The following is a 47,601-nucleotide window of genomic DNA, read 5'->3' on the forward strand; positions in this document are numbered from 1 at the left end:
GCGGCTCGATGTGGTGGCCGCTGGTCATGGAGTGGATTGCGGCGTGGAAGAGAACGATTGCGATAGCGTCGTTGAAGCTACCTTCGGTCTGCAGAGTACCGATGAGGCGGCGGGGGATGCCGACGGGCTCAGCGACTGCTTCCACGGCGACGGGGTCGGGCGGGGAGACGGCGGCACCGACGGCAAGGGCGACGGCGATGGTCATACCGGGGACCCACCACATGGCTGCGCCGGCAATTGCCAGGGCGGAGACGGTGGTGAGAAGGACCGAGTAGAGCAGTACGGATCTCCAGCGGCGGCGCAGGGTGCCCCAGGAGAATTTAACGCCGATGGCCCACAGTAGCGGCGGAAGGAAGATCGGCAGGATGATGTCGCTGTCGATAGTAAGATCCGGTCGGTTGGGGATGAAGAGCGCGGCGGTGCCGAGCAGGGTCATCATGACCGGCCAGGGGAGGTTGAGTCGATCACCGACGCTGACCATAAACACGGTCGCAATCAGGATGATGACAATAACGGAGAGGTAAAGCATTGGTCCGGTGTTGTTCCTTTCGCGCGGCTAGGGTTAGTCGGCTACGTCTTTCTACTCTACCGGAGGGGCTCATTCCGCTTTTCGGATATGGGGGTTCTGCAGCGTTTATTGTGGTGTTGTTTACCTCTAAGCCTAATGCTCTTTACGGAATATAGAGTTTTCCCCTGAATATCTCTGCTTTTCAGCAGGTTATTCAGGGGAAAATTCTATATTTGGAATATATCGATTGGGGTAGCTACCTCTAGCAGATTACTTAGAGCCGCATCCACCAGCACCGCAGCCACAACCGCCAGCGGGAGCTTCCTCGACAACCGGTTCAGGCTCGTCGTGGCCACCACAGCAGCCACCCTTTTCTTCCTTTGGTTCGTCGTGGCCGCCGCAGCAACCGCCACCACCGTGGGAGTGACCGTGAGCCTCAGCCGGAGCTTCAGCGGAGGAACCGCATCCGCCCGAGCCGCAACCGCAACCACCGGCGGAAGGTGCCGGCTCCTCGTGGCTACCGCAGCCACCCGAGCCACAGCCACAACCGCCACCGTCAACCGAACCGCAGGCGGAGCCGCGTGCGTCGCGGTGACCCATGAGGTCCACGCCGAGGTCGGAGAGGTAACGCAGGTAGCCTGCGAGGGCGTCGCGTCCACCGGTGCCGGAGATGACGATGCCGCCGTGACGCAGTGCTTTGAGTACCTCGTTGACCATGGGCCACTGCTCAATATCATCGGTAATGGTGATGGCGCTGACCACGTGCATTGCGAGGGAGGTCAGCGAGCGCAGGGACTGTTCGTAGCCTTCGGGCAGGTGGATGACCTTGGCGGGTGCTGCCAGACGCAGGATGGACAGCACGCGCATGAGCATCATGGGTACTGCATTTTCGGGCAGTAGTACGGTCACGCCGATGGCGGAGGATTCTGCAATACGTTCAATGCTTGCCGCGAGTTCTTCGGAGTCGATATCGCGGGAGATATCCAGTACTTCGTAGGAGTCCACGGCGATGGAGCGGGTGCCGAGGGCGTCGGCGAGTGCTTCATCTTCGGTGTGGATCGCAATCATGTTGCGGAATTCGTTGCGGCGCACGACGGAGGCTGCCTCGATAAGGGTGAAGTCCTGTCCGTCACCGTCCACGAGGAGGGTGTGGATTTCTTCGCGGTTGAGGCCTTCGCCTGCGGTGGCGCGCTCGATTAGTTCAGAAAATGCATTGCTCATACCGAATATTAAACACCTGATTTTGGGGCGTTCGCCCGCGAGGTTTACCTGTCTTGGCGGTTTTGGGCGGTTTAAGACGTGATTTTATGCCGAGAGCGTGGGCGGCTACCTATTCTGTGTGTGCTGAAGCGTTTTTGGTGGCAAAAGCGCTCATGAAACGCGAACCGTTCGCTCCGGGTGAGTGAGAATCAACATTGCTTTTTGGGTTTGTGCCGCGTATTTGTTGGGTTTTTGTTTGCCGCGGGGTGCATCTTGCTCAAGATATAGAGTTGAACACCCTAAAATGAAAGGGTGGTACTTTCCCGTGAAAAGATTCTAGATACCGCCTACGAGGTCTTGGCGACCTACGGTTTGGCGGACCTTTCCATGCGCCGACTCGCTCAGGAGCTTCACGTGGCTCCCGGCGCTCTGTACTACCACGTGAAGAATAAGCAGCAGCTTCTCATTCTGTTGGCGGATTACATTCTGGCTCGTGCCCCGAAGTCGATGTCTGAGGAGGCTGAGCCGAATCCGGAGGCTATTCGCGCTTCGATGATTCGCCGCGGTGATCTTCTGTTCTCCCTGCTCTACCCGATTCGTGAGTGCCCTGAGGTGGTGCGTTTGAGTTTGACTCTGCACCCGCGTGAGTTGAAGCCGGTGGTGGCTATGGCTCATGAGTTCCAGGCTCTTGGTTTGGGTCATGCGGAGGCGCTGCGTCGTGCTCGTTTGTTGACTCATATTGCGTTGAGCCTGGTGGAGGAGTATCAGACTCTGCCGCTGATTTCGCCTCAGGAGGCTGTGGCGAGCGGCGATGTTCCTCTGATTGAGAATGCGTTTAACCGTTACCGCCAGGATTTGCTCTCTGCCATTGACACGATGATGGTGGTGCAGGAGCCTTATACGCAGGATGCGTAATCGCTTAGCCCTTCTTTTGGTTTATTAGTTATGTATGGTGCCCCGTGCTCCCTTGTGGGGGTGCGGGGCTTTTGCGTGCGTTGGTGCTGGCTGCTCTGCCGCGCCCTGGTACCTGCTGCGCCCTGGTACTGGTGCGGTTTGGCGGTTGAGTCGATGTTCGCTGGTTTTCTGCTTTAGTCTAGATGTGACACGTGCTTGTACCCGGAGTGTATCGGGTGCGCGAAGGGTGTCGTTTATGTTTTAGTGCCCTGTTGGGCTTTATCAGAGGTGTTCCATGTCGATGACCGCTACCGCCCAGTGGGCGGCTCTTCCGGACCATAGCGCGGAGATTGCGCGTGTGCGTGAGGAGTTTATTACTGCGTATGGTTACGAGCCGGATGGTGTGTGGTCTGCGCCTGGGCGTCTGAATCTTTTGGGCGAGTACATTGATTTTTTGGGTGGCTCGTGCCTGCCGATGCCGTTGCCGTACCGCACCTATGTGGCGGGTGCGTTGCGTCGTGATGGTGTGTTGCGCGCGGCTTCTTTGCAGATGCCCGGCGACGAGCGCACGGTCGTGATTCGCGATATCCAGCCGGGTCATTTAAAGGGCTGGTTCACCTATGTGGCGGGTGTTGCGTGGGCGATGAATCAGGAGGGCGGCAGGGATATTATGCTGCCCGATGAGTTTGGTGCTGACCTGCTGATTAATTCTCGTGTTCCGGTGGGTGGCGGTTTGTCGTCTTCGGCGGCTTTGGAGTGTTCGACGGCGTTGGCGTTGTTGGAGCTCTCGTGTCCGGTGCGTGAGGAGTGCCCGCAGGCGGATGCTACCCCGGCTGATAGTGATGCTTTGCGTGCGCGTCTGGCTCAGGTGTGTATTACGGCTGAGAATAAGGTGGCTGGCGCGCATACGGGTGGCCTGGATCAGACGGCGTCGTTGCGTTCGTATCCGGAGCAGGCTCTGGTGATTGATTTCCGTGATTTTTCGATTGAGCCGGTTGCGGTGGATATTGCCCAGCATGGCCTGAGTTTTTTGGTGATCGATACGAACACTCCGCATGAGCTGACGGATGGCGGTTTTGCGGCTCGTCGTGCGGCGTCTGAGACGTGCGCTGACGCTTTGGGTCTGCGTTTTTTGCGTGATGCCCTACCGGAGGATTTGTCGTGTGCGGGTATGGATGCGCGTGCGGCAAAGGCGTGGCGTGCTGACTTGGTGGATTCTTCGGTGAATCGTGCCTTGGATGCTCTGGAGGATGCGGGTCGTCCGTGTTCGTTCCCGCGTGGTTGGGTGCGTCATGCGTTCCACGATATGACTCTGGTGGGTCGTGCGAGCTATTTGCTGCAACATGCTGATGAGCTGGGCTTTGCGGCGTTTGAGGAGGCGGGCCGCATTTTCACGGAGTCGTTTGTATCGATGCGTGATGAGTTGCGTGTTTCTCGCCCTGAGATTGATGATGCGGTGCAGGTGTGCCTGGATCGGGGCGCGTTGGGTGCCCGTATTGTGGGTGGTGGTTTTGGTGGCGCGGTGATGGCGCTGATTCCGACCTCTCAGCTGGAGGCTGCCGCGGATGCGGTGGCGACTGCGTATGCTGTGCGCGGCTATGCGGCGCCTCGTTTTTTGCCGATGGTTGCTGGTTTTGCGGCGTCTCATGATTGGGCTGCGGGCGCTGCTCCTACGGATATTCCGGTGTTGTAGGGTTGGGTGCTGAAGTCTGTCATAAATCAGCGGGGTGTCATAGGGGCGTTTTTTCGGGGTTTTGAACAATATTCATAGCTGGAAGTTTCCTGCGAGTTTCTGCAAATTTCCTCCGCTCATCCCCCGTAATAACGCGCTGATAAGCCATAATTTTTTGGTCATTGGTCAAAAGTGGCGCCACGTTTTCTGAGGGTGGTTTTTCTTGCCTTCGCGGGTATGTACACTTATCGACGGACGCAATCCGTGAGCTGTAAAGTTTCGATGCGCATAGTCCGGCATATGGATAGCATCTACACTGGGTTCTACCGTCACATACAAACCCAGCTTGCAGGTTTCGTCCACCAAAGCATCACACTCCAGTTTTCTGCCCGTCCGGGCAGACCCCTCACTTGAAGTGAGGCTTTAGAGCGCGAAAGCGCAGAAAGGAGGCCCCCATGGGCTTCGATATCAAGGGCACCGTTGAGCAGGGCCTCGACAAGGCTCAGGAAGTCATCAACGAGAAGGCTGGCAAGGAGGTCGTCACCGACGAGCACGTTGCCAAGGTTGAAGAGGTCGTGACCGAGAACGTCTCCAAGCTGACCGAGAAGTTCGGCAAGTAAGGCGACAGCCTCCTTTGGATTGGCGCCCTGCCTCGCTTCCTCATGGGGTAGGGCGCCATTTCCCTGGGTTTGCATCACAGGCTTTCACTCAACGGCTTTCACTCAACATCTCTCTCGAATAATGGGGCGTTCTGCCCCGCCTGGGTTCTTTCATTCACCGACTCACTCGGCATATTGCTCAGCTTCGGTTACCGCCTGGTAGCCTGTTTTCACTCTTCTTTTACTCTTACTCAGCACAAGTGCTCGCGCTTTCTCGCGAACTGTATACGCCCCGCATCATTGGTCCGGCAACCTTGGTGTGGGGCGTATGCCGTTAATGCGCGGGGGAAGGCTTCTGGGGCGCAGGGTGAAGGCTTCTGCGGGAGTGCTGTGCGGGTTGCCGGGGTGCGGCGCGGGCGTTCGCCCGATGAGGGCCTCTCCCCCGCACCTACGTACTCAGGCTATGCTTGATACATCAACTTATTGAGCTGCGCCCTCAGGCAGGTTTTAGCGCCTCCTGGAGACCGCGGAGCACCCTGTTTATGGAGGAACTATGTTTGAACGTCAGCAGTCCGATCAGCAGAAGGCACGCGAGGTCATGAAGGATGGCGGCGTCGTCATTTATTGGCGCCCCGGCTGCCCCTACTGCGAGGCTCTGGATTCTAAGCTGGGCGAGCTGGGCGACCACGCTACCTGGGTCAACATTTGGGAGGATCCGCAGGCTGAAGCGCACGTGAAGTCCCTCAACGACGGCAACGCAACCGTCCCCACCGTGGATACCGGCGACACCCACTTTGTGGTCGCTGACCTGGTGAGCCGCAACAAGGTGAAGAAGCTGATCCAGAACACTCTCGACGCTGGCGGCGAGGCTTAAGATGACTCGCCCGGCGCTGAACCGCGATACGACGGTCTGCATTTCCTTGTCTGGTCGCCCGTCGAATCACGGCATTAAGTTCCACAATTACCTGTACGAGAAGCACGGTCTGGATTACCTGTACAAGGCGATGACCACCACCGACATTGAGGGTGCTATCGCCGGCGTACGTGCTCTGGGTATTCGTGGCTGCTCGGTGTCTATGCCGTTTAAGCAGGCTGTTATCCCGCTGATGGACGATATGGACCACTCAGCTGCGGTTATTGGTGCGGTGAACACGATTGTGAACACTGACGGCTTCTTGAAGGCGTACAACACGGATGTGATTGCGGTGGCCTCCCTGCTGCGTTCGCATAATGTGGATCCGTCTCTGCCGTTCCTGCTGCGCGGTTCGGGCGGTATGGCTGCGGCTGTGGCTGGTGCGTTCTTTGATGCGGGCTTCTCGCAGGGCATGATTATTGCCCGTAACGAGGAGACCGGCCGCGCGCTGGCTGAGCGTTACGAGTACGCCTGGGCGCCGGAGGTGGGCAACCTGCGAGCGCCGATTCTGGTGAACGTGACCCCGATTGGCATGGCTGGCGGTGAGGAGAGCGAGGAGCTGTCCTACCCGCAGGAGGCTATTGCTGAGGCACAGGTGGTCTTTGACGTGGTGGCGATGCCCGTTGAGACTCCGCTGGTTCGTGCGGCTCGCGCGGCGGGTAAGGAAGTTATTCACGGCGGCGAGGTGATTGCTCTGCAGGCCGCTGAGCAGTTCCGCCTGTACACCGGCGTGGAGCTCACCCCCGAGGAGGTTGAGGAGGCGGAAGCTCAGGCGAACTAGGTTCGCACCCGCTGCTTCTTTGCCCCGTGAGGGGCTCGATACGTGAAAGTGCCCGGAAGGTTGATCCTTCCGGGCACTTTTTGTTCTATCCGGCGCTTCGCGCCGAAATTTTTTGTAATTACACACATCCTGGTACTTAAGGTTTTCCACATCTGTGGAGAAATCTGGGGAAAACTCTTACACCCGTGTAATTCACTCTGTGTAATTCGGTCATTCTAGCCTGTATCCACAGGTTTTTAACATGTACTCACACTCGTGGAATTACACGAATGTAGTTATACACAATGTGGAAAACTGCTGTGGATAACCCGACTCCGAGGCGGATTTCCGCGGGTTTCAGGCTCAATAGCGGCCCTTGAACCGCCGCTGCAGGCCCTGTTGCGGCGGCTCCGAAGATTCAGATGACTCGGGCTTCTTCACGAACGGAATAATCAGCAGGGTCGCGAGCGCGCCACTGACAAGACCGCCAAAGTGTCCCGCGTGGGAAATATTCGGGTGGAAGAGGCTCTGCACAACATCAATACCCATGAGCAGAATAAAGAGGCGTGCGGTGTCCTTCTGCTTCCGAAGAAGCAGAAGGACGAAGAACGCGCCGTAGAGACCGTACACACCGCCTGACGCACCCACGGCACCCCGGTAGTAGGAGAAGAGGTACACGCTGCAGCCGGCACCCACGGTAGCCGCCATATATACGAAGAGGAACTTCCACCGCCCCATCATGCGCTCGAGGGACACACCGAAGATGAAGAGGTAAATCATGTTCCACACCAGGTGCATCGGATCAGTTTGCGAGTGCACAAACCCGTGCGTGATGAGGCGGTAGTACTCGCCGTGGTGAACACGGGGACCAGACATCATGCCGAGGTTGTGCACCCAACGGAATGGAATAATCTGTTGCAGACCGTACACCACGACGTTAATCAGAATGAGCGTGTACGTAATATGCCAGTGACGGGCGATGAAGGAACGCTTCGGGCTCGAGGCGCCTCCATTGAGGTCACGGTAGCAGTCGGGGCAGACCATGCCCACATCCAGCGCCACCTGGCATTCGCCGCAGACGGTGCGGTTGCAGCGCCCACACTGGGCGTAGCTAACGCGGTCGGGGTGGTTGACGCAGACCGTGGGGCTCTGCCCGTAGCCTGCGTAGTTGGGAAAGTTCTCCACTGACCCTCCAAGGGTTGTGTGCCGGATTTTCCGAAGATTTTTCACGTATTTTCAGGCTTAGTACCTGCCGTTTTGCCATTGCTGCGGGCTCTGCTGCTGAGGAGGCTCGGGCTTATCCACAAGCGGGACAAACAGCAGTGTCAACAGCACACCACCGACAAAACCACCCGCATGGCATGCGTGGGAGATATTCGAGGGGGTCAGAATGCTATAGATGATGTTCGGGGCAGTAATCATGACGAACACTCGTGCGGTGTCCTTCTGCTTCCTGATGATTAGCAGGGTCAAGAAAGAGCCCATGAGGCCGAATAGACCACCGGAGGCACCCACCACGCTGGTGTCAGACGCCAGCACGTACACGCCGAGGGCGCCGAAGACGATAGAGCCCAGGTACACGAGGAGGAACTTCCAGCGCCCCATCATGCGTTCGAGGGACACACCGTAGATGAAGAGGTTAATCATGTTCCACACCAGGTGCATCGGGTCGTTCTGCATGTGCAGAAAACCGTAGCTGATGATGCGGTAGTACTCGCCATGCTGGACGTAGGGCCACCAGATGTTGCCGTGCCTAACCACCCATTCATTGGGAATGATCTGCTGCAGACCGTACATCGCGACGTTAATCAGAATGAGCGTGTACGTAATGTGCCAGTGGCGCGCCAGGAATGAGCCCTGTGCTTTCGAACCTTGCGCCTTCGAGCTGCCGCCCGTGAGGTCGCGGTAGCAGTCGGGGCAGACCATGCCCACATCCAGCGCCACCTGGCATTCGCCGCAGACGGTGCGGTTGCAGCGCTTGCACTGGGCGTAGCTAACGCGGTTGGGGTGGTTGACGCAGACGGTTGGGGTCTGCCCGTAGCCTGCGTAGTTGGGAAAGTTCTCCACTGAACCTCCAGGGGTTGTGTACCGGATCAACCGGGGTGGTGTGCGGGGGATGGCGCGCGCGGGCATATAAGCGCAGGGACCCACCGGAAGAATCCTGGCGGGCCCCTGAACTATACGTGTTTTCTCAACACCTTCAGCAGAATGCTCGTATGAGCCTTCCGATGGGGTTTATTAGAGCTTTTCGATGTCGATCGAGGAGATGACAACGTCCTTGACCGGGCGGTCCTGGAAGCCGGTCTCAACGCCCTCAATAGCGTCAACAACCTTCTTGGATGCCTCGTCGGTAACCTCACCGAAGATGGTGTGGCGGCCGTTCAGCCAAGGGGTCTCAACGGTGGTGATGAAGAACTGAGAACCGTTGGTGCCGGGGCCTGCGTTAGCCATTGCCAGCAGGTAGGGCTTGGAGAAGGAGAGCTCGGGGTGAATCTCGTCCTTGAACTGGTAGCCGGGGCCACCAACGCCCATGCCCAGGGGGTCACCACCCTGAATCATGAAGTCCTTGATGATGCGGTGGAACACGACGTCCTTGTACAGGGGGGTGTTCATGATTTCACCGGTGCGGGGGTGCTTCCACTGACGGGAGCCGTCAGCGAGGCCGATGAAGTTCTCAACAGTCAGCGGTGCGTGGTTGCCGAAGAGCTCGACGACGATGTCACCGTAGTTAGTGTGGATAGTTGCCTTAGCAGTTGCATTAGTCATGGCTCTATTGTGGCACGGGGCGGCGCTCATTCGCCATCTAACATGTTTTTTCGCCCCGGGCGCACCGTTGGGCGGGCTTTTTGGGCGGGAATTGAATATCCTGAGAGGTGAACACTACGCGCGCGGCGGCGTTTTCTGGCTGCTGGCGCATTTCAACCGATGGAGGTCACCCCATGTTCTGCTGCAAGAAGCGTAAGGCACGCAAGGCTGCTAAGGCTCAGACTATTGTCTCTTCTCTGGCTGCTGTTGAGTCCGCGCTGGAAGGCAAGACCGCTGAGATGTTCGCTGAGAAGCTGACCGGCAACAAGAAGGCCCTGAAGAAGGCTCGTAAGGCTACCGCAAAGACTGTTCGTGCCGCTGAGAAGGAACTGGCTCGTATTGAGCGTAACGGCGGCAAGCGCCCCCGTAAGGGCCTGGCGTTCCTGGGTCTGCTGGTTGCTCTGGGTGTTGCAGGCGCCGCAGCCTACAACGCAGCTCGCCCCGTGGAGGACCCCTGGAAGAACGCATAAGCGTTCCCGTATCTTCTTCTTCTCTCAGGGGATCTAAGATAGCTTTCTGAGGCGCCGCTAGCGGCGCGAGGGAGCGCTTTATGAAAGATAGCCGCCCGCTAGAGTTTTACTCTGACGGGCGGCTATTGTTTGTTCTTTATGGGGGGAGGAAAGGGGAGAGAGGAGGCGCTACAGATGCTACAGGTAGAGCGCTGAATCTCCCCGTGCATATACCCCGGGGTGCCCCCTGCGGTAGTTCCCTGACATGCCCGGATATACCCTGACGTACCCGGATATACAAAGAACCCCATGTCTTTCGACATGGGGTTCTCGGTTCAAAAATAAACCGGCGATGACCTACTCTCCCACACCCACAAAAGTGCAGTACCATCGGCGCGAAGAGTCTTAGCTTCTGGGTTCGGAATGGAACCAGGCGTTTCCCTCTTGCTATAATCACCGGAAAGTGGAGGCGAGGGGACTCGAACCCCTAACCCTCTGCTTGCAAAGCAGATGCGCTACCAATTGCGCCACGCCCCCGTGGTGCTCTACTAGTCTATAACACCTTTTGCGGCTTCACCAAATCCTCATGCATATTTTTTTAGTTAGACCCATCACATTACTGATGGGTTTAGGTAATCACCTCACCCGGCACTGTCGCCTCCCGCTTCGTCAGAGCCTGCAGGGGGACGCTAACCTCCTGCAGATATTTACGAATCGCGGTACGTTGCGCCTCCTTCGCGGACTCCTCCTTCGACTCCGGTCCCTTGAAGCCCAGCTTGAAAGCATCCCACTGGCTCGCTGAGGGGTACTTTTCACGGGCATTCCACACCAGCGAGAACGATGCCAGGGTATTCAGCTCCTTCCTCGTGGCGGCCTTCGATAGCACATCAGCCACCGTTGCCACACGCGAAGACTCCGCAACACTCACCGAAACCTTCGACTGCGCACCCGAGGGCAGGGTTACTGCCTTCTCCGGAGCCAACTGAATATTCAGGTGAATCTGCTGCACCCGCTCGTTCTTCAGATCCAGCTCAGCCAGGGAGCGGAAACGCTTCAGCAGGGATTCATAGTTCTCATCAATCACAACGGCATTCAGGCGCAACTCATCCGCCAGCAGACCCACCTGCGCATAGCTCACATTAGTTCCCAACGCCGCGTTAGCGGTCAGCACCTTCAGCCACTGCTCTTCTTTCAGGGTCGCCGAATCATTGACGCGCAGCGGGCTCACCGGAGCATCCGTAGCGGTGTTAGCAACGTTCTGTGGGTCATTCGCCGAGTCCACGCCACCGTAGGTGACGCTCAGCCGATGCAGAGAACCGTAAACGGACAGGTTCGTCAGAGCCGTAGCGGCCGCCGCCAAATCGGCCTGTGCCACCTCCGTGAGGGAGAAAGAACCCACCAGGCGCAGGTCCTGTTCACTACGCCCCTTACCCACATAGATACGCCCCAGCGACTCAATCTTCAGGTAGCGGGTATCAATATTCTCGCGAACCAGACGCTCACGGCGTGCCAGCAGCTTCTCGTTTGAAACCACCGCCGCCGCATCCTCGCCCAGCACACCGGTGGCGGCAATCTGCGGCATTGCGGCAAGCACCCCGGCGGCGGCAACCACGCCGCCGGTCAGAAGCAGGGAACGGCGGGGCACCACGAGGCGGCGCGCCTGCCCGGCGATAGCCTCTTTAGCGGCATCGACGCGGGTAGAAGGGGTCTTAGCCACAGAGTCCTCAGCGGCAACGGATGCCGCCTCAGAAGAGCCCTGAGAGGCTCCCCGGGTAGAAGTATCGGGAATGTGAGAGTTCTCGGGTTCCAAAGAAGGGGAAGAAGACACAGAATCTCCATGATGCAGGGCGAGCGCAAAGCCCACCAACGGTTTGAGGGGAGTGAAGTCCCTCTAGAATACCGCCCGCACCCATGCACATGCCGACAACCCGCGGCACATCCATCGGAGGGCATAAAGAAAACCTATGGGGTGGACTTAAGTCCACCCCATAGGTCACAAGTTTCATGAGAGCTCTCAACCCTCACCGCAGGCTATTTAGTTATCCTGCGCAGCCGTAGCATTCGGAGCCGGAATATTAGCCGATTCAGCAGCCAACTCAGCAATACGGATCTCGCCGGTCGTCGGATCGTCGTAGGTCACGTACTCGGTACCGCCAGTCGTAGGCTCAGCGTCCTCGTTCACGTGGTTCTCCGCAATCAGGAAGCCGTGCGCACCCAGAATCTTAGCGACGCGGTCAATATCCTGCGGGGTCGGGGTATGATCCACCACTCGACGAATGTACTCGTTAATGCGCTGGTCGCTCACGTACGCCTCGCCACGAGCAGCACGAGACTGCATGAGCTGGCGAACAACTTCCTGCAGCTGCTCATCGGTCAGACGCATCTTCAAAATAGCCATCACTGCCGCGCGGTCCTGCACCGGAACATCCTTGGGATACCCGACGCTCAGCCAGTCGATTACTCGAGAGATTATGCTCTTATCAGGCATCGAGCCCCTCCTTCGAAGCAGTCATCATATGCAATTTAGTGTTCACGGGATTAGTGGCCTCCACCGGTTACGCCGAAGATATTCCAGCCGAAAGTGTGGTCGATAAAGTCCTTAGCGACCCAGAGAATACCGATGATTACGATTGCTACGATAATAGCAAAAATGCAAGACGCGGCAATCTTCGCCACCGTTCCCGGAGGCTCAATTTCAACGAGCTTACCGTCCGCAGTGTACTCGGTACGGCCAGCCAGCAGACGCAGACCCAGAGCATACAGCGCCGGAAGGCCCGCACCAAAGAACAGACCGGCAATCAGCACCGGAATAACCTTGTTCACAATGTCCATCAGATATTCCACGGCTACGAACCTGCCTTCTCAGTAGCAAGAGTCTGCTCTGCGGATGCGTCAGCGCTGGTGACTGCAGCGCCTTCCTCTTCATCCCAGTCGCCAGTCACGTTCGAAGCGTCAATGTTGTCCTTCTGGGAATGACGCCACATCAGGAAGCAGAAGATAATCAGCAGCGCGAACACGGTCAGCTCGCCAACGAACTGGGTGCCGGTCAGAGCGTTCAGGCCGTGACCAATCAGCCAGGTCAGAGCACCCACAATTGCGGCAGCCGGCAGAGTAATCAGCCAAGCAACCACCATGCGGCCAGCAACAGACCAGCGAACCTCAGCACCCTTACGGCCCAGGCCACTACCCAGAATCGAACCGGATGCCACGTGAGTGGTGGACAGTGCCATACCGAAGTGGGAGGAGGTCAGAATAATCGCGGCGGATGCACCATCAGCAGCAACACCCTGCGGGGTGTCTACCTCAACGATACCCTTACCGAGGGTGCGGATAATGCGCCAGCCACCCAGGTAAGTACCCAGAGCAATAGCGATAGCGCAGGAAGCCTTCACCCACAGGGGGATCGCGTCATCGTTGCTCAGAGTGCCCGAGGCAACCAGAGCCAGGAAGATCACGCCCATGGTCTTCTGCGCATCGTTAGTACCGTGCGCCAGAGACATCAGGGATGCGGTCGCAACCTGTCCTTTACGGAAGCCGCCGTGCTTACGGTCGTCAGCCACCGGGGCAGCAATACGGTATACCAGCCAAGTGCCGGTTGCCGCCACAATAGCCGCAATGACGGGGGAGAGGACCGCGGGAACAATAATCTTGGACAGAACGCCCATCCACTGCACGCCGTCAAAGCCGATCGCGACAATAGCCGAACCAATCAGGCCACCAAACAGAGCGTGCGACGAGGAGGAGGGAAGACCCAGAAGCCAGGTCAAAACATTCCAGAGGATACCGCCAACCAGGCCGGTAAAGACGATAAGCATCAGCGCCGGGCCATCCGTTGTTACATCGATACGGTCCAGGTTCACGATGCCGCTACCAACCGAGCGTGCCACCTCAACAGAGAGGAACGCGCCCACAAGGTTCAGGGACGCAGACAGCGCCACGGCGGTCTTAGGCTTCAGCGCACCGGTGGCGATGGAGGTTGCCATCGCGTTACCGGTGTCGTGGAAGCCATTCGTAAAGTCGAAGGCGAGCGCGGTAAGCACCACGATCACGAGAATAATGAGTTCTGTAGTCACAAGAAAATTATCTGTCGGTTTTCGCGAAATCTAAAGTATTCCGAATTAACACGAAATAACAGATAAACCCACAGTATTGAGCGGGTTTCCGTGAGGGTTTTACTATAGAGCCCATATTTCAGGGGAAAATCTCCCGATATTCCGCGGAAAAAAGGGTGCACCTATCGGAATGCTTAAGTTGGTTTATGTGGCTTATGCGAGAGTGCGGGGGAGAGGGGTGATTATATCCATCAAGAGGCTAAAGTGTGTTCACCAAGTGTTCACTTTCAGGAACCTCCCAGCTTTCTTTTTGTGACACACCTTTATTATTCAGACCTCATTTGGGCCACCAAGCTACCCGCACGGGATACTCCTGTGGGTTTTACGGCGCGGGGCTTTCTGCGGAGCACATTCTCCACAGTAGGGGTTTCCTACAGCCGTGCGCATTCGAATATCACGAAGAATTGAATCTATACCCGCGGCGCACGCAGCACATCAGCTTCGCGAGGTATTCGCATCTACCCCCCCCCCCGCATCACATCAGCAGATACAACAACTTTGGCGAATACAACAAAAGACCCCGTATCTTTCGATACGGGGTCTTTTTCAAAAATAAACCGGCGATGACCTACTCTCCCACACCCACAAAAGTGCAGTACCATCGGCGCGAAGAGTCTTAGCTTCTGGGTTCGGAATGGAACCAGGCGTTTCCCTCTTGCTATAATCACCGGAAAGTGGAGGCGAGGGGACTCGAACCCCTAACCCTCTGCTTGCAAAGCAGATGCGCTACCAATTGCGCCACGCCCCCGTCTCAGCGGAAACCACTGTTTAGTTATTTTTCCAAGCCTTCACGACTTCATTGCTCTGGTACTTTTTCAGGACCATCGCAGTGACACACGAAAGAACAGCAAGAATCAATAATTTCTTCATTATTGCCTTTCATAGTGTGGAGTGGGCGTACCAAGAATCGAACTTGGGACCTCTTCGTTATCAGCGAAGCGCTCTAACCGTCTGAGCTATACGCCCTCCCTCTGCGGAATTTCTTCCGTAGAACGAGATATAACTATACAGGTATTTGAAGGTAACACCAAATCAAAAAAGCATGTTCTGCATCACACTTTAATATTGGGGGTTCCCAAGCATACAGAGCGGGGCATGCAGAACGGGCGGCACCGCCTCCACCAGAGACAGAACCGCCCGCACACAAAGCTCAAAAAGCTACAAACTAGGACTCATCGCTCAGAGTCAAGGTCACGCCACCAACCAGCTTCGCAGCCAGGTTGTACAGAATCGCGCCAATCATACCCAGCAGAGTAAAGACCACAGTGTTGACCACAGCAAAAATAGTAGTCACCAAAGCAACCTGACCCAGCGAAATCATCTGCGAAATATCCACAGTGGTCGAACCAGTACCCAGAGAGCTAATCAGCTGGTTCACACCGGTAAACGCACCAGAAGCCTGCAGGAACAGCCACAGAATCACCGAAGCCACCACAGTCACAATGCCCAAAGCAATAGACAGCAGGAAGATCAGCTTAGCCACCGACCACGTATCAACCTTCTGAACCACCAGACGCGCGCGACGAATCTTCGAACGCGGCGCCGGACGCACCAACTGACGGCGCGAACCGGTCGGACGCTTAGCGTTCACAGGGCGCTTGCCAGCAGGACGCTTAGCGGTACCGCCAGGACGAGCCTGGCCCGAACGTGCCTGAGCCGGGCGACGCGCGCCAGCCTTAGCCGCACCCGAAGACTTAGATGCACCAGCCGACGCCGAACGCTGTGCCGACGCAGGAGAGGAGCTCGCGGGAGTGCTGCTCATTAGTTACCTCCAGTAGCGGTGAGATCGGCAGCCGCCGCTTCACCCTCGTTGTCCGTACCGGGCGCCTCAGAAGACTCCGAAGCCTCGGTGTTCTCAGTGGTTTCATCGTCGCTATCATCCAGCTGACGATCCTGGTTGCGTGCAACACCAATAATAGAATCGCCCTTACCGGGCTTTGCAAAGATAACACCCATAGTATCGCGTCCCTTCGCAGGAACCTCATTCACGTTCGAACGAACGACCTTGCCGCTGGCCATAACCACCAGCACCTCGTCCTCTTCATCCACAATGAGGCCACCCACCAGGGCGCCACGATCCTCAACTAGCTTAGCAACCTTAATGCCGAAGCCGTTACGGCCCTGCACGCGGTACTCATCCACGCTCGTACGCTTCGCGTAACCACCCTCAGTGACCACGAAGACGAAGGAGCCCTCAGTAACCACATTCGCAGAAATCAGCTCATCGCCCTCACGGAACTTCATACCGGTCACACCGGAGGTCGAACGACCCATCGGGCGCAACGACGCATCATCAGCATGGAAGCGCAGCGACATACCGTTACGCGACACCAGCAGAATATCGTCCTTATCCGAAACGGTGAACGCCGAAACAACCTCATCGCCCTCACGCAGGTTAATTGCAATCAGGCCGGCAGTACGGTTCGTATCGTAATCGCTCAGGCGACTTTTCTTCACCATGCCGCCGCGAGTAGCAAGCACCAGGTACTCAGCATCCTCATAGCTCTTCAGCTCCATGACCTGAGCAATATGCTCACCGCCCTGGAACTCCAGCAGGTTCGCAATGTGCTGGCCCTTCGCGTCACGACCGGCTTCCTGCAGCTCATAACCCTTCGCACGGTACACGCGACCCAAGTTCGTGAAGAACAGAATCCAGCTGTGCGTAGTGGTCACAAAGAAGTGCTCCACCACGTCATCACCGCGCAGCGAGGCACCCTTAATGCCCTTACCACCACGGTGCTGGCTACGGTACTGATCACTTCGGGTGCGCTTAATGTAGCCGCCGCGAGTAATCGTCACCACGACCTCCTCCTCGGGGATGAGGTCTTCCATGGACATGTCGCCGTTGTAGCCGTACATAATCTGGGTGCGACGCTCATCGCCGTAGCGGTTCACAATCTCACCCAGCTCCTCAGAGATAATCTCGCGCTGGCGAGTCTCCGAAGCAATAATCGCGTTGTACTCAGCGATCATGCGCATCAGCTCATCGTGACGATCCTGAATCTTCTGACGCTCCAGGGCAGCCAGACGACGCAGCTGCATGTTCAGAATTGCCTGAGCCTGAGCCTCATCAATCTGCAGGAACTCCATCAGGCCGCTACGCGCCTCATCAGCGGTGGGGGAGCGGCGAATCAGGGCAATAACCTCATCCAGAGCATCCAGAGCCTTCAGCAGGCCACGCAGGATGTGCGCCTCTTCCTCCGCCTGACGCAGACGGTAACGGGTACGACGAACGATAACGTCCATCTGGTGATCCACCCAGTGACGCACAAACGCATCCAGGGACAGGGTGCGCGGCACACCATCAACAATGGCGAGCATGTTTGCGGAGAAGTTCTCCTGCAGCTGGGTGTGCTTGTACAGGTTGTTCAGCACAACCTTCGGGGAAGCATCGCGCTTGAGCACAATCACCAGACGCTGACCGGTACGACCCGAAGTCTCATCGCGCAAATCCGCAATGCCGGTGACCTTACCGTCCTTGATGAGCTCAGCAATCTTAATCGCCAGGTTATCCGGGTTCGCCTGGTACGGCAGCTCGGTAACCACCAGGCAGGTACGACCGTGGATTTCCTCCACGTTGACCACCGCGCGCATGGTGATAGAGCCACGGCCAGTACGGTACGCGTCCTCAATGCCCTTGGTGCCCAGAATCTGTGCACCGGTCGGGAAATCGGGGCCCTTAATGCGCGCCATCAGCGCGCTCAGCAGCTCCTCATTGGTGGCGTGCGGATTCTTCAGGAACCACTCCACGCCCTCGGCAACCTCACGCAGGTTATGCGGCGGAATATTGGTCGCCATACCCACAGCAATACCCGAAGAACCGTTGACCAACAGGTTCGGGATGCGCGCGGGCAAAACGGTAGGCTCCAGGGACTTGCCGTCGTAGTTGGGCTGGAAATCAACGGTGTCTTCGTTGATGTCACGCACCATCTCAAGGGCAATGGGAGCCATCTTGGTCTCGGTGTATCGAGGCGCTGCGGCACCGTCGTTACCGGGGGAGCCGAAGTTACCCTGACCCAGAGCCAGCGGGTAACGCATAATCCAGCTCTGAATCAGACGCACCAGAGTGTCGTAGATAGCGCTATCGCCGTGGGGGTGGAACTGACCCATCACGTCGCCAACCACGCGGGCACACTTATTGAAGGATCGGTCCGGGCGGTAGCCGCCGTCGTACATCGCGTAGATCACGCGGCGGTGCACGGGCTTGAGGCCGTCACGCACATCCGGCAGGGCGCGGCCAATAATAACCGCCATTGCGTAGTCCAGGTAGGAACGCTGCATTTCGGTCTGCAGGTCCACCTGTTCAATGTGACCGTGGTGGTCTACGCTTTCAGTGCCACCGTTGCTGACGACGTCAACCTCAGTGGATTTATTCTGCTGTTCTTCGCTCATTACTTTCTCATTCCTCAATGACTCGCTCGGCTATATAGCTCATTTGGCATATTCCATACGGGATATATGCCGCTTCGGGCTAGATATCGAGGAATCGAATGTCCTTTGCGTTCTGCTGGATAAACTCACGGCGAGCCTCAACGTCCTCGCCCATCAGAACAGAGAAGATCTGGTCAGCCGCCGCTGCGTCTTCCATCTTCACCTGCAGCAGGGTGCGGCGAGCCGGGTCCATGGTGGTATCCCACAGCTCGGTGTAGTCCATCTCGCCCAGACCCTTGTAACGCTGAATACCGTTGTCCTTGGGCAGGCGCAGGTTCTTTGCCGCGCCACGAGCCAGAGCCTCGTCACGCTCAGCATCCGAGTACACGTAGTCGTGCGGAGCGTTCGACCACTTGATGCGGTACAGCGGCGGCTGAGCCAGGTACACATAACCCGCCTCAATCAGCGGACGCATAAAGCGGAAGAGCAGAGTCAGCAGCAGAGTCGTAATGTGCTGGCCGTCGACGTCCGCATCCGCCATCAGAACAATCTTGTGGTAGCGTGCCTTCTCAATATCGAAGTCATCACCAATGCCGGTACCAAAAGCGGTAATCATCGCCTGAATTTCAGCGTTGGACAGGGCACGGTCCAGACGAGCGCGCTCAACGTTCAGGATCTTACCGCGCAGCGGCAGAATAGCCTGAGTATTCGGGTCACGACCCTGAACAGCCGAACCACCCGCGGAGTCACCCTCCACCAGGTAAATCTCAGAGATCGACGGATCCTTCGAGGAGCAGTCCTTGAGCTTACCGGGCATCGAGCTGGTCTCCAGCAGGCCCTTACGGCGGGTCGTCTCGCGTGCCTTACGGGCTGCAATACGCGCCTGAGCGGCGGTGATTGCGCGACGCACAATGTCCTTCGCCACCGCGGGGTTACGACCGAACCAGTCGCCGAGGTGATCGTTCACCTCACGCTGGGTGAAGGACTTAGCCTCCGAGTTACCCAGCTTGGTCTTGGTCTGACCCTCGAACTGAGGCTCGGAAATCTTAATCGAAATCACCGCGGTCAGACCCTCACGCACGTCTTCGCCGGTGAGGTTATCGTCCTTATCGCGCAACAGCTTGTTCTCACGCGCGTAACGGTTCACCAGCGAGGTCAGAGCGGCACGGAAACCCTCTTCGTGAGTACCGCCCTCGTGGGTGTTAATCGTGTTCGCGTAGGAGTAGACGGACTCCTTATAGGCGCCGGTCCACTGCATCGCCACTTCCAGGCTCATGTTGCGCTCAGTGTCTTCGGCTTCGAAGGAGACAATCTCCTCGTTCACAATGGTCTTTGCGCCTGCATTGAGGAAGTGTACGTAGTCGAACAGACCGTTGTCGTAACGGTAGGTGACGGTCGTGAAACCATCAGCGTTCGCGCGCACGCGGTTGAGGATGTTTTCCTTCTTCTCGCTCTCTTCAGCAACCTCGTCACCGACGAACTTCTCACGCTCATCGGTCAGGGTGATGGTCAAGCCCTTGTTCAGGAACGCCATCTGCTGGAAACGGGCACGCAGAGTCTCAAAGTCGAACTCGACGGTCTCGAAGATCTCCGGGTCCGGGTAGAAAGTCTGAATGGTACCGGTCTTATCGGACGGCTTACCCTTGCGCAGGGGACCATCCGGCACACCACCGTTGGAGAAGGAAATATGCCATGCGTAGCCCTGGCGGTGCACCTCAGTAATCACACGGGTAGACAGCGCGTTCACCACAGAGATACCCACGCCGTGCAGACCACCGGAAACGGAGTAGCCGCCGCCACCAAACTTACCGCCAGCGTGCAGCACGGTCATGACGACCTCAACAGTGGACTTGTGCTCGGTGGGGTGCTCATCCACGGGAATACCGCGGCCATCATCCTCTACGCGAACAGCACCATCAGCCTGAATGGTCACGTCAATTTTGGAGGCGTAGCCGGCGAGCGCTTCGTCGACCGAGTTATCTACGACCTCGTAGACCAGGTGGTGCAGACCGCGCTCAGTGGTCGAGCCAATGTACATGCCGGGGCGCTTGCGAACCGCTTCCAGACCTTCCAGCACGGTAATATCGGATGCACCGTATTCATGCTGCTGTTCAGATGCATTCTGTTCAGATGCCACGAGGCAGAACTCCTTGAGTAGATGATGCAACCGGCGAAGAAAAGTTACGGGCAGCCTAGAACGCCTCACAGAGGGCACAAGAAAGTGCCTGCACAACCCGCGTTGCCGGTGGTGCCCGTAGGTGGGCACACTTTACGCATTTTCTCTTTTATTTTACCGAGCAAGAGAGCATAAAACCATCTACGGGCGTCATTTATTGAGCTTTTTGAGAGCTATCACCCGCTCAAAAGCCCGCAAAGGCGGTTTAGAGTGCTTCAACCCCCTCTTGAGGTAGGGGGTACAGTTCACAGCCTCGTGGGGGTTGCCGGCGCTTCTATAGCTTTCATACCGTGCAGAAAAAGGCTTATTTTGACCTAACACCGTTCAATCAGAAGGTGAACGAGCACCAGAGGCACTCAGAAGGCTACCCATAGGTGTCGCGCACACCGCGCATGCCGGTGGCACGCCGATAGCCTCGCTGATTCCAGCGTCCGTTGTTCGGACCCAGCACGCGAACCTGAGCCACGACACCATCACCCAGTTCGCGGCGGAAAAGTTCGATGAGGTGCCCGTGCATCAGGCGCAACTGAGTCGTCCAGGCGGTAGAGTCGCACTGGACTTCAACAATGGAGTTTTCGAAGCTGATGGGGCGGGTGTGCGCCGCAATTTCAGGGCCCACGAGCTCAGTCCAGCGAGCCAGCACGCTAGAGACCGCCACGGGCTCTTTCCAGCCGCGAGAACGAATCAGGGCACTGACGATGCCGCCGAGGGGCTTGGGGTCGCGAGAGCTCTCTCCGGGGCCGCTATAGCCGCCCATGACGCGGGGGTCCCACCCCTGCGCTCGCCGCGATTTCTTCTTCGAGGCGGCACCGGACATCACCGCACCAAAATCGCGCATGATTTTATTCGCTGAGAAGGCATTCAGGGGCGCCTCGCCGCGTTCTTGAGCCGCCACTCGCATACGGGTTAGCAGGGCGGAGGGGGCGTCCACCTCGTCACGGTAGAACTCACCCACGCCGTCAACCTCGTGCGGGTTTTGAGGCTCCGCAAACTGCGGTTCCGCGAATTCTTCGAATGTTTCACGTGAAACATGGTTTTGAGGGTAGACAGGGTTACTCATTGCCGCCACCCTCCGCGAGCGCAGAAACGGTCGAGTTCGACTGCCCCACAGAGTCAGTGACAGAGTCGGTGGCAGGACCAGCGGCAGGCTGCACATACTCGGCGTGCCCCGCCGTCACCGACACCAGGCGGTAGTCGCCCAGCTCCTCCGGAATATCGCTGAGCACCGCACAGGTAATCAGTACCTGCTCCGCGTCGGCAACCATCGCACCCAGGCGGTGGCGGCGCGCAGAATCAAGCTCCGCAAACACATCATCAAGAATCAGAATCGGCGAAGAACCCGCCGAGGAATCATCCTCAACATGCACAAACCAGGACGCCAGTTTCAGCGCCAGCGCAAAAGACCAGCTCTCGCCGTGCGAGGCAAAATGCTTCACCGGCATACCACCGAGCAGCAGGGTAATATCCTCACGATGCGGACCCACCAGGGTCACGCCGCGCTCAATCTCATCGCGCCGACGCTCCGCAAAACCGCGCATCAAAGCCTCCTTGAGGTCCTCAATGCGCATCAGCGCCGCATGCTCGATAGAGCGTTCACCCATGCTCGAAAAAACAGTCGACTCATAGTTGAAACCGACCTCTTTAGAGCCGTCCGTCAGCCCCGCGTAGGCGCGGCGAAGCTGCGGCAAAAAGCGCTGCAACAGACGGAAACGCGCAGAAAGCAGCTGAGCGCCCAGGGTCGACAGTTGCTCATCCCAGACCGACAGGGTACTCAAAGCGTTCTCGTCCCGCGCCTTACGCTGCATGGATTTCAACAACGAATTACGTTGCCGCAAAATCCGCTCATACTCGCTACGGTACCCGGAGACCACCGGACGCAAAGAGCTGGCCAAATCATCCACAAAACGACGACGACCGGCGGGATCCCCCTTCACCAGTTGCAGATCCTCCGGGGAAAACAGCACCGTGCGGGCAATGCCCAGCGCCTCCTTGGCGCGCACTGGCGCGGCACGATTAATGCGCACCCGGTTACTCTGCCCCGGAGCAATCTCAAACTCGGTCACCGTCTGCTGCGAACCGCGCACCGTACGGGTGCGAATATAGGCGCGCGAAGCACCCGCCCGAACCAGCGGCCCGTCATGGCTCACACGGTGCGAAGAGAGCGACGCCGCATAGTCAATCGCCTCAACAATATTGGTTTTCCCCACACCATTAGAGCCCAGAAACACCGTAACTCCCGCCGAAAGAGGCAGGCTCAGCAGAGCGTAGGTGCGGTAATCCAACAACGAAATATGGTCGATATACACCGGAAGCTCCTTTCACGGGGTTTCATACGCGGGTTCTTAGCTAGGGGTTCTTAGCTAGGGGTTCTTAGCTGGAGGTTCTTAGTTAGGGGGCTTCACAGCACCCGGCTGGAGGGCACCGCGAGAGGTCACAATACTAGGTTTTTCCGCGCGGACGAGCACAGAAAAACAGCGCAACCCCGCACATACCCACGATGCATAGGGCACCGAAAGACGTGCGGGGCGGCAAACACTGAAACTAGTTCGACGGCAGGCGAACCGGCATCAGCAGGTAACGGTAGTTGCGGTCATCCTCAGCCAGAGGCTCGTCCTGACCGGAAATCACGGCGGGCTTCGGCGCATCGGTGAAGGAGAAACGAACGAACTCTGTACCGAAAACCTTCAAACCGTCCGAGAGGTAAGCGGGGTTGTACGCAACGGTGATGTCATCACCGGACAGGTGCGCCTGCAGAGTCTCGGAAGCCTGAGCTTCATCACCGCGGCCGGCATCAATAGCAACCGAACCCTGAGTGAACTTCAGACGCAGGGGAGTGTTGCGCTCCGCCACGAGGGAGATACGGCGAGCAGCCTCAGCCAGGTCGGAGGTGCGAACCACCGCGTGAATCGGGGTCTGCTCGGGGAACAGCGCACGGATGTTGGGGTAGTCGCCATCCATCAGAACGCTGGTGGTGCGGCGGGTACCCGCTGCGAAGCCGATCAGCTCGCCCGCTGCGGGCAGGGCGATAGACAGATCGCCGGAACCGGAGAGGGTGCTACCAACCTCAGAGACGGTCTTAGCCTTCAGTAGCACAGCCGCCTGAACGTCAGGGTTGGTCGGGTTCCACTTGATTTCGCGCATTGCCAGGCGGTAGCGGTCGGTGGCGAGCAGGGTCATGGTGTCGCCATTGATTTCTACGCGGATACCGGTCAGCAGCGGCAGGGTCTCATCCTTGGATACCGCAATCTGAACCTGCTTGACGGCTTCAGCGAATTCGGCGCCGTCCACGGTACCGGAAATTTCGGGAAGCTCGGGAAGCTCGGGGTAGTCCACGACCGGCATACCAGCCAGCTGGAAATTAGCGGAACGGCAGTGAATACGGATCACGGACTCATCTGCGGTGAACTCGACAGGTGCGTTCGGCAGGGAGCGGCAAATCTCTGCCAGGATCTTGCCTGGAACCAGGCACACGCCTTCTGCTTCAACATCGGCTGCAATGACCTGACGGGCGCTGGTCTCGTGATCGAAGCTTGCGATGCTGACCTCACCTGCGGAGGCGGTAATCAGCAGACCGTTGAGTACGGGGGAGGTGGGACGCAGCGGAAGTGAGCGTGCCGTCCAGCCGACTGCTTCGGCAAGGACATCGCGTTCAACGGTGAATTTCATCGAGAAGGCGCCTTTCACGGAATTGGAGAGTCATTTTGGGGCGCACGTAAAGCTTATGGGCGAAAGAGCCGGAAATATCGCGTGCTCTGGTGCGCAGTACATCTTCCCGCGCGCGCGTCTATCCATCCTACCGGATTTTGTAATTACACAGAGACACAGAGGTCGCTCCTGCAGCGAAAAATCGGGTGAGATGAGGCATGTAGGGTCACTGTATTTTTGTAATTACAAAGATAGGCGGAAGGCGTATCAAACCTAGTCGAAAACAGGTTCGAATTAGGTGATGGTTCGGTGTTGGTTTCTTCTTCAAACCCAACCTTCACATCCAACCCCAGAGATAGCGTGCAGCTATCGATCCAAATCCGCGAAAATCTACATTTTCAGTAGGGGCACACAGAAAAATCTGAACCAGCTCGGTTGGTCGAGCAGAACTACTTGTTATGGGGAGGATTTTTTCTTTAAGTACAGTAGTATTGTTAACGCTTGTGGAAACGGTGGAAAACCCCTTCCTTGCCTGCAATGACACGGAAGTAGCCTGTGGACATTAAGTGGAAGAAACCACTCAATGCTGAGGATGCATTGTGTATGGATATTTATACATTTCCTCAATTCCACACCTTTTGAATATTCATGCACTTAACATCCACACGAACGCATGAGTTAAAGCACAGCTTATCCACACCCCAAAAATCTAGCTTTCAGAGTCGCTAAAATCTTGGATCCAGCGTGAAGCCCCTGCCCCGAAGCCTATAAAACACCTAGTCGAGGCACAAAATAAGCTACGGGACAGGAATAAAAGCACATCTAGCCGGCGGCGCGCTGCTCCTGGCGAATCAAATTCGTCAGCTCAGTCACCTGATTGAAAATCGTTTGACGCTCCGCCATCTGTGCGCTCACCTTACGCACCGCGTGCATCACCGTCGTATGGTCGCGGCCGCCCAAATCGTTACCAATACGCGGCAGGGACATCTCGGTCAGCTCACGCAGAAGATACATCGCCACCTGGCGCGCATTCGTGAGCGTACGGGTGCGAGACTTCGACTGCATATCCTCAATGGACACATCAAAATACTTCGCCACCGTCGCCAAAACCAGCGCCGACGTAATCTCCGCACCACCGGTATCAGAGAGCAAATCCTTCAGATAGGTCTCAGCCTCAGCCAGGGTAATGGGCTCCGGCGGCTTCTTCATCGAGGCGGCAGCGCTCGCACGAATCAGAGCGCCCTCCAACTCGCGAATATTGGCCGTGACATGGGAAGCAATGTACTCCATGACATCATCGCGCACCGGCAAAATCTCGTTCTGAGCCTTCTTCCGCAGAATCGCGATACGAGTCTCCAGCTCCGGAGGCTGCACATCCACATTCAGGCCCGAGCCGAAACGCGAACGCATACGCTCAGCGAAACCGGTCAACTGCTTCGGCGGCAAATCAGAGGTAATCACGATCTGCTTCTGGTGGTTGTACAGGGCGTTAAACGTATGGAAGAACTCCTCCATCGTCGCCTCTTTACCCGCCAAAAACTGGATATCGTCAATCAGAAGAACGTCAACATTGCGGTAAATCTGCTTGAACGACGAACCCTCATCGTCACGAATCGAGTTAATGAAGTCATTCGTGAACTCCTCAGAATTCACGTAGCGCACCCGCAAATTCGGGTACAGATACTTGGTGTAGTGGCCGATCGCGTGCAGCAGGTGGGTCTTACCCAGACCCGAACCGCCGTAGATGAACAGCGGGTTATAGACAATGCCGGGCTGCTCCGCCACCGCGAAAGCGCTCGCGTGCGCAAAGCGGTTGGACTGACCAATCACGAAGGTGTCGAAGGTGTAGTTCGGGTTCAGTCGGGCAGAGCTATCCCAAGTCGGCGCATTTTCCGGGTCTTCATGCGGATGCACCTGCTGGGACTCCGGTACCGCCGGGGCCTCCGGAACAAAAGTGGGTGCCGGGTACTCGCGAGGTGCCGGCGCACCCGCGACAGGAGCCGCCGGAGCGGGCTGCTGCGCGGAGGGGAACCCGGCACGCTCCGCCTCCAAAGCCTGCAGGGAGGGGCGAGTGACCTGCTCATCAGCGGGCACCTCGTAATGGTCAGGGCCCGGATGCGGCTCGGTGTAGTACTCAAAAGCACGCGAACCGGCGGGCGCCTCGGGGTGTGCGGGAACAGCTGGAGCGACTGCAGGAGCCTGCTCAACGTGCACCTCACGCTCACCATGGAAAACATCCTGACTTGCAGGTTCAACCGGAATCATCGACTCATTCACATCGAAAAGCGCGGTAGTCGACGGGCCAAATGCCTCGTGCAGAGCGGCACGGAACGAAGCGCTAATCTGCTCCTCAAAGACCGCACGGGTGAGCTTATTCGGCACCTCAATGATGAGGCGAGAAGAACCCATCAATCCCTGAGGCTGCGCAAGATTCACGAAACCGCGCTGACGTGCCGTCACCGCCGGATCGGCGGCAAGAATGGAGAGCAGATGCGCCCAGCGCGCCTGAAGGGAGTCGGTCATGGAATTCTTTACTTTCACTCGATGTGAAGCGGTGGTGCAGTAAAGAAATCATGCCGGAAACCACCGCGAGGTCATTAAGATTCTACCCGCTTAATACACAGGGGGAGAAAGTTATCCACAAGAGTTTTCCACACGGTGGAAAACTTGTAATTACAGAGGTGGATAAGCGGTGGATTTAAGTGTATAACAGGTCTTCTTCCCTGATATTTAGCGGAAAACTCCAAAAGCTCAAGGGTGTGGATAACTCGCTGATAGTAGGAGGTATGGGTGGGATATGCACCATGGTGGATACCGTACCGCCGCAAATATCCCCAGGTTTACACCCCAAGATCACGTAGCGTCTCCACAGCCTGTACACCCGCCGCAATCACCGCCTCCACGCCACAAACGAGCCCGGAATCACGCGGAAAAAAGCGTTAAGAACTTGATTTACGCCCTCCACTCTTCTAAAGTTGTGCTGTTGTGTGTGCACCGCCTACTGCGAATAGTCGCGGTACCTCCGTGCACCAAGAAGCGTACGGTTCCGATACCCGTGAGGGCACGAACCGCAAAAATCAAGGAGACAAAGTATGAGCAAGCGTACTTTCCAGCCGAACAACCGCCGTCGCGCTAAGAAGCACGGCTTCCGTCTGCGTATGCGTACCCGTGCAGGCCGCGCGATTCTGTCGAGCCGCCGCGGTAAGGGTCGCGCAAAGCTCTCGGCCTAATCACGGCATATAGTTCGCCCGCAGATGCACACGCATCGGCGGGCGAACTATCATTAAGCGTGAAATACACGCGGAGGTCAGCTCATCACATGAGCCGAATCTCCCACACTACGTAAAGGGGAACACGTGCTGCCTCAACGGCACCGTATGCGCACCAGCACAGAATTCTCCCACGCCTTCCGTTCCGGCATCCGTACAGGACGTCGGAACATCGTTGTATCTACGGCGAAAAATCCTGGAAAAACAACCCAGGTAGGTTTCATTGTGTCGAAGGCGGTGGGCAACGCAGTCACACGCAACCTGGTCAAGCGCCGGTTGCGTGAACTTGCCGCGCTCACCTGCGCCGCGCATCCGGAAGGCTACGCCATTGCTGTGCGAGCGCTTCCCGCCTCCGCGAGCGCCAGCTGGGATCAGCTGCGCCGCGACTACGAATCAGCACTCGAGACCGCGTTCGCTAAGCTCGACCTGCATCAGAGCAAGGAGAAGCCGTGAGTCGTTCCCAGCGTGACCGCTGTGAAGAACGCTTCCACGCGCATCACAGCGGCACCTATAGCGCATCTGCCGAGACTCTGGGCCCCGACGAGCTGCTGGCACTAGCACCTAACGAATTCGTGAGGCCTGAAACTTTCCTGCAGGCTCTCTACGTTCTACCGCAGAACCTACTGATCGCGTGCATGAAGGCCTACCGCAAGGTCGTATCCCCCCTCTACGGGGATGTGTGCCGCTACTACCCGACCTGCTCAGCCTACGCTCTGGAGGCGCTGACCACCCACGGTGCGATGGGCGGGCTTTCCCTGACGGTGCGCCGTATTCTGCGGTGTGTTCCCTGGGCGACCGGAGGTATCGACCCAGTCCCGGAGGGGAAGCGTACTTTCGCTCCCGGAGCAGAACCGAAAATTATTCTGCTCAACCACCCCCATCTTTACACCCCTCACACCGGTGGTGACGCCCGCCCTGAGTAGGCGGCGCCTCCCACACAATGACTTAGCCGAGTCCTTAAGGAGTATTCCCGCGTGAATATTTTTGATTTGATTCTTTGGCCGTTTAAATGGATCGTCTCCGTGGTCCTGTGGCTGTTCCACACTCTTTTCACCTCGCTGGGCATGGACCCGGCTTCCGGTCTGACTTGGGTTCTGTGCATTATCTTCCTGACCCTGGTGATGCGTACCCTGACCATTCCGCTGTTCGTCAAGCAGATTAAGGCTATGCGCGGTATGACCGCGATGCAGGGCGATATGGCGAAGCTGCAGGAGAAGTACAAGGGTAAGAAGGACCAGCTCTCCCGCCAGGCTATGGCTCAGGAGCAGATGGAAATGTACCGTAAGCACGGTACGAACCCCTTCGCCTCCTGCCTGCCGATTCTGGCGCAGATGCCGATCTTCTTCGGTCTGTACCAGGTGCTGATGAGCGTGCCCACCGCAGCGCAGAATAACCAGGGCGTGCTCATGCTGCCGGCTGAGCTAGTGCATCAGTTCAACGACTCCCAGATTTTCGGTGCTCAGCTCTTCGCGACCATGATGCACCCGGGGGCTGGCGACGCCACCGCGACCGTTGTTCAGGCGGTCATCATGATTGTTCTGATGAGCGCCACCCAGTTCTACATCCAGAAGCAGCTGAGCGTGAAGAACATGTCGGAGGCTGCTCTGAACTCTCCGATGTTCCGTCAGCAGCAGATGATTATGTACATCTTCCCGATCATCTTCGCTGTTTCCGGTATTAACTTCCCCCTTGGTGTGCTGTACTACTGGACCGTCTCGAACCTCTGGTCGCTGGGTCAGCAGTGGTGGGTTATCCGCAACAACCCGACCCCCGGTTCCCAGGCGGAGCGTGAGCTGAACGCCCGCCGTGCGGCGAAGGGCCTGCCCCCGGTGGGTAAGACCCGCGAGCAGCACGAGAAGGACCTGCAGGAGGCGCGTGAGCGTGCCGCAGCCGGTCAGCGCCAGCAGCCGGTGAGTAAGAAGCGCCAGAAGCAGCAGCGCAATAAGCAGAACGGAAAGAAGTAGTTTTCTTCCGTGATTCGGGCCGGGTTCTCGCCACGTGTGGCGCGGGCCCGGCGCCGTGTATGAGATACTTTTTACCCCTAGGACACCCCTCCGAACACCCCGAGGATTATTGTGACTGAAGCTATGGAATATGAGGACGAGCAGCTCGTTGAGGAGCAGCTGGTAGAGGAGCCCCTTGAGGGCGAAGAAGACGATTTTGAGGACATCGACGAGGAAGGCGATATCGCCGCTGACTACCTCGAAGAACTCCTCGATATTGTCGATATGGACGGCGACATTGATATTGAGGTGCGCAATAACCGCATCTACCTGTCGGTCGTCAATGACGATGATGACAATGAGGAACTGCGCCACCTGGTTGGCCGCCACGGTGAGGTTCTGGAGGCTCTGCAGGAGCTGGTGCGCCTCTCCGTCCTGGCTGGTAACGGCACCCGTTCCCGCCTGATTCTGGACATTGCTGGCTACCGTGCTGAGCGTCGTGAGCAGCTGGAGAAGATTGCTGCTGACGCGATTGAGAAGGTGCGCACTACCGGTCGCGATGAGCACATGAAGCCGTTGAGCCCGTATGAGCGTAAGGTCGTGCACGATGTGGTGGCTGCCGCCGGCCTATACAGCGAGTCGGAGGGTGAGGGTCCGCGCCGTCACGTCGTGATTTCTCTTCCCGAGGTAGGAGCCTAGTATGGAGACTTCGATGGTTGCTCTCAATGAGAGCGAGCGTGCCGCAGCGGAGGCTGTGTTCGGTGAGCGTCTGCCTTTGGCGGAGCGCTACGTGCAGCACTTGGCGACGACCGGTATTGAGCGTGGCCTGATCGGTCCGCGTGAGGTTCCGCGCCTGTGGGCTCGCCACGTGCTGAACTGTGCCGTAGTACAGGAATACATTGCGCCGAACGCGTCGGTGGCTGATGTTGGTTCTGGCGCTGGCCTACCCGGCCTGTGCCTGGCGATTGCCCGCCCGGATTTGAAGCTGACTCTGATTGAGCCTCTGGAGCGCCGCGTGATTTGGCTGAATGAAGTTGTTGAGGATCTGGGCCTGGAGAACGTGACCGTGCTGCGCTCGCGTGCTGAGCAGGCTGTGGGTGCTGTTGAGGCTGATGTGGTGACTGCGCGTGCTGTGTCTGCTCTGGTGGGCCTGTTGGACATTACTCTGCCGATTCTGCGTGGCACCGGCGAGCTGCTGGCTCTGAAGGGTCGTAGTGCCGCGGAGGAGATTACTAAGGCGAAGAAGAAGCTGAACCGTTACGGTGCGCGTGAGACTGAGATTCTCACCGCCGGCGGTGACCTGCTGGAAGAGCCGACGACGGTGGTTCGAGTTCGCCTCTAAAAGTTTCGCCCCGAATGGGCGGTACCGCAATGAGCTAGTGAATAGGCTGGCTTACGCGGTACCGCCCATTTTTGTACGCTGGCTTGCCGGGCGCGCGGCAATTGCATCCGTAGAGTACATAGAATGACCTCTCGCGTGGAGTATTGACCTGATGCCGGGTACCCTTAAGGAAGGATTGAAACCTTAGACTCTTCTACATCAAAGCCTAATGGTTCAGTAAAGGGTACCGAGCCCTTCAGAACCATTCGGGCAGCACCAATGTTTCACGTGAAACATTGCAGACTTCATTACCTCGCGGAGTATGTTTCACGTGAAACATGCTGAGATGAGTGAATGGTGGGGGAGTGGAGGTTGAATCCTCCTCGCGCACAAATACCGCAGAGTATTGCCACACGCGAGGCATCAGACGAAGCATCACCGTAGACACACCACCCGGAATATGGAAGGCACCCGATGACTCCTCAAGCTCAGAAATCTGTTGCAGATTTGCTCCCCAAGCCTGTGCATACGCGTGTCTTCACCGTGTCGAACCAGAAGGGTGGCGTGGGTAAAACCAGCACCGCCGTGAACCTCGCAGCCGCGCTCGCGGAGGCTGGACTGAACGTCCTGGTGATCGATAATGACCCGCAGGGTAACGCCTCGACTGCACTGGGCATTGAGCACGGCGTGGATGTTCCCAGTGTCTACAACGTCCTGATTGAGGATAAGCCGCTTTCTGAAATTGTTCAGGAATGCCCCGATATGCCCGGTCTGTTCTGTGCCCCCGCCAATATCGACCTTGCGGGCGCGGAGATTGAACTGGTCTCCCTGGTGGCACGCGAGACTCGCCTCAAGAATGCCCTGATGGACTACACTGAGTGGCGAGAGAAGCAGGGAATGGAGCGGCTGGACTATGTCTTCATCGACTGCCCGCCGAGCCTCGGCCTACTGACCGTCAATGCCTTCGTTGCGGCAGAAGAGATTCTGATTCCGATCCAGTGCGAGTACTACGCTCTGGAAGGCCTGAGCCAGCTGCTGAAGAATATTCAGATGATTCAGAAGCACCTGAACTCCAAGCTGCGCATCAGCACGATCCTGCTGACCATGTACGATGCTCGTACCAACCTGGCATTCCAGGTGGCAGAGGAGGTGCGCGAGCACTTCCCGGAGGAGACTCTGAGCGTGAAGATTCCTCGCTCGGTTCGCATCTCTGAGGCTCCCAGCTATCAGCAGACCGTCATCACCTACGATTCTTCGTCGACTGGCGCTCGCGCTTACCGCGAGGCGGCACAGGAGCTCTCGCGCCGATCCGCATAATCTAAATCTTTTGAAATGAGCCCTTTTGGATTGTCTGTTGATGATTCAAAAGGGCTCATTGTGTGCGGTATTTTCTGGATGAAACCCGAGAAAACAGCCATAGTAAATTAATTATTGGGAATAATGTTGATTATGTGCCGTGCATTTTTTACTCCTGCTTTCGAGTACTTATTTCGTTTACACTAGATGAAGAAGAAAAAATGAGCGGGCTCGTCCGGGAGTCCTAAGGAGTAACGATGGCTGAAAAGCGACGCGGCTTGGGTCGTGGCCTGGGGGCACTGATCCCTCAGAGTACGAAGAATTCTGGTAATGCTGAGACGAAGGCATCCGAAAAGACTGCTGCAGCAAAGACTGCACCCAAGAAGGTGTCCACTCCGATTGAAGAGCCGATGACTGACGGCCTCTTCGAAATGGCTCACGAGGCTAAGCCGGAGAAGCAGCGTAAGAGCACTAAAGCTGAGTCTGTAGAGGCTAAGCCTGCTGAAGCTACCCCCGCTCAGGAAAAGTCTGCTCCTGCTGAGAAGGTCGAGGATAAGGTCGAAGCTCCCGTCTCCTCGCAGGATGTTTCACGTGAAACATCGAAGAAGAAGTCTCGCGTGGACATGGGTGCGGCACTGCGCAACACCACCCTGACTCGCCGCCCGGTGGACTTCTTCTTTGGTGAAGATGTCTCCACCCCGCAGTCCGCTTCCGAAGAGCAGGGTGGTTTGGTTCCGGTTCCCGGTGCCCAGTTTGCTGAGCTGAACGTTCACGATATCCATCCGAACCGCAAGCAGCCCCGAACCGACTTTGATGAGCAGGACATGGAAGAGCTCATCCACTCGGTACGCGAGATTGGTGTTCTGCAGCCGATTGTCGTGCGTCCCTCGCGCGAAAACGGTACCGAAAAGTATGAGCTGGTCATGGGTGAGCGCCGCTGGCGCGCAACTCAGGCGGCTGGCCTGAGCACCATCCCGGCGATTGTTCGTGAGACTGAAGACGGCGACCTGCTCCGTGACGCCCTGCTGGAGAACCTGCACCGCAGTCAGCTGAACCCCATTGAAGAGGCAGCGGCATACCAGCAGCTCATGGAGGAGTTCGACACTACTCAGGAGCAGTTGGCTAAGCGTATTGGTCGTTCTCGCCCCCAGATTTCGAACACGATTCGTCTGCTGAAGCTGCCGGCTCTGGTGCAGCGTCGCGTTGCGGCGGGTATTCTCTCCGCTGGTCACGCTCGTGCCCTGCTGGCTCTGACAGACCAGGCTCAGATTGAGACTCTCGCACAGAAGATTGTGAATGAGGGGCTGTCGGTTCGCGCAACTGAGGAGCTGGTGAACCACGCATCCGGCGCTGCTGAGGTGAAGGAGCGCAAGGCTCCTCAGCCTCAGAAGCACCGTGAGCGCCTGGACTATATTGCGGAGGCTTTTGCTGACAAGCTCGATACTTCGGTGAAGATTTCGCTGGGTGCTCGCAAGGGTAAGATGACCATCGAATTTGCGAATGTTGAGGATCTGAACCGTATCATCCGTGTTTTGGATTCTGATTTCTCGGGCTAAATTTTCGCGTAAAACAATATTTAGCAACTGAAATCAGTTGTATATACAAAAAACCCTCGGTGATGTTTCACGTGAAACATCACCGAGGGTTTTTCTTTAGCTTCTCGAAAGATTAGCCCAGGTGCTCGGAGAACTCAGCCAGCAGAGCGGGCTTCGTCTTAGCACCTACGGTCTTCTTGACGACCTCGCCACCCTTGAAAAGGTAGATGGCGGGAATAGAGGTAATGCCGTACTTCATGGCGGTATCGCCATTCGCCTCAACATCCACCTTGACCACGTCGACCTGACCGGCGTACTCGCCAGCGATCTCGTCAATCACGGGGCCAACCATGCGGCAGGGGCCGCACCATTCAGCCCAGAAGTCCACGATAACGGGCTTGTCGTTCTTCAGAACCAATTCGTCAAAAGTGGCATCAGTTGCCTGCTGTGCACTGCTCACGGAGTGCTCCTTTCTGACACGGGGTGGATTCCCCAGTGAGTAATACGAATAGTTTAGAGGTTTTCGAGGTAGTGCTGCGCGTCCAGAGCGGCAACAGCACCGGAACCGGCAGCAATAATTGCCTGGCGGTAGGTCGGGTCAATCACGTCACCGGCAGCGAAAACGCCGGGAACGGAAGTCTTCGAGGAACGACCCTGAACCGCGATGGTGTGGTTCTCGGTAATCTCCAGCTGGTCACGTACCAGTTCCACGCGAGGATCGGAGCCAATAGCGATGAACAGGCCCTGAACAGCCAGCTGGCGCTCAGAACCATCCTTGGTGTTGGTCAGGGTGATCGACTCGAGGTTGCTCTCGCCGTGAACGGCGGTGACAGCCGAATCCCAGACAACCTCAATCTTCGGGTTGTTGAACACGCGGGTCTGCATGATTTCCGAAGCGCGGAAAGAATCGCGGCGGTGCACCAGGTACACCTTGGATGCGAAGGTCGTCAGGAACAGTGCCTCCTCCAGTGCGGAGTCGCCGCCGCCGACCACTGCGATTTCCTTGTCCTTGAAGAAGAAGCCATCGCAGGTTGCGCACCAGGAGACGCCGTAACCGGAGAGTCGGTCTTCGCCCTCGATGTTGAGCTTACGGACCTGAGAACCGGTGGTCATGATGACGGTCTTCGCCAGGTGAACGGCGCCGTCTGCGGTGTAGACCTTCTTCACGTCGCCGGTGAGTTTGACCTTTTCTACGTCCTGGTAGCGGATGTCAGTGCCGAAACGCTCAGCCTGCTGGCCGATGTTCTCCATCAGCTCGGGGCCCTGGATGCCCTGAATGAAGCCGGGGAAGTTCTCCACCTCGGTGGTGTTCATGAGGGCGCCGCCGGGTGCCAGGGAGCTGGCGAAGAGGACGGGCTTCAGCTCGGCGCGTGCCGCGTAGATTGCTGCGGTGTAGCCGGCGGGGCCGGAGCCCACAATAATGACGTTGTGGACGGTTGCGTCAGCCTCGACCTCGGCTGCCGGTGCCGCTTCGGTGGCGGGTGCGGAGGCGAGGTTCAGATTGCCTAGGGCGGCGCCTCCGAAGAGGCCTCCCAGATTCTCAGTCATCAGATATATCTTTCCGTTGTAGGTCTTTCGTTCTGCCCCTATAACGGGGCTTTATCCTCGATTATTCCATTTTTTGGGGACCCTTATCCAGATACTCCGCGCACTGTGAATCTTTGAGTAGCTACCCTGCCATAAAGAGTCATAAATAGACATCAAAAAGGGCGGGGCATCCGAACCGTTGAGTTCAGAAGCCCCGCCCTTGTGTCTGGGGTGTGAGCGCCCTGTCGGCGTCACGTTATGGGTTGATTAGTCCACCTTGATTTCGTTGATGCGCAGACCGTAATTCCACGTTCCAATCGGCAGGGAGAGGCGGGGCAGCTCGTTGACCACGATGATCACGTAGGCACCCTTTTCTGCGCTCTGCTTGGAGGTGTCCAGGGTGACGACTGCATCCTTGCCTTCGAAGGTGCCCTTGCCGACCTCAACCGCACCGTCCAGGGATGCAGAGCTGTTGGTGTAGACGGTGAAGGAGCCGCCGGTGCCGGTGTTCTGCTGAAGGGTCAGCTTGGAGACGACGGTGGGGGTCTGCAGCTTCAGCGCCAGGCCGAATTCCTTGATGGTGCCGGCGTAGTTGGCGGTGCCGAAGCCGTAGCTGATCCATGCGGTGTTGGCGTTACCGTCGGTCAGGTTCGGGATGAGGGTGTCCATGTCGTTCATGAACGTGGGGTTCGAGGGCGCGAAGCGAGCCACGGACGCGATCTTCGCCGGTGCGTTCGATGCCTTAGCGGTCGGTGATGCCGATGCGCTGGCGTTTGCCGCAGCCGATTCGGAGGCGGAGATAGAGGACTTGGGGGTGTGCGGTGCGGCTGCCTGGTTGGAGCCGATTGCACCCAGGGAGGTGAGGATACCGCCTGCGACGATGACGAGCAGCAGGACTGCTGCCAGGGCGACTGCCCAGGTGCCGCGGCTGCCGTCTTCTTCGTCTTCGTCATCTTCGTAGATGCTGGTGGGTTCGGAGTATGCGGTCACGGCCGCGCCGTCGGATGCGTTCCAGTTCTTGGCGGCGGTGATGCTCTCCTGGTTGGTGCTGGAAGCAGAGACCTTCTCGTAGGTGTTGGGGGAGCTGCTGCTTTCGGAGTCGCCGAAGATTTCGGTGCCCAGTGCGTCTTCTGCGTTGGAGAGTGCGTGGTTTTCGACCAGCAGGGTGTCCAGCAGGGTGTCGGGGCGGGTGTGGGAGGTGACGAGGTAGCGGCTACCTTCGGGGGTGATGCCCAGGTCGAGGATCTGGATGTTGCCGCGTGCGTTGGTTGCGAGCGCGCGGGAGTTTGCTTCCAGCAGTGCGCTGCGGCTGGGCGATGCGACGACGACCGAGACCTTACGGTTGAGAATCTGGTCGGTGCCTTCAAGCACCATGTCGGATTCTGCCGTAATGATGATGTGTGCGGTGATTTCGTAGCGGCCTCCGAGGACCGATCCGACCGGAATCTGTTGCGACAACGTGTTCTCCCGAGGTGGTTTCATAGTGCCTGCCGTGTGGCGGGCCCTGACTATTAGATTCTACCCGGCATTGAAGGATGCTGGGGCTGAGTGATAGTTTGTGGCGTCCGGGTGGTTGCCTGTGTCCTCTGCGGGCCCCGGCGTGGGGTGAGGTGGGTGCACGGGCAGCTACCCGGGTTGGGCGTTGTGTGCTGCTTTAGCGGCGGGCAAAACGCTCAAGTTTGGAGGTGAGGGGCGCCAGTAGTGCGTTGGCTTCCTTGACGCGGAAGATTTGTATACCGGCGAGGTATGCCAGGCCCATGACGGTGCCGCATACGGCGAGGGTGATGATTGCGGTGAGCTTGGACGCCCAGGCGAATCCGTCGAGCTGGTAGCCGCCGAGCAGCCAGAGTGCAATGGCTGCGATGCCGCCGGCGAAGAGGGATGCGAGGGTGGTGCGTGCGTAGGCGCTGACGATGCCGCGCTGGCCGTAGTAGCCGAGGCGGCGGCGGACCATGTGGTGGCTGATGAACATGATCAGGATGTTGTGCACCGGGTAGATGAAGGCGAGCATGTACACGGTGTACTGTGCGTCGAGCAGGGATGCTGCGAAGCTCATGATGACCATGATGATGGCGGAGTACACCTGGATGCGGAAGGGGGTGCGTGCGTCTTCGCGGGCGTAGAGCACGCGGCTGTAGAGGTAGTTGATGGTGAGGGTGGGGGTGCCGAGCGCGGTGATGACGATGAGCTTGGCGATGATGGTTGCTGCGATGGGGTCGCCGCCGCTGAAGAGCACGGCGACGGGGCCTGCGAGTACCATGAGTGCGACCATGCAGAAGACGGTGGCTACGGCTGCGTTGCGCAGGCCGTGGGAGAGCGCGTAGATGACGCTGTCGCTGTCGTCGGCGATGGCGGAGGCGCTCATACGGTTGAAGAGCACGGTGGCGATGGAGATGCCGATAACGCCGTGCGGGAGCATGTACAGCATGGAGGCGTAGTTGAGTGCCTGCAGGCCGGGGATTTGGATGCCGAGGGCGGCGTAGTGCTCGCGCTGGCCGACGATGCCTGCGGCGACCTTGGTCATGTAGAGGAACGCGAGGTTGGAGATGATGCCGGAGGCGAGGGTCCAGGCGGCGAGCTTGGAGGCTGCGCGCAGGCCGATGCCTCGCCATGCGAAGTCGGGCTTGAGGCGCAGGCCGAGCTTGCGTAGGGGGATGAACAGGACGAGTGCCTGCATGATGACGCCGAAGGTGGAGGAGCCAGCGAGCACGAGGGTCTGTGCGTTGGTCCAGTTGTCTACGGTGTGAATCGGGTTGGGGTTGGGGGTTTGTGCGCCGAAGAGGAAGATGAACAGGATCAGCGACAGGATGGTGATGACGTTGTTGAGTACGGGCGACCACATGTAGGCGCCGAATGCGTCTTTGGCGTTGAGGACCTGTCCGATGACGGTGTAGAGGCCGTAGAAGAAGATTTGGGGTAGGCACCAGAGGGAGAAGATGAAGCCGAGCTGTCGTTGTTCGGGGCTCCATCCTGAGCCCATGATGCTGATGATGGGCCAGGCGCAGGCGACGGTGATGAGGGTGATGAGGCCGATTGCGGTGACGGTGAGGGTGACGAGTTTGGAGATGTATCGTGCGCCGCCGTCTTGTGCTTTGGCTGCCTTGATGATTTGCGGCACGAGGACTGCGTTGAACACGCCGCCTGCTACGAGGACGTAGATGAGGTTGGGTAGGGTGTTGGCGGTTTCGAAGACGTCGCCGACGGTTGAGAGTGAGCCGATGGCTACGGTGAGCAGGATGGTCTTGACGAATCCGAGGATGCGCGAGACAAGGGTGCCTGCTGCCATGATTGCGCTTGAGCGGGCGTCGTTACGTGCCACGTATGTCTCTCCTGTGTGGGCGGGTGATTGCTTCTTTTAGTTTTTGGGGCTCTTACAGCGGGTGTTTAGAGCTGGGTGGTGATGTATTCGCGCGCACTGCGGGCTATGTGTTGTTCGTTGGCGAATGAGAGGCGGGTGGGGAGCTCTTCGAGGGGGACCCATGCGACGTCGATTGCTTCGTGGTCGGGGTCGTTGTCGATGCTGAGTTCGCCGCCGGTTGCTGCGAAGAGGTAGTGGTGCACGGTTTTGTGGATGCGCGTGCCGTTGGAGGTGAACCAGTAGGCGATGGTGCCGAGGGAGGCTACGGGGTAGCCGGTGATTCCGGTTTCTTCGCTGATTTCGCGTTGTGCGGCTTCGACGGTGGTTTCGCCGTGTTCGATGTGGCCTTTGGGTAGGCACCATTCGCGTTGTCCGTTGCGGTTGATGCGGGCGATGATGGCTACGGGTAGCTGTTCGGGTCGGTCGAAGTCGATGATGAGCCCGCCTGCGGAGACTTCTTCGGGGGCGGGTACCGCTCGCGCGGGCGCGGTGAAGCGCGTTTTGGGGGCGCGGGGTACGGGAATGCTCATGGTTCTACCTTAACCGATAGGCTGAGGTTTTGGTGCTTCGGTTTGGGGTGAGATAGCTGTCTTTGGTGGGGTGTTGTGGGTGTGGGGTGGGCGCGTGGGTGGTTTTTCTGGCACGATTAAAGGATTATGTCGCTGATTATTGATGTTGTGTCGAAGTACCCGGATGCCGCCGAGCTGGGAGAACTGTACCGTGCGGCGGGTTTTGAGCTGTACTTGGTGGGCGGTATTGTCCGCGACAATCTGCTGGATGATGGCGGCCATTTCACTGATTTTGATTTGACGACGGATGCTACTCCGGAGCAGAGCGAGCAGATTCTGCGTGGGTGGGGTGAGCATACGTGGGATATCGGCAAGGAGTACGGCACGATTAGTGCGCGTAAGAATGGCGTGGTGTATGAGGTGACCACGTACCGTGCTGAGGTGTATGTTTCGGATTCGCGTAAGCCGACGGTTGAGTTCGGCACGGATTTGAGCGCCGATTTGGTGCGTCGTGATTTCACGATTAATGCGATGGCGGCGGCTTTGCCGAGCGGTGAGGTTGTTGATCTGTTTGGTGGCGTTGAGGATTTGCGTGCGGGTGTTTTGCGTACTCCGCGCTCGCCGGAGGAGTCTTTTTCTGAGGATCCGCTGCGTATGATGCGTGCGGCTCGTTTTGCTGCGCGTTTTAATCTTGAGGTTGCCCCGGAGGTTTTCGAGGCGATGCGTGAGATGGCTGGCCGTATTGAGATTATTTCGGCTGAGCGTGTGCGTGATGAGCTGGTGAAGCTGATTGAGGCGGATTATCCGCGGGTGGGTTTGAACCTGCTGGTGGATACGGGTCTGGCGGATTATGTGTTGCCGGAGCTTCCTGCGTTGCGTATGGAGATGGATCCTGCGCATCACCATAAGGATGTGTATGCGCATTCGTTGAAGGTGATGGAGCAGGCGATGGAGAAGGAGACGGACGAGGACGGCCCGTGCCCGGCTCCTGATTTTATTCTGCGTTTTGCGGCGTTGATGCACGATATTGGTAAGCCGAAGACTCGTAAGTTTGAGAAGGACGGCTCTGTCTCGTTCCTGCACCATGAGGTGGTGGGTGCGAAGATGGTGAAGAAGCGTATGCGTGCGCTGCGTTTTGATAATGACACGATTAAGGCTGTGGCTCGTCTGGTGGAGCTGCATATGCGGTTCTATGGTTACCGTGAGTCGGGTTGGACTGATTCTGCGGTGCGCCGTTATGTGCGTGATGCGGGCGATCAGTTGGAGCGTCTGCATCGTGTGTCGCGTTCTGATGTGACGACTCGTAATCGTCGCTTGTCGCGTTCGCTGGCTGAGGCGTATGACGATTTGGAGCGTCGTATTGCTGAGTTGGCTGCTCAGGAGGAGCTGGATTCGATCCGTCCGGATCTGGATGGCGGTCAGATTATGCAGATTCTTGGTATTGCGCCGGGCCCGGTGGTGGGTGAGGCCTATAAGTTCTTGTTGAATTTGCGTCTGGATGAGGGTTCGCTTCCTGAGGAGGAGGCGAAGGCTCGTCTTCTGCAGTGGTGGGAGCAGCGTCGGGAGGCGTAGCTTCTGCGGTTTTTGGTACCGCATTGCATGGTTGAGGTCACGCGGTGCGGTACTGTTCTATCTGCTTTTTCTCGTGTATTGTTAAGAAATCTATGCGTGTTCCCCGCCCGGTGTGTTTCACGTGTAGGGCACAATGAATCTCCTGCTATGGAAATCCCATAGCCGTTTAGCCCAAAGGAGGGGTTTAATCATGCGTGCATATGAACTGATGGTTATCCTCAGCCCCGAGGTTGAGGACCGTGCGGTTGAGCCGTCGCTGTCCAAGTTCCTCGAGATCGTGACCAACGAGGGTGGTTCCATCGACAACGTCGATATCTGGGGCCGTCGTCGCCTGGCATACGAGATCCAGAAGAAGTCTGAGGGTATCTACGCAGTGGTGAACTTCACCTCTACCCCCGAGACCGCAGCTGAGCTCGATCGTGTTCTGAACCTGAACGAGTCCGTCATGCGTACCAAGATCATCCGCCCGGAGGATCAGAAGATCTCCAGCAAGTAGTTGTTTCTTGCCGGTCGGCTGACCCCCTAAAAATGTCAGGGGGTTGCGCTGTACTGGATTCAACATACTTGTAACTCTTATCGAGGAGGCATCAAATGGCAGGCGATACCGTTATTACCGTTATTGGTAATCTGACTGGCGATCCGGAGCTTCGTTACACCCCCGCGGGTGCGGCGGTTGCTAATTTCACGATCGCATCGACTCCGCGTACTTTTAACCGCCAGACGAATCAGTGGGAGGATGGGGAGACCCTGTTCCTGCGTGCGTCGGTGTGGCGTGGTTACGCTGAGAATGTTGCAGAGACTCTGAAGAAGGGTACTCAGGTTATCGCGCAGGGCCGTCTGAAGTCTCGCTCGTACGAGACCAAGGAAGGCGAGCGTCGTACTTCGTTTGAGCTTGAGGTCGAGGAGATCGGCCCGACTCTGCGTTTTGCTACTGCTCAGGTGACTCGCGCACAGCGTTCTGCCGGAGGTAATAACTTCGGTGGCGGTGCACAGGGTGGCTTTGGTGGTGGCGCTGGGTACAACGCTGCTGCTCAGGGCGGTTTCTCCGCTCCTCAGCAGAACAATTTTGCTGCTGCTCAGGGTAATGGTTACTCTGGCCAGTCTGGCTACTCCGCTCCGGCTGCTCCGGCGGCCCCCGCAGCTCCTGCTGCTGATCCGTGGAGTTCTCAGTCTGGTGGTAACTATGACTGGGGTAGCGGCGCCGACGACGAACCTCCGTTCTAAGCCGGTTTCGTTTTCCGAATAGTAATTTATCAATCCATCCCGCGGTTATCCGCCGCGGGCTCCCAACTCTAAGGAGCACCACGATGGCTAAGGCTGAAATCCGTAAGCCCAAACCCAAGCAGAACCCCCTCAAGGCTGCTGACGTCACCGTTATCGACTACAAGGACGTCGCACTTCTGCGCAAGTTCATCTCCGACCGCGGCAAGATCCGCGCTCGCCGCGTGACTGGCGTGACCGTTCAGGAGCAGCGCAAGATCGCTCAGGCTATTAAGAACGCCCGCGAAGTTGCACTGCTGCCCTACTCCGGCGCTGGCCGCTAAAGAGAAGGAGAGACAGTAACATGGCTAAGATCATTCTGACTCAGGAAGTTTCCGGCCTCGGTGCAGCTGGCGATGTTGTCACCGTTAAGGACGGTTACGCACGTAACTACCTGCTGCCCCGCGGCTTCGCCGTGACCTGGACCCAGGGTGGCGAGAAGCAGGTTGAGTCCATCCGCGCCGCTCGTGCGGCTCGTGCTAAGGCTTCTCTGGAAGAGGCTCAGGCAATTGCTGCGTCCCTGGCTGCTAAGCCGGTTGTCGTTGCACACAAGGCTGGCGCTGACGGCCGCCTGTTCGGTACCGTCAAGGCTGAGGCTATTGCTGAGGCTATTGAGGCTGCTGGCATTGGCTCCGTTGACAAGCGCACCATCCACCTGGGTTCCGCTATCAAGCGCACCGGTGAGTACAAGGTGACTGTCCGCCTGCACGCTGACGTTGTCGCTAACGTTGTCCTGGACGTCGTTGCTGCTGCGTAAGTAGATTTTTAGATATTTGACGCTGGTGCTTTGATGCTGCGGCGTTGAGTGTCGGACGGGGTGTCCCTCTTCGTGAGGGGCACCCCGTTTGTTGTACCCATAGCTGTGCCCGCTCCGGTGCATGTTTCACGTGAAACATTGTTTTTGAGAGGTTGAGAATAGGGGTAGGGTAGTAGAAGGATTGGTGGCTAGAGCGGTTGCGGCTGCGAAGTACGCCAATTGACCCCGTAGACTGGTAGACATGGCTCGATCTTTTTCACGTTTGTCTTCTAGCGCGCAGCTTCTGTCCACGGGTGTGGTGTTGGAGTGCATCAATTTGCTGCTGTGCGCTCTAGCGGTTATCCCATTTGCGGACGCGAATGTCGCTACTGCTCTTCTGCTTCTTTTGCTGGTGGTTGGCGGCCTTGCGTCCAGTGTTGCGCTGGTGTGCGCGCTGGTGGGTCTGGTGAAGTTCCGTCAGTACCGCGTGGCTAATATTTGCTTGGCGGTTATTTCTGTAGCGGTTAACCCGTTGGTGCTGCTGGGTCTGTATATGGCGGCTTATTAGCCCGGTTTAGAGTCCGCAAACTGCACAATATCAAAGCTCTCAGGGTTCTGTTGGTTTTCTCCCAGCTTGTTTCCAGCGAAATTCAATCCTCCCATAAGGTTGGGGGTGTTTACTATAAGTGTTGGTTCGAGAGGACTGCGATGTGAATGTGTGTGTTTCGTGTAGCGGGGTCGCCCGCTAACGAAAGAAGGATGGCAAGGCAAAAGCGCCTTGCCTTTCTTCTTTTAACGCGACGTGTAGTTTCCGCGTGAAATCCGGGGCACTGCACCCCGATGTTGAAGAAAAATCTATTCCCAGCTTTCTTACAGCTTTAACCTACAGGGAATAAAGGTTTACGCGTAATACTTTATATAGATGGTTCGAGAGGACCATCAGAAAGTTGGACTTTCCTTGCGGAAGTGGCTCTGATTTTCGTATGTATGTGTGTGTGATGAGACTGGGGTTGGATCGAGAGGTTCAGCTCCAGTTTCTGTTTAATCTCTAGGGTGTGCGGTAAGGGTGGCTGTAGTGGTGTTGCGGCATGCTGTAATAAAGGGCAACCATACTTCTATATAACGTCATATTTCCTTTCTTGGGGTGGCGGGTCTAGAATTGGGAAAGATAAATTTTGCATATTAAATACAAGTATTGAGGAGTTGTCTTCCGTGTCTAAGACCCCTTCCGTTCCCGGTACCGACCGCCCCGCTGAAAAGGCTGCCGGTCACTGGCTTCTGGCTCAGCTGGGCAAAAAGGTTTTGCGCCCCGGCGGCCGCGAGACCACCAACTGGCTGCTGGCTCGTGCCCTGGGTGGCGACATTGACGTCGTGGAGTTTGCGCCGGGCCTGGGTATTACCGCCCTGGAGATTGTGAAGCGTTCCCCCAAGAGCTACACCGGTGTGGATCTTGACCCGAAGGCTGCTGAAATCGTGACCGAGCGTATTGGCGCATCGACTAAGCCGAACTACCGTGTGGTGAACGCTAGCGCTCAGGAGACCGGTCTGCCCTCGGAAAGCTACGACGCTGTGGTGGGCGAGGCGATGCTGACCATGCAGACCGATAAGCACAAGCTGGAGATTATGCGTGAGGCGGCTCGTCTGCTGCGTCCGGGCGGCTACTACGCTATTCACGAGATGTCGCTGGTTCCCGATTATCTGCGCCCCGAGCTGAAGGAAGAGATTCAGAAGGATTTGGCGCGCACTATCCGTGTGAACGCCCGCCCGCTGACTGTCGCCGAGTGGACTGCTCTGGCGGAAGAGGCTGGCTTTGAGGTGCTGGATGTGTACCAGACCGATATGGCGCTGCTGGAGCCGAAGCGTCTGCTGGCTGATGAGGGTGCCGCTGGCGTTGCGAAGATTGCGTTCAATCTGGCGCGTAAGCCGCAGATTCGTGAGCGTGTGCTGGGTATGCGCGGTGTGTTCCGCCGCCACGCGGACCACATTGGCGCTATCGGTCTGATTCTGCGTAAGAAGTAAGACAGAGTCACACCGCAAAGCTTATACAGCGAAACAGAGCCCCAGTATTCCTCTCTATCCGAGGGAATACTGGGGCTCCGTTTTACACTAGTGAGGTTATGAGCCGCAGAACCGGCTCAGTCACGTGTGCGCCTGCCGGAGTTTGTTATGAGCCGTATTCTTTTCTCTCCCGAAAGCTTCAATATGGGTGAAACCACGCGCTGCATTGAGATAGCGCGTGTGGCTCGGGAGCGAGGTCATACGGTCTTGTTCCACGTGTACTCCCCTAAGTATTTGGGGCTGCTGGAAAGCGCCAGGCTTCCTGTGCATCTTCGCGAGCCAATCATGAGCGATGCTGAGGCGGAGCAGATTATGGCGCTGGATCAGGGCAGGGGAGTGCGGCATCCTTTCACGACCGATATGGTGCGTCGGCGGGTCACCGCTGAACTTGCGGCTATTCGTGACTTTAGTGCGGATGCTGTGGTGATTGGTTCTAATCTGACGATGCTGCTGTCTGCGCGTATTGCGGGTATCCCTATTTTCTATGCGCGCCCGTACGCTTACTCGTCGATGTATTTTTCGAAGAAGCCTGTAGGTGGCGAGCTTGCGGCACCGGGGTGGTTGCGTGCGGTGGCGCGGGTGTTGTCGTATAAGCCGGCTTCTTTTACTCGTGTGGCACGTGAGCATGGGCTGAGGCTTCCTCGCCGTACTGTGGATATGCTCAGCGCCGATGTGAACCTTATCTGTTCTCTGTTTACGCAGCTGCGCGGCGATTCTTTGGTAGAACCCGATGTTAGTGTGGGTCCTATTTATTACCGTGCGCCCGGTGAATTGCCGCAGATTGTTCGCGAGCCCAGAGAACGACCACTGATTTATGTGGGAATGGGCTCATCTGGCTCTGCAGATATTTTGGCGAAGGTGCTGCGGCAGCTGTCAGCCGCTCCTGTGGATGTGCTGGTTGGTGGCGGGGTGCAGCTCTTGGACACCCACCTGCTGGGCAGCAATATCCATTTCGCCGGGACTGTTCCGGCGCATCTGCTCGCCGACCATATTGATGCCTCGATAACCCACGGCGGTGAGGGGACGGTACAGACGGCGTGCCTGGCGGGTGTGCCGTTTGCCGGTATTGCGATGCAGGCTGAGCAGAGTTGGAATATTGAGGAGTGCGTGCGCTACGGTAACGCCCTGCGCTTTACGAAGAATGATGTGCGCCGCGGCAATGTGCGCGATATTCTGGACCGTCTGCTCAGCGATGAGGGTCTGCGCGCTAGGGCGCGGCAGCTGGGTGAGGCAATGCGCACTATGGATGGTGCGGCGCTCGCTGTTGAGAAGATTGAGGATTATCTGCGCACTCCCCGTTAGGCGTGTATGTGTTTCGTGTGTGCCTTCGTGAGAAACTAGCATAGGAGTTCTGCAGAAATTGTTTCTGGAACGTCGTAGATATCGGATTGAAACGCGAGGATAAGCATGTCTGAAACTGCCATTGATTATGGTTCCCGCACTATGCCTCATGATGATGTGGCTGAGCAGTCGGTGCTCGGTGGCATGCTGCTGTCGAAGGACGCTATTGCCGATGTGGTTGAGAGCCTGCGTGCGTCTGATTTCTATAAGCCGGCGCACGAGACGATTTATGAGGCGATTCTTTCTCTTTACGGTCACGGTAGCCCTGCGGATGCGATTACGGTTGCTGATGAGCTGAAGAAGCGCGGCGAGCTGACTCGTGTGGGTGGCGCGTCCTATATTCATACGCTGATTGCGTCGGTTCCGACTGCTGCTAACGCTCAATATTACGCTGAGATTGTTAAGGAACACGCGATTATGCGCCGCCTGATTGAGGCGGGTACGAAGATTGCTCAGCTGGGTTACGCCAATGAGACTGAGGTCGATACTTTGGTCGATCAGGCGCAGGCTGAGATTTATGCGGTGACTGATGGTAACGCGAAGGAAGATTATGTGTCTTTCTCTGAGGCGTTGGAGGAGACCATCAATGAGATTGATGCGAACTCGAACCGCCCCGATGGCGTGTACGGTGTGCCGACTGACTTTATTGAGTTTGATGAGCTGACCGGTGGTCTGCACGGTGGCCAGATGATTGTTATTGCGGCTCGTCCGGGTGTGGGTAAGTCGACTTTGGCTCTTGATATTGCTCGTTCTGCGTCTATTCATCATCAGATGACGACTGTGTTTTTCTCGCTGGAGATGAGTCGTACTGAGTTGGCGATGCGTATTCTCTCTGCGGAGGGCAAGATTTCGATGGGTCGTCTGAAGAAGGGCGACCTGGATACTGAGGGTTGGACGAACTTGGCGACTCTGCAGGGTCGTATTGATTCTGCGCCTCTCTTTATTGATGATTCGCCGAATATGACTCTGATGGAGATTCGCGCGAAGTGCCGTCGCCTCAAGCAGCGTAATGATTTGAAGCTTGTGGTGCTGGACTACCTGCAGCTGATGAGTTCGGGTAAGAAGGTTGAGTCGCGTCAGCAGGAGGTTTCGGAGTTTTCTCGTAGCCTGAAGCTGTTGGCTAAGGAGCTGGATGTTCCGGTGATTGCGCTGTCTCAGCTGAACCGTGGTTCGGAGCAGCGTACTGATAAGCGTCCGATGGTTTCGGATCTGCGTGAGTCGGGTTCTATTGAGCAGGATGCGGATATGGTGATTCTGCTGCATCGTGAGGATATGTATAACCCGGATAGTGAACGCGTGGGTGAGGCGGACATGATTATTGCTAAGCACCGTGGTGGTCCGACTCGTACTATCCCGTTGGCGTTTAGCGGTAAGTATTCGCGCTTCAACAATATGGCGAATGAGGCGCCTCCCCAGTACTAATCAGCTCAGCACTCTGTAGCTGCACCCCTCTTCTTCTATTCATTACAGGATGGAAGGGGAGGGGCTTTTTCGCATCTATAGGTATGGGTACCCAAATGCAGAGTTAGGAATCGTGCAGGGTTAGGAATCAAGCGCAGGGTATGGGAATAGGGGCTGCGGAGGGGGTTCTAGAGGGCATTCTGTGAGGGTTTGAGTGGTTTCTTCTGCGTTTATAAGGTTTTTTGGAAGTTTTTTAAAGATTTTTCAGCACCCATAAAACGCACTGACTAGGTAGTTTGGTGTTTGTGAGGGTGTTTGGGACCCTTTCAAGGCCCTGTTTGTGGTCTACTTCACCCATTTTCGGGTTGCAG

General features: G+C 57.3%; 44 protein-coding genes, 3 tRNA genes and 2 rRNA genes (1 of these 49 cut by a window edge). 23 read left to right on the plus strand and 26 right to left on the minus strand.

Annotated features, from left to right (window positions below; translation table 11 throughout):
• Positions 1-529 carry the 5' end (the start) of a cation:proton antiporter gene (locus tag HMPREF2980_RS01465; RefSeq protein ID WP_070689901.1) on the minus strand. 1,214 nt of this gene lie to the left of the window's left edge, so the window shows 529 of its 1,743 coding nt (coding positions 1-529); it begins with the start codon at positions 527-529; its stop codon lies off the left edge, out of view.
• 249 nt (positions 530-778) lie between these two features.
• Positions 779-1,729, minus strand: a complete 951-nt coding sequence (locus HMPREF2980_RS01470) for a hypothetical protein (RefSeq protein WP_049340057.1) — start codon at positions 1,727-1,729, stop codon at positions 779-781.
• A gap of 291 nt (positions 1,730-2,020) precedes the next feature.
• Between HMPREF2980_RS01470 and HMPREF2980_RS01475 the strand changes: the two genes are divergently transcribed.
• The 5 genes from HMPREF2980_RS01475 (at position 2,021) to HMPREF2980_RS01495 (ending at position 6,567) form a co-directional block, all read left to right on the plus strand.
• The gene (locus HMPREF2980_RS01475; RefSeq protein WP_005504130.1) at positions 2,021-2,623 is read left to right on the plus strand and encodes a TetR/AcrR family transcriptional regulator; all 603 of its coding nucleotides are present in this window, start codon (positions 2,021-2,023) and stop codon (positions 2,621-2,623) included.
• Between the two features lie 274 nt (positions 2,624-2,897).
• A complete protein-coding gene (locus HMPREF2980_RS01480) occupies positions 2,898-4,295 on the plus strand; it encodes a galactokinase (RefSeq protein ID WP_005504129.1) in 1,398 nt (465 codons plus the stop codon).
• Between the two features lie 434 nt (positions 4,296-4,729).
• Entirely contained in the window at positions 4,730-4,894 is a 165-nt protein-coding gene (locus HMPREF2980_RS01485) for a hypothetical protein (RefSeq protein WP_005504128.1), read from the plus strand.
• A 532-nt stretch (positions 4,895-5,426) separates the two neighbouring features.
• Positions 5,427-5,747 (plus strand): glutaredoxin domain-containing protein, encoded by a 321-nt coding sequence (locus tag HMPREF2980_RS01490; RefSeq protein ID WP_012902647.1) that lies wholly within the window; start codon positions 5,427-5,429, stop codon positions 5,745-5,747.
• 1 nt (position 5,748) lies between these two features.
• The gene (locus HMPREF2980_RS01495; protein WP_049354130.1) at positions 5,749-6,567 is read left to right on the plus strand and encodes a shikimate 5-dehydrogenase; all 819 of its coding nucleotides are present in this window, start codon (positions 5,749-5,751) and stop codon (positions 6,565-6,567) included.
• A gap of 342 nt (positions 6,568-6,909) precedes the next feature.
• Here the strand turns inward: HMPREF2980_RS01495 and HMPREF2980_RS01500 are convergent, their stop codons facing one another.
• From HMPREF2980_RS01500 to HMPREF2980_RS01510, 3 genes are all read right to left on the minus strand, one after another.
• Complete coding sequence (locus HMPREF2980_RS01500; protein WP_049338658.1) at positions 6,910-7,731, minus strand: rhomboid family intramembrane serine protease; 822 nt, start codon at positions 7,729-7,731, stop codon at positions 6,910-6,912.
• A 57-nt stretch (positions 7,732-7,788) separates the two neighbouring features.
• Positions 7,789-8,613: a rhomboid family intramembrane serine protease gene (locus HMPREF2980_RS01505; RefSeq protein ID WP_049338659.1), complete on the minus strand. Its 825-nt coding sequence runs from the start codon at positions 8,611-8,613 to the stop codon at positions 7,789-7,791.
• Between the two features lie 171 nt (positions 8,614-8,784).
• The gene (locus HMPREF2980_RS01510; RefSeq protein ID WP_005508008.1) at positions 8,785-9,312 is read right to left on the minus strand and encodes a peptidylprolyl isomerase; all 528 of its coding nucleotides are present in this window, start codon (positions 9,310-9,312) and stop codon (positions 8,785-8,787) included.
• Between the two features lie 173 nt (positions 9,313-9,485).
• Here HMPREF2980_RS01510 and HMPREF2980_RS01515 point away from each other — a divergent pair, with 173 nt between their 5' ends.
• Entirely contained in the window at positions 9,486-9,821 is a 336-nt protein-coding gene (locus tag HMPREF2980_RS01515; RefSeq protein ID WP_070615733.1) for a hypothetical protein, read from the plus strand.
• A gap of 323 nt (positions 9,822-10,144) precedes the next feature.
• Here HMPREF2980_RS01515 and rrf (HMPREF2980_RS01520) read toward each other — a convergent pair.
• From rrf (HMPREF2980_RS01520) to dnaA, 16 genes are all read right to left on the minus strand, one after another.
• A 5S ribosomal RNA gene (gene rrf / locus HMPREF2980_RS01520) occupies positions 10,145-10,261 on the minus strand.
• Between the two features lie 3 nt (positions 10,262-10,264).
• Positions 10,265-10,337, minus strand: a tRNA-Ala gene (locus HMPREF2980_RS01525).
• Between the two features lie 91 nt (positions 10,338-10,428).
• Entirely contained in the window at positions 10,429-11,628 is a 1,200-nt protein-coding gene (locus HMPREF2980_RS01530) for an acetamidase (protein ID WP_246823231.1), read from the minus strand.
• Between the two features lie 207 nt (positions 11,629-11,835).
• Entirely contained in the window at positions 11,836-12,288 is a 453-nt protein-coding gene (locus HMPREF2980_RS01535) for a DUF3349 domain-containing protein (RefSeq protein ID WP_070633553.1), read from the minus strand.
• A 50-nt stretch (positions 12,289-12,338) separates the two neighbouring features.
• Positions 12,339-12,632 (minus strand): hypothetical protein, encoded by a 294-nt coding sequence (locus tag HMPREF2980_RS01540; RefSeq protein WP_065423854.1) that lies wholly within the window; start codon positions 12,630-12,632, stop codon positions 12,339-12,341.
• A 14-nt stretch (positions 12,633-12,646) separates the two neighbouring features.
• Positions 12,647-13,873, minus strand: a complete 1,227-nt coding sequence (locus tag HMPREF2980_RS01545; RefSeq protein WP_070630112.1) for an inorganic phosphate transporter — start codon at positions 13,871-13,873, stop codon at positions 12,647-12,649.
• 594 nt (positions 13,874-14,467) lie between these two features.
• Positions 14,468-14,584 (minus strand): 5S ribosomal RNA (gene rrf, locus HMPREF2980_RS01550).
• Positions 14,585-14,587: 3 nt separating this feature from the next.
• Positions 14,588-14,660 (minus strand) — tRNA-Ala (locus HMPREF2980_RS01555).
• Between the two features lie 144 nt (positions 14,661-14,804).
• Positions 14,805-14,878 (minus strand) — tRNA-Ile (locus tag HMPREF2980_RS01560).
• Positions 14,879-15,077: 199 nt separating this feature from the next.
• Entirely contained in the window at positions 15,078-15,674 is a 597-nt protein-coding gene (locus tag HMPREF2980_RS01565; protein ID WP_005508012.1) for a DUF3566 domain-containing protein, read from the minus strand.
• On the minus strand, positions 15,674-18,304 hold the full coding sequence (gyrA, locus tag HMPREF2980_RS01570) for a DNA gyrase subunit A (RefSeq protein ID WP_070689902.1): 2,631 nt from the start codon (positions 18,302-18,304) through the stop codon (positions 15,674-15,676). Before gyrA ends, HMPREF2980_RS01565 begins: the two co-directional genes overlap by 1 nt.
• Before the next feature lie 79 nt (positions 18,305-18,383).
• Positions 18,384-20,420, minus strand: coding sequence for a DNA topoisomerase (ATP-hydrolyzing) subunit B (gene gyrB / locus HMPREF2980_RS01575; RefSeq protein ID WP_070689904.1), 2,037 nt, complete (start codon positions 20,418-20,420; stop codon positions 18,384-18,386).
• 403 nt (positions 20,421-20,823) lie between these two features.
• Positions 20,824-21,519 (minus strand): DciA family protein, encoded by a 696-nt coding sequence (locus HMPREF2980_RS01580; RefSeq protein WP_070666832.1) that lies wholly within the window; start codon positions 21,517-21,519, stop codon positions 20,824-20,826.
• A complete protein-coding gene (recF, locus tag HMPREF2980_RS01585) occupies positions 21,512-22,765 on the minus strand; it encodes a DNA replication/repair protein RecF (protein ID WP_070634583.1) in 1,254 nt (417 codons plus the stop codon). Before recF ends, HMPREF2980_RS01580 begins: the two co-directional genes overlap by 8 nt.
• A gap of 235 nt (positions 22,766-23,000) precedes the next feature.
• Positions 23,001-24,125 carry a DNA polymerase III subunit beta gene (dnaN, locus tag HMPREF2980_RS01590; protein ID WP_049327445.1) on the minus strand — a complete coding sequence of 375 codons (1,125 nt, stop codon included), beginning with the start codon at positions 24,123-24,125 and terminating at the stop codon, positions 23,001-23,003.
• Between the two features lie 801 nt (positions 24,126-24,926).
• Positions 24,927-26,627, minus strand: a complete 1,701-nt coding sequence (gene dnaA, locus HMPREF2980_RS01595) for a chromosomal replication initiator protein DnaA (RefSeq protein ID WP_070633537.1) — start codon at positions 26,625-26,627, stop codon at positions 24,927-24,929.
• Between the two features lie 569 nt (positions 26,628-27,196).
• Between dnaA and rpmH the strand changes: the two genes are divergently transcribed.
• From rpmH to HMPREF2980_RS01635, 8 genes are all read left to right on the plus strand, one after another.
• On the plus strand, positions 27,197-27,334 hold the full coding sequence (rpmH, locus tag HMPREF2980_RS01600; RefSeq protein WP_005504094.1) for a 50S ribosomal protein L34: 138 nt from the start codon (positions 27,197-27,199) through the stop codon (positions 27,332-27,334).
• Between the two features lie 126 nt (positions 27,335-27,460).
• Complete coding sequence (gene rnpA, locus HMPREF2980_RS01605) at positions 27,461-27,826, plus strand: ribonuclease P protein component (protein ID WP_012904384.1); 366 nt, start codon at positions 27,461-27,463, stop codon at positions 27,824-27,826.
• Positions 27,823-28,296, plus strand: coding sequence for a membrane protein insertion efficiency factor YidD (yidD, locus tag HMPREF2980_RS01610; RefSeq protein ID WP_005504090.1), 474 nt, complete (start codon positions 27,823-27,825; stop codon positions 28,294-28,296). Before rnpA ends, yidD begins: the two co-directional genes overlap by 4 nt.
• Before the next feature lie 51 nt (positions 28,297-28,347).
• Positions 28,348-29,337: a membrane protein insertase YidC gene (gene yidC, locus HMPREF2980_RS01615; protein WP_012904383.1), complete on the plus strand. Its 990-nt coding sequence runs from the start codon at positions 28,348-28,350 to the stop codon at positions 29,335-29,337.
• A 111-nt stretch (positions 29,338-29,448) separates the two neighbouring features.
• Complete coding sequence (locus HMPREF2980_RS01620; RefSeq protein ID WP_049349950.1) at positions 29,449-30,015, plus strand: Jag family protein; 567 nt, start codon at positions 29,449-29,451, stop codon at positions 30,013-30,015.
• A gap of 1 nt (position 30,016) precedes the next feature.
• A complete protein-coding gene (rsmG, locus tag HMPREF2980_RS01625; RefSeq protein ID WP_012904381.1) occupies positions 30,017-30,658 on the plus strand; it encodes a 16S rRNA (guanine(527)-N(7))-methyltransferase RsmG in 642 nt (213 codons plus the stop codon).
• Between the two features lie 453 nt (positions 30,659-31,111).
• Entirely contained in the window at positions 31,112-31,954 is an 843-nt protein-coding gene (locus tag HMPREF2980_RS01630) for a ParA family protein (protein ID WP_049349949.1), read from the plus strand.
• A 236-nt stretch (positions 31,955-32,190) separates the two neighbouring features.
• Positions 32,191-33,489, plus strand: a complete 1,299-nt coding sequence (locus HMPREF2980_RS01635; protein ID WP_070633529.1) for a ParB/RepB/Spo0J family partition protein — start codon at positions 32,191-32,193, stop codon at positions 33,487-33,489.
• Positions 33,490-33,601: 112 nt separating this feature from the next.
• Here the strand turns inward: HMPREF2980_RS01635 and trxA are convergent, their stop codons facing one another.
• From trxA to HMPREF2980_RS01660, 5 genes are all read right to left on the minus strand, one after another.
• Entirely contained in the window at positions 33,602-33,928 is a 327-nt protein-coding gene (gene trxA, locus HMPREF2980_RS01640; RefSeq protein WP_005504074.1) for a thioredoxin, read from the minus strand.
• Between the two features lie 53 nt (positions 33,929-33,981).
• Positions 33,982-35,016, minus strand: coding sequence for a thioredoxin-disulfide reductase (trxB, locus tag HMPREF2980_RS01645; protein WP_070689906.1), 1,035 nt, complete (start codon positions 35,014-35,016; stop codon positions 33,982-33,984).
• Between the two features lie 246 nt (positions 35,017-35,262).
• Positions 35,263-36,453, minus strand: a complete 1,191-nt coding sequence (locus HMPREF2980_RS01650; protein WP_246823636.1) for a serine/threonine protein kinase — start codon at positions 36,451-36,453, stop codon at positions 35,263-35,265.
• A 196-nt stretch (positions 36,454-36,649) separates the two neighbouring features.
• Positions 36,650-38,314 carry a murein biosynthesis integral membrane protein MurJ gene (gene murJ / locus HMPREF2980_RS01655; RefSeq protein WP_049338564.1) on the minus strand — a complete coding sequence of 555 codons (1,665 nt, stop codon included), beginning with the start codon at positions 38,312-38,314 and terminating at the stop codon, positions 36,650-36,652.
• Positions 38,315-38,379: 65 nt separating this feature from the next.
• The gene (locus HMPREF2980_RS01660) at positions 38,380-38,883 is read right to left on the minus strand and encodes an NUDIX hydrolase (RefSeq protein WP_005504058.1); all 504 of its coding nucleotides are present in this window, start codon (positions 38,881-38,883) and stop codon (positions 38,380-38,382) included.
• Positions 38,884-39,009: 126 nt separating this feature from the next.
• On the opposite strand from HMPREF2980_RS01660, the gene HMPREF2980_RS01665 reads away from it, so the two are divergent.
• The 9 genes from HMPREF2980_RS01665 to dnaB all read left to right on the plus strand — a co-directional run bounded on the left by HMPREF2980_RS01665 (position 39,010) and on the right by dnaB (position 47,251).
• A complete protein-coding gene (locus HMPREF2980_RS01665) occupies positions 39,010-40,434 on the plus strand; it encodes a CCA tRNA nucleotidyltransferase (protein ID WP_070689907.1) in 1,425 nt (474 codons plus the stop codon).
• 190 nt (positions 40,435-40,624) lie between these two features.
• A complete protein-coding gene (gene rpsF / locus HMPREF2980_RS01670) occupies positions 40,625-40,930 on the plus strand; it encodes a 30S ribosomal protein S6 (protein ID WP_070687853.1) in 306 nt (101 codons plus the stop codon).
• Between the two features lie 95 nt (positions 40,931-41,025).
• Positions 41,026-41,658, plus strand: coding sequence for a single-stranded DNA-binding protein (locus tag HMPREF2980_RS01675; RefSeq protein ID WP_005504055.1), 633 nt, complete (start codon positions 41,026-41,028; stop codon positions 41,656-41,658).
• 83 nt (positions 41,659-41,741) lie between these two features.
• Positions 41,742-41,978: a 30S ribosomal protein S18 gene (gene rpsR, locus HMPREF2980_RS01680; RefSeq protein WP_004005948.1), complete on the plus strand. Its 237-nt coding sequence runs from the start codon at positions 41,742-41,744 to the stop codon at positions 41,976-41,978.
• 20 nt (positions 41,979-41,998) lie between these two features.
• The gene (rplI, locus tag HMPREF2980_RS01685) at positions 41,999-42,451 is read left to right on the plus strand and encodes a 50S ribosomal protein L9 (protein ID WP_005504050.1); all 453 of its coding nucleotides are present in this window, start codon (positions 41,999-42,001) and stop codon (positions 42,449-42,451) included.
• Between the two features lie 241 nt (positions 42,452-42,692).
• Positions 42,693-42,998, plus strand: a complete 306-nt coding sequence (locus tag HMPREF2980_RS01690) for a hypothetical protein (RefSeq protein WP_005504046.1) — start codon at positions 42,693-42,695, stop codon at positions 42,996-42,998.
• Positions 42,999-43,642: 644 nt separating this feature from the next.
• Positions 43,643-44,449, plus strand: a complete 807-nt coding sequence (locus HMPREF2980_RS01695) for a class I SAM-dependent methyltransferase (RefSeq protein WP_005504044.1) — start codon at positions 43,643-43,645, stop codon at positions 44,447-44,449.
• A gap of 324 nt (positions 44,450-44,773) precedes the next feature.
• Entirely contained in the window at positions 44,774-45,790 is a 1,017-nt protein-coding gene (locus HMPREF2980_RS01700; protein WP_246823637.1) for a glycosyltransferase, read from the plus strand.
• A 105-nt stretch (positions 45,791-45,895) separates the two neighbouring features.
• Positions 45,896-47,251: a replicative DNA helicase gene (dnaB, locus tag HMPREF2980_RS01705; protein ID WP_070674133.1), complete on the plus strand. Its 1,356-nt coding sequence runs from the start codon at positions 45,896-45,898 to the stop codon at positions 47,249-47,251.
• Positions 47,252-47,601: the final 350 nt, after the last annotated feature.

Source organism: Rothia sp. HMSC076D04, assembly GCF_001814645.1.
Lineage (GTDB): Bacteria > Actinomycetota > Actinomycetes > Actinomycetales > Micrococcaceae > Rothia > Rothia mucilaginosa.

What these genes read in the sequence shown, in the direction of transcription:
- HMPREF2980_RS01495 (WP_049354130.1), top strand. Translation starts at nt 5,749, where the DNA reads ATGACTCGCCCGGCGCTGAACCGCGATACGACGGTCTGCATTTCCTTG.
- HMPREF2980_RS01700 (WP_246823637.1), top strand. Translation starts at nt 44,774, where the DNA reads ATGAGCGATGCTGAGGCGGAGCAGATTATGGCGCTGGATCAGGGCAGG.
- HMPREF2980_RS01540 (WP_065423854.1), bottom strand. Translation starts at nt 12,632, where the DNA reads ATGGACATTGTGAACAAGGTTATTCCGGTGCTGATTGCCGGTCTGTTC.
- HMPREF2980_RS01665 (WP_070689907.1), top strand. Translation starts at nt 39,010, where the DNA reads ATGTCGCTGATTATTGATGTTGTGTCGAAGTACCCGGATGCCGCCGAG.
- HMPREF2980_RS01660 (WP_005504058.1), bottom strand. Translation starts at nt 38,883, where the DNA reads ATGAGCATTCCCGTACCCCGCGCCCCCAAAACGCGCTTCACCGCGCCC.
- HMPREF2980_RS01515 (WP_070615733.1), top strand. Translation starts at nt 9,486, where the DNA reads ATGTTCTGCTGCAAGAAGCGTAAGGCACGCAAGGCTGCTAAGGCTCAG.
- trxB (WP_070689906.1), bottom strand. Translation starts at nt 35,016, where the DNA reads ATGACTGAGAATCTGGGAGGCCTCTTCGGAGGCGCCGCCCTAGGCAAT.
- HMPREF2980_RS01580 (WP_070666832.1), bottom strand. Translation starts at nt 21,519, where the DNA reads ATGAGTAACCCTGTCTACCCTCAAAACCATGTTTCACGTGAAACATTC.
- rplI (WP_005504050.1), top strand. Translation starts at nt 41,999, where the DNA reads ATGGCTAAGATCATTCTGACTCAGGAAGTTTCCGGCCTCGGTGCAGCT.
- HMPREF2980_RS01635 (WP_070633529.1), top strand. Translation starts at nt 32,191, where the DNA reads ATGGCTGAAAAGCGACGCGGCTTGGGTCGTGGCCTGGGGGCACTGATC.
- HMPREF2980_RS01565 (WP_005508012.1), bottom strand. Translation starts at nt 15,674, where the DNA reads ATGAGCAGCACTCCCGCGAGCTCCTCTCCTGCGTCGGCACAGCGTTCG.
- HMPREF2980_RS01535 (WP_070633553.1), bottom strand. Translation starts at nt 12,288, where the DNA reads ATGCCTGATAAGAGCATAATCTCTCGAGTAATCGACTGGCTGAGCGTC.
- dnaN (WP_049327445.1), bottom strand. Translation starts at nt 24,125, where the DNA reads ATGAAATTCACCGTTGAACGCGATGTCCTTGCCGAAGCAGTCGGCTGG.
- gyrA (WP_070689902.1), bottom strand. Translation starts at nt 18,304, where the DNA reads ATGAGCGAAGAACAGCAGAATAAATCCACTGAGGTTGACGTCGTCAGC.
- HMPREF2980_RS01485 (WP_005504128.1), top strand. Translation starts at nt 4,730, where the DNA reads ATGGGCTTCGATATCAAGGGCACCGTTGAGCAGGGCCTCGACAAGGCT.
- rsmG (WP_012904381.1), top strand. Translation starts at nt 30,017, where the DNA reads ATGGAGACTTCGATGGTTGCTCTCAATGAGAGCGAGCGTGCCGCAGCG.
- HMPREF2980_RS01510 (WP_005508008.1), bottom strand. Translation starts at nt 9,312, where the DNA reads ATGACTAATGCAACTGCTAAGGCAACTATCCACACTAACTACGGTGAC.
- HMPREF2980_RS01630 (WP_049349949.1), top strand. Translation starts at nt 31,112, where the DNA reads ATGACTCCTCAAGCTCAGAAATCTGTTGCAGATTTGCTCCCCAAGCCT.
- dnaA (WP_070633537.1), bottom strand. Translation starts at nt 26,627, where the DNA reads ATGACCGACTCCCTTCAGGCGCGCTGGGCGCATCTGCTCTCCATTCTT.
- rpsR (WP_004005948.1), top strand. Translation starts at nt 41,742, where the DNA reads ATGGCTAAGGCTGAAATCCGTAAGCCCAAACCCAAGCAGAACCCCCTC.
- HMPREF2980_RS01675 (WP_005504055.1), top strand. Translation starts at nt 41,026, where the DNA reads ATGGCAGGCGATACCGTTATTACCGTTATTGGTAATCTGACTGGCGAT.
- HMPREF2980_RS01690 (WP_005504046.1), top strand. Translation starts at nt 42,693, where the DNA reads ATGGCTCGATCTTTTTCACGTTTGTCTTCTAGCGCGCAGCTTCTGTCC.
- HMPREF2980_RS01490 (WP_012902647.1), top strand. Translation starts at nt 5,427, where the DNA reads ATGTTTGAACGTCAGCAGTCCGATCAGCAGAAGGCACGCGAGGTCATG.
- rpsF (WP_070687853.1), top strand. Translation starts at nt 40,625, where the DNA reads ATGCGTGCATATGAACTGATGGTTATCCTCAGCCCCGAGGTTGAGGAC.
- HMPREF2980_RS01480 (WP_005504129.1), top strand. Translation starts at nt 2,898, where the DNA reads ATGTCGATGACCGCTACCGCCCAGTGGGCGGCTCTTCCGGACCATAGC.
- rpmH (WP_005504094.1), top strand. Translation starts at nt 27,197, where the DNA reads ATGAGCAAGCGTACTTTCCAGCCGAACAACCGCCGTCGCGCTAAGAAG.
- dnaB (WP_070674133.1), top strand. Translation starts at nt 45,896, where the DNA reads ATGTCTGAAACTGCCATTGATTATGGTTCCCGCACTATGCCTCATGAT.
- HMPREF2980_RS01470 (WP_049340057.1), bottom strand. Translation starts at nt 1,729, where the DNA reads ATGAGCAATGCATTTTCTGAACTAATCGAGCGCGCCACCGCAGGCGAA.